This window comes from Stenotrophomonas sp. YAU14A_MKIMI4_1, assembly GCF_003086855.1.
Lineage (GTDB): Bacteria > Pseudomonadota > Gammaproteobacteria > Xanthomonadales > Xanthomonadaceae > Stenotrophomonas.
This window is the reverse complement of record NZ_CP025998.1, coordinates 2906489-2961915: the sequence shown is the minus strand read 5'-3', so window position 1 is coordinate 2961915 and position 55427 is coordinate 2906489. Positions and strand designations below refer to the sequence as shown.

General features: G+C 65.8%; 56 protein-coding genes and 3 tRNA genes (2 of these 59 running past the window's edge). 35 read left to right on the top strand and 24 right to left on the bottom strand.

Annotation, left to right across the window (positions count from 1 at the left end):
* The 17 genes from C1931_RS13610 to C1931_RS13530 all read left to right on the top strand — a co-directional run.
* On the top strand, positions 1 to 627 hold the 3' end of the coding sequence (locus tag C1931_RS13610; RefSeq protein ID WP_159095503.1) for a phage portal protein. The gene continues 900 nt to the left of window position 1, outside the view; only the last 627 of its 1527 coding nucleotides appear in the window; the start codon falls outside the window, past its left edge; the stop codon is at positions 625 to 627.
* The gene (locus C1931_RS13605; protein ID WP_234412821.1) at positions 624 to 2936 is read left to right on the top strand and encodes a ClpP-like prohead protease/major capsid protein fusion protein; all 2313 of its coding nucleotides are present in this window, start codon (positions 624 to 626) and stop codon (positions 2934 to 2936) included. The genes C1931_RS13610 and C1931_RS13605 overlap by 4 nt, the downstream gene beginning before the upstream one ends.
* An 82-nt stretch (positions 2937 to 3018) precedes the next feature.
* Complete coding sequence (locus C1931_RS13600; RefSeq protein WP_159095502.1) at positions 3019 to 3378, top strand: capsid cement protein; 360 nt, start codon at positions 3019 to 3021, stop codon at positions 3376 to 3378.
* Positions 3379 to 3456: 78 nt separating this feature from the next.
* The gene (locus C1931_RS13595; RefSeq protein ID WP_108756742.1) at positions 3457 to 3888 is read left to right on the top strand and encodes a structural protein P5; all 432 of its coding nucleotides are present in this window, start codon (positions 3457 to 3459) and stop codon (positions 3886 to 3888) included.
* Complete coding sequence (locus C1931_RS13590; RefSeq protein WP_108756741.1) at positions 3888 to 4229, top strand: hypothetical protein; 342 nt, start codon at positions 3888 to 3890, stop codon at positions 4227 to 4229. Before C1931_RS13595 ends, C1931_RS13590 begins: the two co-directional genes overlap by 1 nt.
* Entirely contained in the window at positions 4226 to 4717 is a 492-nt protein-coding gene (locus tag C1931_RS13585) for an endopeptidase (protein ID WP_108756740.1), read from the top strand. The genes C1931_RS13590 and C1931_RS13585 overlap by 4 nt, the downstream gene beginning before the upstream one ends.
* Positions 4714 to 5058, top strand: a complete 345-nt coding sequence (locus C1931_RS13580; protein ID WP_108756739.1) for a hypothetical protein — start codon at positions 4714 to 4716, stop codon at positions 5056 to 5058. The genes C1931_RS13585 and C1931_RS13580 overlap by 4 nt, the downstream gene beginning before the upstream one ends.
* Complete coding sequence (locus tag C1931_RS13575; RefSeq protein ID WP_108756738.1) at positions 5051 to 5533, top strand: hypothetical protein; 483 nt, start codon at positions 5051 to 5053, stop codon at positions 5531 to 5533. The genes C1931_RS13580 and C1931_RS13575 overlap by 8 nt, the downstream gene beginning before the upstream one ends.
* 13 nt (positions 5534 to 5546) lie before the next feature.
* On the top strand, positions 5547 to 6347 hold the full coding sequence (locus tag C1931_RS13570) for a hypothetical protein (RefSeq protein WP_108756737.1): 801 nt from the start codon (positions 5547 to 5549) through the stop codon (positions 6345 to 6347).
* Between the two features lie 71 nt (positions 6348 to 6418).
* Positions 6419 to 7069, top strand: coding sequence for a hypothetical protein (locus tag C1931_RS13565; RefSeq protein WP_108756736.1), 651 nt, complete (start codon positions 6419 to 6421; stop codon positions 7067 to 7069).
* Positions 7062 to 10814, top strand: a complete 3753-nt coding sequence (locus C1931_RS13560) for a Laminin subunit alpha-2 (protein ID WP_108756735.1) — start codon at positions 7062 to 7064, stop codon at positions 10812 to 10814. Before C1931_RS13565 ends, C1931_RS13560 begins: the two co-directional genes overlap by 8 nt.
* Positions 10811 to 11227, top strand: coding sequence for a hypothetical protein (locus C1931_RS13555; RefSeq protein ID WP_108756734.1), 417 nt, complete (start codon positions 10811 to 10813; stop codon positions 11225 to 11227). The genes C1931_RS13560 and C1931_RS13555 overlap by 4 nt, the downstream gene beginning before the upstream one ends.
* Before the next feature lie 3 nt (positions 11228 to 11230).
* Complete coding sequence (locus tag C1931_RS13550) at positions 11231 to 14833, top strand: hypothetical protein (protein WP_108756733.1); 3603 nt, start codon at positions 11231 to 11233, stop codon at positions 14831 to 14833.
* Complete coding sequence (locus C1931_RS20325; protein WP_159095501.1) at positions 14833 to 15834, top strand: hypothetical protein; 1002 nt, start codon at positions 14833 to 14835, stop codon at positions 15832 to 15834. Before C1931_RS13550 ends, C1931_RS20325 begins: the two co-directional genes overlap by 1 nt.
* A gap of 1115 nt (positions 15835 to 16949) precedes the next feature.
* Positions 16950 to 17975, top strand: coding sequence for a hypothetical protein (locus C1931_RS20550; protein WP_234412820.1), 1026 nt, complete (start codon positions 16950 to 16952; stop codon positions 17973 to 17975).
* Complete coding sequence (locus tag C1931_RS13535; RefSeq protein WP_108756731.1) at positions 17965 to 18198, top strand: hypothetical protein; 234 nt, start codon at positions 17965 to 17967, stop codon at positions 18196 to 18198. The genes C1931_RS20550 and C1931_RS13535 overlap by 11 nt, the downstream gene beginning before the upstream one ends.
* 146 nt (positions 18199 to 18344) lie before the next feature.
* Positions 18345 to 19136, top strand: coding sequence for a DNA adenine methylase (locus C1931_RS13530; protein ID WP_108756730.1), 792 nt, complete (start codon positions 18345 to 18347; stop codon positions 19134 to 19136).
* A 3-nt stretch (positions 19137 to 19139) separates the two neighbouring features.
* On the opposite strand, the gene C1931_RS13525 is transcribed toward C1931_RS13530, so the two are convergent.
* On the bottom strand, positions 19140 to 19805 hold the full coding sequence (locus tag C1931_RS13525) for an SOS response-associated peptidase (protein WP_108756729.1): 666 nt from the start codon (positions 19803 to 19805) through the stop codon (positions 19140 to 19142).
* 335 nt (positions 19806 to 20140) lie between these two features.
* On the opposite strand from C1931_RS13525, the gene C1931_RS13520 reads away from it, so the two are divergent.
* Both C1931_RS13520 and C1931_RS13515 read left to right on the top strand, forming a co-directional pair.
* On the top strand, positions 20141 to 20758 hold the full coding sequence (locus C1931_RS13520; RefSeq protein ID WP_108756728.1) for a DUF4433 domain-containing protein: 618 nt from the start codon (positions 20141 to 20143) through the stop codon (positions 20756 to 20758).
* Positions 20758 to 21831 carry a macro domain-containing protein gene (locus tag C1931_RS13515; RefSeq protein WP_108756727.1) on the top strand — a complete coding sequence of 358 codons (1074 nt, stop codon included), beginning with the start codon at positions 20758 to 20760 and terminating at the stop codon, positions 21829 to 21831. Before C1931_RS13520 ends, C1931_RS13515 begins: the two co-directional genes overlap by 1 nt.
* 90 nt (positions 21832 to 21921) lie before the next feature.
* Here the strand turns inward: C1931_RS13515 and C1931_RS13510 are convergent, their stop codons facing one another.
* Together C1931_RS13510 and umuD are read right to left on the bottom strand one after the other, a co-directional pair.
* Entirely contained in the window at positions 21922 to 23172 is a 1251-nt protein-coding gene (locus tag C1931_RS13510; protein ID WP_108756726.1) for a Y-family DNA polymerase, read from the bottom strand.
* Complete coding sequence (gene umuD / locus C1931_RS13505) at positions 23156 to 23638, bottom strand: translesion error-prone DNA polymerase V autoproteolytic subunit (protein WP_108756725.1); 483 nt, start codon at positions 23636 to 23638, stop codon at positions 23156 to 23158. The genes C1931_RS13510 and umuD overlap by 17 nt, the downstream gene beginning before the upstream one ends.
* A gap of 632 nt (positions 23639 to 24270) precedes the next feature.
* Between umuD and C1931_RS13495 the strand changes: the two genes are divergently transcribed.
* The 3 genes from C1931_RS13495 (at position 24271) to C1931_RS13485 (ending at position 25357) form a co-directional block, all read left to right on the top strand.
* Positions 24271 to 24471, top strand: a complete 201-nt coding sequence (locus C1931_RS13495) for a hypothetical protein (RefSeq protein ID WP_108756724.1) — start codon at positions 24271 to 24273, stop codon at positions 24469 to 24471.
* Positions 24468 to 24812 (top strand): phosphotyrosine protein phosphatase, encoded by a 345-nt coding sequence (locus C1931_RS13490; RefSeq protein ID WP_108756723.1) that lies wholly within the window; start codon positions 24468 to 24470, stop codon positions 24810 to 24812. Before C1931_RS13495 ends, C1931_RS13490 begins: the two co-directional genes overlap by 4 nt.
* Positions 24813 to 24997: 185 nt before the next feature.
* The gene (locus tag C1931_RS13485; RefSeq protein WP_199913884.1) at positions 24998 to 25357 is read left to right on the top strand and encodes a hypothetical protein; all 360 of its coding nucleotides are present in this window, start codon (positions 24998 to 25000) and stop codon (positions 25355 to 25357) included.
* A gap of 18 nt (positions 25358 to 25375) precedes the next feature.
* Here the strand turns inward: C1931_RS13485 and C1931_RS13480 are convergent, their stop codons facing one another.
* Positions 25376 to 26077, bottom strand: a complete 702-nt coding sequence (locus C1931_RS13480) for an aspartate/glutamate racemase family protein (protein ID WP_108756722.1) — start codon at positions 26075 to 26077, stop codon at positions 25376 to 25378.
* Positions 26078 to 26227: 150 nt separating this feature from the next.
* Here C1931_RS13480 and C1931_RS13475 point away from each other — a divergent pair, with 150 nt between their 5' ends.
* A complete protein-coding gene (locus tag C1931_RS13475) occupies positions 26228 to 26866 on the top strand; it encodes a LysE family translocator (RefSeq protein WP_108756721.1) in 639 nt (212 codons plus the stop codon).
* Between the two features lie 105 nt (positions 26867 to 26971).
* Complete coding sequence (locus C1931_RS13470; protein ID WP_108750190.1) at positions 26972 to 27145, top strand: DUF1328 domain-containing protein; 174 nt, start codon at positions 26972 to 26974, stop codon at positions 27143 to 27145.
* On the opposite strand, the gene C1931_RS13465 is transcribed toward C1931_RS13470, so the two are convergent.
* The 4 genes from C1931_RS13465 to C1931_RS13450 form a co-directional block, all read right to left on the bottom strand.
* Positions 27142 to 27738, bottom strand: a complete 597-nt coding sequence (locus C1931_RS13465; RefSeq protein WP_108756720.1) for a TetR/AcrR family transcriptional regulator — start codon at positions 27736 to 27738, stop codon at positions 27142 to 27144. The two genes, C1931_RS13470 and C1931_RS13465, sit on opposite strands and share 4 nt — an antisense overlap.
* A gap of 63 nt (positions 27739 to 27801) precedes the next feature.
* The gene (locus tag C1931_RS13460) at positions 27802 to 28557 is read right to left on the bottom strand and encodes a transporter (RefSeq protein ID WP_108756719.1); all 756 of its coding nucleotides are present in this window, start codon (positions 28555 to 28557) and stop codon (positions 27802 to 27804) included.
* 75 nt (positions 28558 to 28632) lie between these two features.
* The gene (locus C1931_RS13455; RefSeq protein WP_108756718.1) at positions 28633 to 28866 is read right to left on the bottom strand and encodes a DUF1653 domain-containing protein; all 234 of its coding nucleotides are present in this window, start codon (positions 28864 to 28866) and stop codon (positions 28633 to 28635) included.
* Positions 28867 to 28889: 23 nt separating this feature from the next.
* Complete coding sequence (locus C1931_RS13450) at positions 28890 to 29171, bottom strand: hypothetical protein (protein WP_108756717.1); 282 nt, start codon at positions 29169 to 29171, stop codon at positions 28890 to 28892.
* A 401-nt stretch (positions 29172 to 29572) separates the two neighbouring features.
* On the opposite strand from C1931_RS13450, the gene C1931_RS13445 reads away from it, so the two are divergent.
* The 3 genes from C1931_RS13445 (at position 29573) to C1931_RS13435 (ending at position 30817) form a co-directional block, all read left to right on the top strand.
* Complete coding sequence (locus tag C1931_RS13445) at positions 29573 to 29779, top strand: hypothetical protein (protein WP_108756716.1); 207 nt, start codon at positions 29573 to 29575, stop codon at positions 29777 to 29779.
* 131 nt (positions 29780 to 29910) lie between these two features.
* The gene (locus C1931_RS13440; protein ID WP_108756715.1) at positions 29911 to 30441 is read left to right on the top strand and encodes a DUF3011 domain-containing protein; all 531 of its coding nucleotides are present in this window, start codon (positions 29911 to 29913) and stop codon (positions 30439 to 30441) included.
* Between the two features lie 172 nt (positions 30442 to 30613).
* Complete coding sequence (locus tag C1931_RS13435) at positions 30614 to 30817, top strand: hypothetical protein (RefSeq protein ID WP_108750183.1); 204 nt, start codon at positions 30614 to 30616, stop codon at positions 30815 to 30817.
* Positions 30818 to 30927: 110 nt separating this feature from the next.
* Here C1931_RS13435 and dxs read toward each other — a convergent pair whose 3' ends face one another.
* The 9 genes from dxs to C1931_RS13390 form a co-directional block, all read right to left on the bottom strand.
* Positions 30928 to 32835, bottom strand: a complete 1908-nt coding sequence (gene dxs, locus C1931_RS13430) for a 1-deoxy-D-xylulose-5-phosphate synthase (protein ID WP_108756714.1) — start codon at positions 32833 to 32835, stop codon at positions 30928 to 30930.
* A 105-nt stretch (positions 32836 to 32940) separates the two neighbouring features.
* Positions 32941 to 33606, bottom strand: a complete 666-nt coding sequence (locus C1931_RS13425; RefSeq protein ID WP_108756713.1) for an HNH endonuclease — start codon at positions 33604 to 33606, stop codon at positions 32941 to 32943.
* Positions 33607 to 33894: 288 nt separating this feature from the next.
* Positions 33895 to 35685, bottom strand: coding sequence for an acyl-CoA dehydrogenase C-terminal domain-containing protein (locus tag C1931_RS13420; protein WP_108756712.1), 1791 nt, complete (start codon positions 35683 to 35685; stop codon positions 33895 to 33897).
* Between the two features lie 58 nt (positions 35686 to 35743).
* Complete coding sequence (locus C1931_RS13415; RefSeq protein WP_108756711.1) at positions 35744 to 36220, bottom strand: LEA type 2 family protein; 477 nt, start codon at positions 36218 to 36220, stop codon at positions 35744 to 35746.
* A 125-nt stretch (positions 36221 to 36345) separates the two neighbouring features.
* On the bottom strand, positions 36346 to 36900 hold the full coding sequence (locus tag C1931_RS13410) for a lipocalin family protein (protein ID WP_108756710.1): 555 nt from the start codon (positions 36898 to 36900) through the stop codon (positions 36346 to 36348).
* A 117-nt stretch (positions 36901 to 37017) separates the two neighbouring features.
* Positions 37018 to 37093: transfer RNA gene (locus C1931_RS13405), tRNA-Phe, on the bottom strand.
* Between the two features lie 46 nt (positions 37094 to 37139).
* A tRNA-Phe gene (locus C1931_RS13400) sits at positions 37140 to 37215 on the bottom strand.
* 261 nt (positions 37216 to 37476) lie between these two features.
* Positions 37477 to 37944, bottom strand: a complete 468-nt coding sequence (locus C1931_RS13395) for a hypothetical protein (RefSeq protein WP_108756709.1) — start codon at positions 37942 to 37944, stop codon at positions 37477 to 37479.
* Positions 37941 to 38405: a hypothetical protein gene (locus C1931_RS13390; RefSeq protein ID WP_108756708.1), complete on the bottom strand. Its 465-nt coding sequence runs from the start codon at positions 38403 to 38405 to the stop codon at positions 37941 to 37943. The genes C1931_RS13395 and C1931_RS13390 overlap by 4 nt, the downstream gene beginning before the upstream one ends.
* Before the next feature lie 128 nt (positions 38406 to 38533).
* Here C1931_RS13390 and C1931_RS13385 point away from each other — a divergent pair, with 128 nt between their 5' ends.
* Positions 38534 to 39295, top strand: coding sequence for a hypothetical protein (locus C1931_RS13385; RefSeq protein WP_108756707.1), 762 nt, complete (start codon positions 38534 to 38536; stop codon positions 39293 to 39295).
* Between the two features lie 43 nt (positions 39296 to 39338).
* Here the strand turns inward: C1931_RS13385 and C1931_RS13380 are convergent, their stop codons facing one another.
* Positions 39339 to 39857: a thioredoxin domain-containing protein gene (locus C1931_RS13380; protein ID WP_108756706.1), complete on the bottom strand. Its 519-nt coding sequence runs from the start codon at positions 39855 to 39857 to the stop codon at positions 39339 to 39341.
* Entirely contained in the window at positions 39854 to 40372 is a 519-nt protein-coding gene (locus C1931_RS13375) for a redoxin domain-containing protein (protein WP_108757765.1), read from the bottom strand. The genes C1931_RS13380 and C1931_RS13375 overlap by 4 nt, the downstream gene beginning before the upstream one ends.
* Positions 40373 to 40585: 213 nt before the next feature.
* On the opposite strand from C1931_RS13375, the gene C1931_RS20430 reads away from it, so the two are divergent.
* Positions 40586 to 40762 carry a hypothetical protein gene (locus C1931_RS20430; RefSeq protein WP_199913883.1) on the top strand — a complete coding sequence of 59 codons (177 nt, stop codon included), beginning with the start codon at positions 40586 to 40588 and terminating at the stop codon, positions 40760 to 40762.
* 37 nt (positions 40763 to 40799) lie between these two features.
* Here C1931_RS20430 and C1931_RS13370 read toward each other — a convergent pair whose 3' ends face one another.
* Positions 40800 to 41360 (bottom strand): hypothetical protein, encoded by a 561-nt coding sequence (locus C1931_RS13370; protein ID WP_108756705.1) that lies wholly within the window; start codon positions 41358 to 41360, stop codon positions 40800 to 40802.
* Positions 41361 to 41479: 119 nt separating this feature from the next.
* Positions 41480 to 41555, bottom strand: a tRNA-Ala gene (locus C1931_RS13365).
* Positions 41556 to 41652: 97 nt separating this feature from the next.
* On the opposite strand from C1931_RS13365, the gene C1931_RS13360 reads away from it, so the two are divergent.
* The 4 genes from C1931_RS13360 to C1931_RS13345 all read left to right on the top strand — a co-directional run bounded on the left by C1931_RS13360 (position 41653) and on the right by C1931_RS13345 (position 48412).
* Complete coding sequence (locus tag C1931_RS13360) at positions 41653 to 41949, top strand: Rho-binding antiterminator (protein ID WP_108756704.1); 297 nt, start codon at positions 41653 to 41655, stop codon at positions 41947 to 41949.
* Positions 41950 to 42069: 120 nt separating this feature from the next.
* On the top strand, positions 42070 to 44628 hold the full coding sequence (locus C1931_RS13355; protein WP_108756703.1) for a Cache 3/Cache 2 fusion domain-containing protein: 2559 nt from the start codon (positions 42070 to 42072) through the stop codon (positions 44626 to 44628).
* Between the two features lie 234 nt (positions 44629 to 44862).
* Positions 44863 to 47157 (top strand): TonB-dependent receptor, encoded by a 2295-nt coding sequence (locus tag C1931_RS13350; RefSeq protein ID WP_325051586.1) that lies wholly within the window; start codon positions 44863 to 44865, stop codon positions 47155 to 47157.
* 118 nt (positions 47158 to 47275) lie between these two features.
* Positions 47276 to 48412 (top strand): hypothetical protein, encoded by a 1137-nt coding sequence (locus C1931_RS13345; protein ID WP_108756701.1) that lies wholly within the window; start codon positions 47276 to 47278, stop codon positions 48410 to 48412.
* 35 nt (positions 48413 to 48447) lie between these two features.
* Here C1931_RS13345 and rnd read toward each other — a convergent pair whose 3' ends face one another.
* Positions 48448 to 49524, bottom strand: coding sequence for a ribonuclease D (rnd, locus tag C1931_RS13340; protein ID WP_108756700.1), 1077 nt, complete (start codon positions 49522 to 49524; stop codon positions 48448 to 48450).
* 84 nt (positions 49525 to 49608) lie between these two features.
* Between rnd and C1931_RS13335 the strand changes: the two genes are divergently transcribed.
* Both C1931_RS13335 and C1931_RS13330 read left to right on the top strand, forming a co-directional pair.
* The gene (locus C1931_RS13335) at positions 49609 to 51486 is read left to right on the top strand and encodes a formylglycine-generating enzyme family protein (RefSeq protein ID WP_108756699.1); all 1878 of its coding nucleotides are present in this window, start codon (positions 49609 to 49611) and stop codon (positions 51484 to 51486) included.
* Between the two features lie 86 nt (positions 51487 to 51572).
* Entirely contained in the window at positions 51573 to 52472 is a 900-nt protein-coding gene (locus C1931_RS13330; RefSeq protein WP_108757764.1) for a M48 family metallopeptidase, read from the top strand.
* Between the two features lie 711 nt (positions 52473 to 53183).
* Here the strand turns inward: C1931_RS13330 and xseA are convergent.
* Positions 53184 to 54515: an exodeoxyribonuclease VII large subunit gene (gene xseA / locus C1931_RS13325; protein WP_108756698.1), complete on the bottom strand. Its 1332-nt coding sequence runs from the start codon at positions 54513 to 54515 to the stop codon at positions 53184 to 53186.
* A 44-nt stretch (positions 54516 to 54559) separates the two neighbouring features.
* Positions 54560 to 55427: the 3' portion of a tRNA epoxyqueuosine(34) reductase QueG gene (gene queG, locus C1931_RS13320; protein WP_108756697.1), read on the bottom strand. It continues 203 nt past the right edge of the window; only the last 868 of its 1071 coding nucleotides appear in the window; the start codon falls outside the window, past its right edge; it ends in the stop codon at positions 54560 to 54562.

Here is a 55427-nt window from a genome sequence, read left to right as displayed (position 1 = left end):
CGGTTCCAACCGGGCATGGTGTTCGACGACCTGGTGAAAGGTGAGAGCGTCGGCACAGTCGACACCAATCGCCCCAACCCAAATCTGGAGACCTACCGCAACGGGCAGCTGCGTGCTGTGGCCGGCGGCATGCGGGTGTCGTTCTCGTCGCTGTCGAAGAACTACAACGGCACCTATTCCGCGCAGCGGCAGGAGCTGGTTGAGCAGTACGGCGCATACGGTGTTCTGGCCTATGAGGTGATCTCGCAGATCGTTCGGCCGATCTACGAGCGCCTCATCCGGGCTGCAATTGCTTCTGGCGATCTGGTTGTTCCGAGTGGCGTCTCGCTGACCACGATTACCGATGCGATGTACATGCCGCCGGTGATGCCGTGGATCAACCCGGTCCATGAAGCGACCGGCCTTCGCATGATGATCCGCGCCGGAATTCGCTCGCTCACGTCGGTCATCAGCGAGCGCGGTGGGCGCATGTACGACACGCTGGAAGAGATCCGCAACGAACGCAAATGGGCCAGAGACCTGGGAATCATTCTGGACAGTGATCCGGGCCAGGTAAGCGATGCGGGCGTTACGCAAGCCCGGCCGGACGGCACCACTCTGCCGAACACTTTCGAGGATACGCAATGAACCATCTGATCATAGGCAAGAATTCACTGCTGGCCAGCGCCGTACTTGCCGCAACCTTCGCCTTTGACTCCGCTGACATCGAGGCGATGCAGCCAGAGGCGAAGGGCAAATCGGTCCTCGCGCTGAACACCACCAGTGGCGGTGAGGCTGATCTGCTGATCTACGGCCCAATCGGCGACTACTTCTGGGGCGAAGGTGTCACTGCTGCCAGCGTGGTGGAACAGCTGGCCGGCACCACTGTGAGCGTGATCAACGTTCGCATCAACTCGGATGGCGGCGTGGTCACCGACGGACTTGCCATCTACAACGCGCTGAAACAGCACCCGGCGACGATCAACGTGACCGTGGACGGTGTTGCCGCCAGCATCGCCAGCCTGATCGCCATGGCTGGCAGCTCCCGTCGTATGCACGAGAACACGATGCTGATGCTGCACGGTCCGCAGGGCGGTGGCTGGGGCTTCGCTGGCGACCTGCGTGAGCGGGCCGATCAGATCGACGTGTATGGGCGCCAGATGCTGGTGACGTACTCGAGGCGCGCCAAGAACCCGGCTGACATCGAGACGATGCTGACCGATCGCAAGGACCACTGGCTTACCGCAGCCGAGGCGCTGGCGCTGGGCCTGATCAGCGAAGTCATTCCCGACGCGCAGCCCGAGCCTGAGGACTCCGTCGCGGCAGCAGCTCTGCTGTCCTATGTGAGTGCGATCTCCGGGACCGAGGGCGCCGTGCATGCCCAGCTGCGCAAGCACATCCAGGCAACCACCACCGCTTCAGCCTTTGCCTCGCTCCGCGAGGTTCACCAGCGGGCCGTTGTGGCCCACCTTGAGGAAACCAGCATGAAACAGCAGTGCCAACTGATCATGGCGCAGGCGGGCACCGCTCCGGCTGCACCGGCCCCCGCCGCCCCGGCGCCGGCCGCACCCGCCAGTCCGGTTCCGCCGGTCGCAGCAGCTCCTGTTGCTGCTGCCCCGCTGGCCGCGGGCGCGACGGTCGAGCAGGTGATGGCGGCCATCTCGGCTCGCAACACCGCCATCCGTACCGTCTTCGCAGGGTTCCGTGAGGTCAGCGGCGTCCAGGCGCTGGAGGCCGAGTGCCTGGCCGATGCAGCGATCACCGAGGACGTCGCTCGCGGCAAGCTGCTGGCGCGGCTGGCGGCCGGCGGGCAGCCGCTGGCTGGCAACTTCAGCTCCACCATCACTGACGTGGTGCCGGAGGAAGACAACCAGCGCCGCGCCCAAGTCAATGCGCTGCTCGCCCGTGCCGGCGTGCTGACTGGTGCTGAGGCTGAGACTGCCCGCAACGGGAACCCTTACACGCACACCACGCTGATGGCGCTGGCCGAGCGCTCCCTGATCCAGGCCGGCGTGAACACCCGTGGCATGGACCGTGAACAGATGGCTCGCCGCGTTCTGGCGGTGCAGACCACCAGCGACTTCCCGGTGTTGCTGGAGAACGTGCTGCACCGCGTGCTGGTTGGCGCCTACAACCTGCAGCAGTTCACCTGGACCCGCTTCTGCGCGACCGGCACGCTGTCCGACTACCGTCCGCACAGCCGCTACCACCTGTCCTCGTTCTCCGACCTGAAGCCCGTCAATGAAGCCGGCGAGTATGAGAACGGCGTGCTGGGGGATGGCGAGGCCGAGACCATCAAGGGCGCCCGCAAGGGCCGCATCCTGCAGATCACCCCGGAAGTGCTGGTGAACGATGACCTCGGCGCTTTCGTGCGCATCACCACGGCGTTGGGCCAGGCCGCAGGCCGCACGATTGAAAAGGATGTCTACGACGTTCTGAAGCAGAACGGCGGTCTGGGCCCGGTCATGAAGGACGGCAACACTCTGTTCCACGCCGAGCACGGCAACATCACCGCTGGCGCTCCGGTCTCGGTCGATTCCTTCGACGCCATGCGCCAGCTGATGGCGCTGCAGATGGACCCGGGTGGCAACGACTACCTGGACATCTCGCTGTCGCGCTTCCTGGGCACGGTGGCCATGCATGGCCGCGCGACCCTGGTGAACAACAGCGAATACGACCCGGACGTGACCGGCAAGTTCCAGGTCAACAACACGTCGCGCGCAACTTTCAGCGACATCATCACCTCTCCGCGACTTGGCACCGGCAAGGGCTGGTACGGCTTCGCCGATCCGAACGTGGAGCCGGTGATCGAAGTCGCGTTCCTCAACGGCGTGCAGACGCCGGTGCTGGAGCAGGAGACCAACTTCCGCACTGATGGCCTCAGCTGGAAGGTCGTCCACAAGTACGGCGTGGGTGCGGTGGGCTGGCGCGGCGCAGCCTACAACCCGGGCGAGTAACCGCCTACCTGGCTGCGGCATTTGTGCCGCAGCCCCGGGCTCCTACTTCATTCATGCAAGACGCCAACTGAGGACCATCGTCATGGCGAAGAACTACAAGTTTCCGGGTGCGGTGATCGATATCGTCGCGGCCTCCGCTCTGGTCAGCGGCCAGGCATCCATCGTCGGCCAGCTGTTGGCCGTCGCGCTGGTGGATATCCCCGCCGGCAGCAAGGGGAGCGCCCAGATCGAAGGTGTGTTCGAACTGCCGAAGCTCGCCAGCGCCAACATTGCTGCAGGCGCGGGCCTGACCTGGGATGCCCAGGGCGGGCAGCTGATCGTGGCCGGCGCCGATGCTGGCGACCTGGAGAACTGCGCGGTGGCTATCGCTGTCGCTGGCAGCGGCACTGCAACCGTGCTCGCCAAGCTGACCCCGGGCTCCGGTTCGGTGAAGTCGGCGTAAGTCACGGCCGGCACCGCTCACAGACGCCCGGGTGGCGTGAGCGGTGCCGGTTCTTCTTCAGCGACAACGGGGGATCGCATGGGCACCACCAGCACGCCGCGCGGCGTACGCAACAACAATCCTGGCAACATCGACCGCACCGGCACGCCGTGGCAGGGGGAGGATCGGTCTGCCGCGGCCATCGCCCGCGAACAGCGCTTCTGCGTGTTCCTGACCCCGCAGGCCGGGTTCCGCGCACTGGCGAAGACCCTGCTCACCTATCAGCGCAAGCACGGCCTGCGCACGGTGAAGGAAATCATCGGCCGCTGGGCGCCGCCGGTTGAGAACAACACCGGTGCGTATGTCCAGCAGGTCGCCGCGGCGGTTGGCGTTGCGCCTTCAGAAGTCATTCGACTGGACAATGTGGTCACCCTCACCCGTCTGGCGACTGCCATCGCCAAGCACGAGAACGGCGGCTTGTACTGGCGCGCGGATGTGATCGCCGCCGGCGTTGCAGAGGCTCTGACCTGATGGTCGGCGGCGGCGTCACCGCCACGGCACCCTGGTGGGCTGCGGGCAGCGTGGTTGCGCTGTGGCTGTTTCGCGAGACGTGGACGGCGTTCCTATCGCGCAGGAAGGACCGCACTGAGACCGACGCGAATGTCGAGCTCATCAAGGGCCTCTCCGAACGCATCGGAACGTTGGAGCAGAGGGTTTCGCTTCAGGACGAACGGCTGCAGGCAGAGATGCAGATGCGCCTCAGGGCACAGGAAGAGGCCAGCGCGCTGCGTATGCGCGTCCGCCAGCTTGAATCCACGCTACGTGGGCTTGGTGCTGTCATCCCGCCCGAAGATCCGGCGGTGTCCGCATGATCCGCGCCCTGACCGTCGCCATCCTGCTGCTTCTGGGCGTCATCGTCTGGCAGCGTGGATCGGTCTCTATCGCTCACCGCGATGCCGATCAGGCTGCGTCCAGCCGTGACGCCATGCAGGGTGAGCGTGATGCCGCTCTGGCTAAGGCGGACGCCGCCGCCCTGACCCTGAAGGAAGAGCGCAAGAGCGCCGCGGCTGCGAACAACCTGGCTGCCAAGTTCGAAAAGGAAAAAAACGATGCACAGAAATCGACTGATCGTCTGGTCGCTGATCTTCGCGCTGGCAACCAGCGCCTGCACCAGCGTTGGCAAGCGTCCCTCGCCACCGCAGAGCTGTCCGCGGCCGCCGCTGCCGCCAGCCAGCCTGATGGTGGAGCCGACGACCGAATCGAAAGTGCGGGCCGAGCTGTTGGCGCCGCCGCCCAGTGTGACGCCCAGGTGAGAGGGTTGCAGGCATACGCGCTGCTCTGTTCGGGAGGTGCGAAGTGATCGAAGTCGAGTTCCTGCGCGAGCTGGACGCATCGCTTCATGCGGCCTTCGCCTTAGCAGGGATGGCGTCCACTGGTACGCACACGGCGAAGAAGGATGACGTGGTGACCGCTGGCGTCCGGATCTACATCGACCGTGACGTGGAGACCATCGGCGAGCTCCGTCAGTTTGTTGCCGGGCGTGTCGAGATTTCCTACCTGCGCGCGGATGTTGAGCCGGAGCAGGGAGATCGGTTGGAGGTAGGCGTTGCCGGGCGTGGTGCTGGCGTTGAGGTGTTCATCAATGCCAAGAAGCTTAGTGACGACGGCTCGCGTAGCCGGTGGCTGGTGAGCCGTGGCTGATGTGAAGGAGCCTCTGTCCTGGCAACTGGTGGAGTTCCTGCGTGATCGTGTGCGGAAGATTCGCACCGCAGCTGACTTCCTGACCGATATCGGCGCTGGCTTGATCATCATTGACGATGACGAAGTGAGCGAAGACCAGTCGCAACCCGCCACCGTTATCTCGGTTCAGCAGCTCTCTCGTAGCGGCGGTGGCAATGCCCAAGCGAGCTCCGATGCGGCGATCACCATCGAATTCGAGGTGCCGCGGGGAGGTGGCCAGGTGAACCCGCGGCTGCTGGTGCATCGTGCCCGCCACGATCTGATCCGCGCACTGACCTTCAACCAGAAGCTGCTGCCGAAGGGCGTCACCGCGTTTGAAGTGCTGACAACCCAGATGGCAACCCTGGAAGACGACGCAGGGCATTCCGCCGTCGTCGCTCAGATCACCGCGCGGGCTGGTCTGACCGAGACCTTCGAGCCCGTCCCCAACCCGTAGGAGCAACACCACCATGCCACAGCCCAAAGTCCGCAAGTTCGCAGGCGATCTGCGTTTCTGGGAGCACGGCGCCAACGGCGCTCGCATTCCCGTCATCCCCGAGCCGGCCGACAAGTTCGGCAACCAACCGCTGGAACAATCGTCGCTGACGTTCAGCTATGAAGCCGGCGACTCGGTGGAGATCAAGAGCAAGCGGCGTGATGCGCGCTACCAGCAGATCATCCACAAAGATTCCAATCCCGGCGTTACCAGCGTGTCCATCACCGCACTGGAAGTGCCGCCCGCGATCCTGGCCCGCATGCTGTACGGCACCCTGGTGGCCACCCAGGTCGCCGCCGGTACCGCCACCGACGTGTCTGTGACCGTGGATAGCGTGGACACCCCGGTCAAGCTGCCGCACAACTTCCTGCTGGCCGACACCGCGCCGGTCTTCAAGAAGGGTGCCGTCGACCTGGTGGAAGGCACCGACTACACCCTCGATCCGGTGCACGGACTTCTGATTCCGAAAGCCGGCGGCGCTCTGCAGGCCGGCAACACCGTGGTGGCCACCTACACCTACGACGCCTACCTCGAAACCGCCATCAGCGGCGGCACCACGCCCAGCAAGTCCTTCCAGATCCTGGGCGACATGCAGGACCGCATCAGTGGTGACGAAGGCTTGCTGACGATCCCGAACGTCGACCTGACCGTGGATGGCGACGTGGACTGGTTCAGCGATGAGCCCATCCAGGTGACCCTGACCGGGCCGGTGATCTTCCAGTCCGGCGAGACCGATCTCTACACCTTCAAGATCGCGGCGCAGTCGGCGGGCTGAGCGGGCTAGTGACCTCGGCAAGGGGAGGGCGCCTGTGCGGCGCCCTCCCGGCATGAATCAGGAAGGGCTAAGTGGCATCCAATCGCGCCAACAACCTGCTCAAGTACTACGTCAGTGGCCGGCGGGCGAAGGGTTTCCACGGCCTGACTGATCTGGCTGGCGAGGTCCTGAACCGCTACGACCTGTCTGTGCAGCGGGCATTCGTCGGGCTGCAGCGCCGTGCCGGGCCGGCCACCACGCAGGAGGTCCGCGCCTCCTACAACATCCGTGCATCGGCCCTTCGTGGCAAATACCGGGTTGAGACGGGAACGCGCGGTTACAGCACGGGGAAGCGGGGCAAGGATGACTTCCTGGCGATCTGGGCCAGCACCCGGCAGATCTCGCTAATCGAGTTCGGCGGTCGTTGGGCAGGGCGTAGATCGAAAGGGGCCACCGCAAGTATTGGCCTGGGCGAGGCAAAGACATACGACGGCGCCTTCATCGCGACGATCAAGGGCCGCAGGGCAATTCGCGTACGTAGCTGGGATCGGGCGCAGCAGATGCGATATGGCCGCGGCCCGGTTCGCATCCTTCGCGGGCCCAGCCCCTTCGAAATGCTGTCCGGCGCTGACGGCAACAGCCGTGCGCTTGCCGCGCGGCGCCGGCTGATGGACCGATTGCACACCACCTATGTGACTGAACTGCGCCGCCAGTGGCGCATCAATGGAAGCTCCAATGGCTGATCGGCTGGAAGAAGCAATTCGGGTGGTCATTGAAACCCAAGGCCGTGAGGGCGTGGACGAACTGCGCGCTGCGTTCGGCGACCTGGGCGATGTATCGGTCGAGACGGCCGGCAAGGCATCCAAGCTTCTGGACTCGCTTACCGGGTTGAACGCCGCCGCTTCGAAGGCTGACGCGTTCGAAAGCATGATGGCTGACCTGGCCGAGCTGGAGCAGCAGTTCGGCGCCAACCAGCAGGCCGCGCTGTCCCTCAGCCTCAGCATCGGCGAGATGGAGAAGCCCTCGCGCGAGGTGTTGGCTGCCCAGCGCGAGCTGCGCAAAGAAGGGGAGCGCCTGCAGAAGGCGCTTACCGAGCAGTGGGATGCCGTTGCCAAGGCGGATGACGAACTGTCATCCTTGGGCGTCAACACCGCCAATCTGGCCGACCACCAGCAGCGCCTCCGTGTCGAAGCCACACGCAGTGCGGCAGCGCTGACCGAGCAGGCTCGAGCCGCTGCGGCCGAGGCTGAAGCTGGTGCCCGCCGCAAGCAGCAGATCGCTGAAGGCGAGGCCGCCTTCCGTAAGCAGGCAAACACCAGCAAGGCCGCCGCGAAGTCGCTGGCCGATTACCGTGAGCGTGCCGCTGAAGCGGCCGCCGGCAGTGGCGATCTGGCCACGGCTACAGAGAGCACGGTCAGTTGGTTCGGCAGGCTCAGGGCGGTGGCCGCTGGCGCGATCGCGTTTGTCGGCCTGAATCGGGTAGTGGATGGCATCAAGGCCATCGTGAAGGAGGGCAGCGACGCGGAGCAGGAGCTCGCGCAGTTGGAGGCAGCCCTGCACGCCACTGGCCGCACCAGCGAATTCACGGCGCAGAGCCTTGCGACCATGCGTCAGCAGCTGCAGAGCGGGCTGTTCGATGATGGCCAGATCAGCGCGGCGCAGGTGCGCCTTCTGTCCTACACGAACATCGTAGGCGAGCAGTTCCCGGCAGCGATGCAGATCACCATCGACCAGGCCCAACGGCTGGGCATGTCGCTGGAACAGTCGGCCGAGACCGTGGGCAAGGCTCTGCAGACGCCGTCCAAGGCGATGGAAAGCCTGAGCAAGCAAGGTTTTACGCTGGATGACAGCCAAAAGGCGCTGATCAAGAGCCTGGAAGCCACCGGTCAAGTTGCCCAGGCCCAGTCCATCATTCTGGATCTGCTGGCAGAGTCATACGGCGGCGCGGCAGCTGCGGCCAAGGTTGGCACAATCGCCGGCCTGTGGAAGACCGCAACCGACCGGTTCAAGGACTGGAAGCAGGAAGTCGCCGACCAGGGCGTGCTGACCTACTTCAAGGAACAGCTCACGACCCTGCTGACCACGCTTGATCGACTGGCCGCCGACGGCAGTCTGTCGCGCTGGGCCAAACAGACCGCCCAGGCCATCGTCACCATGGCCGAGGCGGTGAAGGGCTCGACGCAGTGGGTTGTTGACCACGCCAGGGTCATCGGGCTGATGGCAGCAGCGTATGCCCAGTTCAAGATCGTCGGTGCGCTGATGCAGCTGAACGCTTGGCGTGCTTCGCTGATTGCTACGACCAACGCGCAACTCGCAAACAATGCGGCCGTTGCCAGTGGCAGCCGAGGCCTGGGTAGGTTTGGGGCGCTGTTGCGCGGCTTGCCTAGGGTGGTCCCCATCACGGTGGCGGTGCTGGGCTTGGAAGCTGCAGTGGGTGGGCTCGATGCGCTCAAGACCGTCGCGCAGGACATCTGGAAGCAGCATGACCCTGCATTGAAGCGGGCGGGCGAGGCGCAGCGCGCCTACATCAACCAGGTGCGTGACTCTGCGCTGCAGCTCCGGCAGCAGGCTGTTTCCTTCATTGCCTACCGTGACGTGGTCATCAAGACCTCGGATGAGGTCGCGCGAATGGGAGAGGCAGAGCGCCAGGCCTATGAGAAGCGTCTCTCCGGTCTCGAGCAGTACCTGACTGCGCAGGAGGGCTTCCTGCTGATGCAGCAGAAGGCCGGTACGGCGACGGCAGAGCAGCTGCAGCAGTTGGGCCAGGTGACCCAGCGCCTACTGGACGTATCCACTGGCTTCGCTGCGCTCAGCAGCGGCGCCCGTACCGCTGCAGACTCGCTGAAGACCGGGATCAGTGGGGCGGCGCAGCTGGTGGTCGGCCAGCTGGAAGGTATCGAAGGCAATGCCAAGCTGGCCACCGAGTCCATCGGCAAGCTGTTCGCTGGGCTGAACTTCGCCGATGCAGCGAGCTTGGAGGCTGTTGGCGCGGCGCTGGGGTATGTCGCCACGCAAGGCGGTGCGGCAGAAAAGAACGTGCGCGAAGGGCTGCTGGAGGCGCTGCGGAAGCTGTCCGGTGAAGAACTGGCAAGGTTCCAGGCCTCAGCCCAATCGGCATTCGAGGCCCTCCCGAACGCAGCGGTAGATGCTGCAGCGGTTCTGGATACCACCCTGCTGGCCGCCCTGGAGAAGCTGGGCGTCTCTGCTGACCGGATGGGGTTCCGCTTTACGGAGTCCGGTAGCGATGCAATCGCCGCGTTTGGCGCCGTTGCTGAAAGTGCGGTGGCCACGGGCACGCAGATCGAGACCGCATTCAAGGCGGCGCTGGGCAAGGTGGCGACGCTGGATGAAGCCCGCACACTGGGCTCGCTGCTGGAGGCGGCGGGCAAGCAGGGCAAGATCGGGTTTGATGCGGCGGAGCGTGCTGCCGCTGCGCTGAACATGCGCCTGCGCGATATCCAGACGGCCTTGAACCCTCTGGCGGACGACTTCGCCAAGCTCGGTATCCAGTCGCAGGAATCGCTGAACGCGGCCCGGGATTCGGCCAAGGCGGCGTTTGAGTCCATCCAGCGTGGCGCCTCCCAGGGCAAGGCCAGCATTGAAGATGTGCGGCGGGCCTTCCGCGCCTATTCGGATGCTGCGCAGGCGGCGGTGGCCGATAGCGACCAGTGGCGCCAGGCCCAGGTCCAGTCCCAGCTTCAGGTGCAAGGCCAGATCCTGCAGACCGGGCAGAACTTCAAGGGCATGGGTAACGCCGGCCAGGTAGCCATGGGGCAGGTTGAGGGCGGCGCGATGGCCGGACGCGCCGCCATCATCCAGATGACCCAGGGCGTGTCGGAAGCCACCGGTGAAGTGGCCAACCTCGGGGACCGGGCCGAGCAGACCGGTGGGCAGTTCGAAAAGGCTGGAAAGGCAGCCCAGTCCATGGCCTTCAGCATCGGCGAGATCTCCGAGGCCGCCAAGCACGCGATGACCAACCTGGGGAACACCAACCCGTTGCAGAATTTTGCCAATGCGCTGAACAAGTTGACCGCCCAACGAAAGCAGCTGGCGGGCCTGAAGAAAGAACTGGAAGAGGCTGGCAGTGCTCAGGACAAGTTCCTGGAGTCTGCGAAGGCCGGCCTACAGCGCCAGTTCGATTTCGTGGGCGAGTCGGAACTGAACGAGGTTGCGCAGCTGCAGGCAGGTATCGCCCGGCAGCGCGCCGAGGCTGACGCGGCCGCGCTGAAGGCTGCTCAGGACCGCCTCAAGGCCGTCCAAGCCGAAGCCGAAGCACAGGCCCAAGCCGATCGGGCGCGCATAGGCGGGGGATCGAGCAAAGAGGAAGTGCTGGTGATCGACTGGCGGACCCCGAGCAAGGAAGTCATGGCTGCGGCCACTGCTGAAGAAAGGCAGTTCGCTGAGCGCATCGTCGGGTTGGTCGCGCCAGCGGTGCTGCGCAAGGTTCAGCAAAGCCGCGCGGTGTCCGTACGCGGGAGGCAGGGATGACGCGCATCACGCTCGCCGGCATCGACCTTCCCGCCGATCTGCAGTGGACCGACGAATTCACCGGCTGGCAGATCGGTCAGCAGGTACGAAACAGCCTCACCGGTGCGCTGATCGTGCAGGAGTCCAAGCGCCAGGCCGGGCGGCCGATCACGCTGCAGAGTACGCGCGACGGTGCTGCCTATGTTGGTGTGGTCTCACTGCCAATTCTGCGCGCCCTGCAGGACAGCGAATCCACCTTGCAGATTGCCCCTTTGGAGCTGGTCCTTCCTGCCCACAACGGCGGCGAGCGAACGTTCCAGGTGCGCTGGCGTCGCAGCGAGGGCGCGGCCATTGAGGCTGACCCGCTGCGGTTCGCGGCGCCTGCCATCGACCAGGACCACTTCTCTGTCACCCTTCGCCTTATGACGGTTTAAACAATGACGATCCTCGCAACTGACATCAAAATGCGGCAGTCGCAGCGCCTCACCGACAACCCCGATGGCGGCGGCCGTATGGTCCAAGCCGAGATTGTCGACGGCGCGATGAACAACCTGTTCCCGGACATCGGCGATGAAGAGCGGACCACGGGCCGCTCCACGCTGCGCAAGATGTTCGTGCATGTGGATACGCCGGGCCCGGACGTGCTGAAGGATGCGATCGCCGTGCTGATCGATCCGCCTGCAGACCCGCGCGTGACGGTGACCATGTTCGCCACCGGTTCGTACAGTGACGTGCGCCTGGACGCGAAGAACCGCGTCGAGAGCTACATCACCCGCGGCACCGAGTCGCGCTTCATCCTGCTGGGCGATCAGTTCATCGGCCAGATGACCATTCAGGTCTACACGACCAAAGATGCCCCCAGTCCGGACATCAACGACAACCTGAGTCTGCTCACCCTGGCATCGTCGGGCAAAGATCCGGGCGAGCAGTACGTGCGGGTGAAGAGCGTGCTGTCGAGGACCACACGCACCTTCACCGATGACCAGGGCGCCTTCGAGCGCGACGTACTGGTGGTGGAGCTGGTCAACGCCTTGCTGCTGAACTTCTACGGTCAAGAGGTGATCCGATACTCGGCCACCAAGCCTGCTACCCGCGTGTACGAAACCAACGTGGTCGATGCCACCAGCTACCACAGTGTGAAGCGGCTCACAGCGGCCGGAAAGCCGGGTGACCTGTCCGTGCAGATCGACTCTCCCTACGTGCCCATCGTTCCTACCTCTACGGCTGAGACCCCGGTGAGCGACGTGCTGGCCGGCATGGGCACGCTGAGCCATATCCCCTCGGGGCCCGCTAATAGCCTGGGCCTGAGCTTCAACAGCTCGTTCACCGCCGGCGTTCCCGTCACACGGTTCTTCGGCACGGGTATGGCCGTGGGCAGTGTGAAGGTGCTGGTTGGCAGCGTGGAGCTGAGCGACGACGGTTCCGGTGGCCTGGCTTCGGTTGCCGTTACCCCGTGGAGCGGCACCGTTGACTACCAGGCAGGCGTGGTGTCGATCTCGCACGCGACCGGCGTGGGCGGCACCAGCGTGAGCATTACCGCCACCCCAGCCGGAACCATTCCGATGCAGGGTTTCACCGACGAAACCACGGTGACCCAGAACAACCAGGGCATGGTCTGGCTGTCCCAGCTTGAGCCGCTGCCGGCTCCTGGCACCGTGGTGGTGGATTACCGCGCGCTCGGGCGCTGGTATCGACTCACCGACAACGGCCGTGGTCAGCTGGTGGGCAAGCCGGGGCAGGGCAGCGGAACCATCAATTACGCGTCAGGTGCGCTGGTGCTGACCACCGGCGCGCTGCCGGATCTGGGCAGCAGCGTGATCAAGGCCTGGGGTACGTCCATCATCGCCGAGGCGCGCACGGGCGATGCCAGCATTCAGGCGCCTGCGCTGCACTTCTTGCTGGGGCAGGGCGCGGCGGTGCCTGGCAGCGTTCGCATAACCTTGCGCATCGCAGGTAGCGACGTGGTGGTGGTCGACAACGGTGTGGGCGGTCTGCTTGTTGCCGGACAGGTGCGCGGCACGATCTCCTACGCTACCGGCGAATGCACGCTGCGGCTGCAGACGCTGCCGGATGCAGATAGCCAAGGTGCAGTGATCTACGATTGGGGCCAGCCACTGAACGCAGCGCCGCAGCCGGTACCGGATGGCAATGGCGTGGTCTCGTTTGTTCTGCCGGAAGGCCCTGTGCGGCCCGGCTCGCTGGTGCTGGACTGGGTCATCAGCGTGATGCGTGACGCGTACGATCTGACGTCTGCCCCCCAGCCCATGCGCGTGCTTGCCAAGGATGACGGTAACGGCAACATCGTGGCGGTGTCGGTAGGTGACGCGGCGTCGACTGCGGTTCTGGGTTCCATCAACTACAACACTGCAGCCGTCACGCTGCAGGCTGGCAAGTTCATGGTCCACCAGGTGTCCTACCCGAAGTACGAGATCCGGTCGGGCAGGCTGAAAGTGGTGGGATATGACCGGTTCGATGTCCTGGCCCAGTTCTCCGCCGGGACCATCGTCTCGGTGGGCTGGATGCTTGCAGGGGCGACCTCGCAGCCGGCCGAGGAAACCTTCCCGCTGCCGCCCGTTCTACTCCAGTTGACCCCCACGATCAGCGACAGCATCGTGCCGGGGAGTGTCCGCTTCACATTCCGGGGGCGGACGTACGTGGACCGCAGTGGCGGTATCTACCATTCGGTGGACCCGCTGACCGGTGCAGGCATCTACGCCGGCACCATCGACTACACCTCCGGGGTGGTCAACCTGGTTCAGTGGCTGGCCGGCGGAGCCAGCAGTGTGCAGGTTCAGTCGCTGCTGACGCGCATTGCGGACCCGGGTGTGGCCAATGCGTTCTTCCGCGCCCCCGGCTCGCCGCTGCGGCCCGGGATGTTCACCCTGCGTGCCAATCGACTGGATGGGGAGCTGATCACCGCCACGGCTGACATCAACGGGGTGATCTCGGGCGCGCAGATGCGCGGGACCGTGGACTGGGAGAGCGGTGTCGCCAAGGTCCAGTTCGGCCAGTTGGTGCCGGTGGCCGGCAACGAGGGGCAGCCTTGGTTTGACCCCGACCTGGTGGAGGGCGACCGCGTCTGGCGCCCGACGCTGGTGCTGGCGGGTTCCATCTACATGGGCGCGGTTGTCTACCGCTCCATTCCTCTTTCAGAGGTAGTGATCGGCCTGTCGTCCGTTCGATTGCCCAGCGATGGCCGTGCCCCAGCCTTCAAGCCCGGGCAGACAGTTCTGATTCACCACACCGCAAAGCACGTGGTGGCTTCACCGCAGGCCAATCAGGCGGTCTCGTTTGGACGGGGGCGGGTGGCTGCTATCGAGGTTCGTGACGCAGTGGGCGCGCCGGTGGATGCCGCATGGTTCGTGGCTGACCTGGACGTTGGAACGCTCAGGTTCAGCGATCCGCTGAACCTGGCTGCCTACACGCTGCCCATCACGATCAGCGAGCGTGTCGAGGACCGCCGTCTGGTGGTGCAGCCGCAGATCACCGGCGAGATCGAGATCAACACCGGCTTGACCCACGACTACCCGGCAGGCGAGGCGATGATCAGCACCGGGCTGCGTCTGGGTGAGGCGAATGGATCGCTGGATCTGCAGGCGCGGGTGGTGAGCCTGTTCGATCAGGCGGCCTGGACAAACGTGTGGGCGGACGTGCCGTCTGGAAGCGTGGCGCCAGGCACCTACAACGACACCGACTATCCATTGGTGGTGACCAATGCGGATGCGATTACGGAGCGCTGGGCTGTGCGATTTACGTCCGCGACGCAGTTCGAGTTGATTGGTGAGACGGTCGGTGTAATCGCCTCAGGGAACACGACATCTGATCTGGTTCCAGTGAATCCGCGCACTGGGCAGCCCTATTTCCGGATGCGGAAGGAGGGATGGGGTGGTGGTTGGTCCACCAACAATGTTGTTCGCTTCAACACCGTGGGGGGATTGGCCCCGGTTTGGATGATCCGCACGACGCTGCCTGGCACGCCTGAACTGGCTAAAGATTCAACTCGTATCCAGGTTATCGGAAATATCGAAGGAGCTGCATAATGGCGTCGCTGCCTCGCATTTATCGTTCCACTGATCCGGGGGCACCGCAGTTGAGCGGTGTGGCTGGAAGCCTCGTGGCGCTGTTGGATGCTGTCCTCGTTAACGGATATGGCCAAGGCTCTGATCTCAAGCGTGGCGCAGGCTGGGTTCGTTCCTTTAGCGGCACCAATAAGCGTGTCTACCGGAACAATCACGTGGATGGCTCGGGCGGCTACCTCCGCGTCGAAGAGCCTGCCGCGACGCCTGGGTACGCGTACGCGCGCGCATATGAAACGATGAGCGACATCGATGCTGGGACCGGTGCTGCTCCGACCACTGCGCAGAGTAGCAACGGAATTCTCATGCTGAAATCCAGCGAGAACAACGGTAACTCGCGACCGTGGGAGATCATCGCCACAGATCAGTCGATGTACCTGTTCGTGAACTACTACAACATCCCCGCTTCCAATCCTTACTCTGCGATTCCGGCGCTCCCGTTCTTTGCTGGCGACATTGAATCATTTGTTCCAGGGGATAAGTCCAATTTCATGGTGGGGGGGAACTCGATGGCCACCCCTTCTCAGTCCGTGGTCGATGGATTGTTGTACACATCGAGCATTCTTGGCGCAGCAATGCCTGCAACCACCAGTTGCTACGTGCTACGTCCGTATACCAATCTTCCGGGATCGGTTCCGCTGCATTTGGCGACACCGAGTCATGGAACCGGTGGTGTAGCAATTGGGTCAATTGGTGCGCCTTTCCCGGACCCAATATCTGGTGGGGCACTGTTCGAGCGACCATTGATGAAGGAGTTGGCTTACTTGGCGCGCGGATACCTGCCTGGTGCCTATTCGCCGCTCCACGCCCGGCCCTTTGTAAGTGGCGAGATGATTGGTGACCTAGATGCGTTTCCCGGTAAGGTCTTCTACGTCAAATCGTTCAACGTCTTGAACTCTGCCGCGCCGTTGTCGACGAACACGACTGCTGGTCAGTTGCTGATAGATATGACTGGGGAGTGGTGACCGATGCGGGCCCAAGATCGAACCATGAAGATTTCCAGGGCGGTCATATTCAGGGGGGCTTACTTCCTGGGGGGAGAAATGCCTGCTGACCCTAATGATCCGAGCAGTCCGGACGGTCGAGCCCGGGTACTCAACCAGCCATCAGTGGTTAGAGTGCGCGTGTTGGAGCGGCGGACGATGGCACTTGTCGCCGACGTGCGTAGTAAGCCTGATGGCACGTGGCGAGTTGAGCGAATTGCCGATGTTGAGTACGTCGTTCTTGGCTTGGATGAGGCGGGTCGGGTCAATGCTGCAATCCAAGACTGGGTGCGTCCTGCTCCCATGGTGCCTTGATGGCTGTGCCGGGTGATTTTGCTTCACTGAACCTGGGGCCTCTTCACGCTGGGTCTGGCGCATATCTGCCATTGAATCTTGGCGTCGAGTGGGACGACCAGCCAGTTGAGCCGGTGATCCGGGGCATTCGTCAACAAGCTCAGCTGGCATGGAGGCAATCGGACTGCCGCAGGTTGGTTAGCCAGTTGGCGTGGGGAAGTAGCGAGACGCTGGCGGTCGAGGCCTATTCCGGTTGGGGGGTGGGGAAGCGCCAGGCATACACAGCGCCGATCTCTTGGGGTGCTGCCGGCATTGCCAGGAGGGAGATCTCGAGCGGATGGAGGGCCGCAATTTGCGCTGTGGAGTATTCGTCCGAGTTGCGGTGGGGGCAGCAGGGACTGCTGGCGCCCACTTACGTGGCCATTTGGAACGGGCTTCTGCAGTCAGCCAGATGTGTTACGTCACTTCAGTGGAGGGCGCTCGGTACGACTCGATCTTCACGACTGCTTTCTTGGCTCGGGTGGAAGGGGAGGGAGGGCGCAATGATCGGGCTTGCGTGGCGCAGCCCTTCGGCGACCAGGGGTCATGCAAGGTTGCCTTGGGGATCCGCGGGCAGGCCGGCGTGGGGCACACGCCCGGCTCCCGGTCCCGGGCCTGATCCCGACCCGGAGAATCCTTTCCCTTCGGGCGGCCAGGTTGGTCTGAATCTTGGCTGCCCGGTTACAGGTGCTTCTGGGCTCGCGCCCCTGAATCTTGGCGTGTCCGCGTGCTACGTGGTGCGCCCCCAACGCAGGACCTATGTCGTGATCAACGCCGTTTCCTTCGTCCGGCTGCCGGACCGAACCCCTATTGAAGTGGCCAGGCTATCGCTCAGTTCCAGCCGCAGCGCGTGGGGTTGGACCTTCGATATCGAGCTGGCCGACCCGAGGCAGTTGGAACTCCTTAAGCCAACCGCAGCAGGGCCTCGGCAGTTCGAAATCAACCTCAATGGCTACCTGTGGACGGGCATCATCGAGAGCTTTCAGAAGCAGAGGGAGTTCAACGGAGGTGGGGTGCGCCTGAGTGGCCGCTCCCGCACCGCGCTGCTCGCCGCGCCGTATGCGCCGGCCAGAGTCAAGGCCACTACACAAGAGCGCAGCATGGCGCAATTGGTGGCTGAGGAGCTGGCCGACACGGGATTTGTCAGCCAGTACGACACCGTCGACTGGCTGGTGCCGGGCGGAGCGTGGTTCTACGACGCCAACACGCCGCTGGACGCGATCAGCGCCTTGGCCGAAGCCAGCGGCGGCGTGGTGCAATCCGACCCTGCCACCTTGGCGCTGAGCGTGCGCGCGGCGTACCCGATCAGTCCGTGGGACTGGCGCACCTCCCAGCCGGACCACGTGCTGCAGGAGGATATCGTGCTTACGGAAAGCCTGCAGATGCGCAGCGCGCCGCTGTACGACGCCGTCGTGGTGACGGGCGAGCTGGCCGGCAAGGGCGCCACCTGCAGGGTCCGCAAGGCCGGTGAGGAAGGGCGGCTCTACGCCCAGCAGGTAAGCAACCCACTGATCACTGTGCCGGCTGCCGGCGCGGAGCGGGGCCGGAACATTCTGTGCGATCGCGGCGAGCAGGCTGCCGTCGACCTGACGGTGCCGCTGTTCGCGCAGCCGCTCAAGGCCGGTGAAGTCGGGCTACTGCTCCCGCTGGATCTGGTCGAGGTGGTGAGCGAGGACGGCACCTGGCACGCACAGTGCGAATCCCTGCGAATCGAGGTCGCGGTCGAAGCGCAGGCCGTTGTGATCGAACAAACCGCCACCCTGGAGAGGCACTACACCGATGCGGACTGACCTGTGGGACCAATTCGGGGACCTGGTCGGCGGGAGCCCGCGGCTGCTGGCTACTGTCACCGCGCACAACAGTGATGGCACCTGCACCCTTACCACCTATGACGGCGTGCAGATGCGGGCTTTCGGTCAGCTGTCGCAGGCGATTCCCTACAACGCATGGGTTCGCGGCGGTCGGCTGGTCGAGGCCGCGCCCAACCTCCCGTTGTACGAACTGACTGTCTAACGAAACAGGGCACTGCCCGGGCGCCGGCAAGCACCCGGGCAGTGCCGCAACACAGGTGATCTCAGCACCTGGCATTGGCCGCGTCCCTGTCGCCCTCGAGAGCGACAGGGATTGTCGACCCCACCCATCGCAAAACCTGAGATCTCATGACCAAACCTATCATTTCCTGGCCGGGCGGCAAGCGCCGGCTCCTGAAGCACCTCTATCCCCACTTCCCAGAGCACGATTGCTATGTGGAGGCATTCGCCGGCGGCGCCGCCTCCCTGCTCATGCGCCCATACCCGGCGTCGACAGAAGTACTCAACGACATCAATGGCGAGCTGGTCGGGCTGTATCGCTGCGTCAGGCACCATCTGGACGAATTCGTGCGCATGTTCCGCTGGTCGCTGGTGTCGCGGCAGATGTTCGAGTGGGCGCAGATGGAGCGTCCTGAGACCCTGACCGATATCCAGCGGGCTGCCCGTTTCTACTACCTGCAGAAGCTGGCCTTCGGTGGGAAGGTGCAGGGGCAGACGTTCGGCGTGGTGACCACGGGAGGTCCGCGGCTCAACCTGCTGCGGATCGAGGAAGAGCTCAGCGCGGTGCATCTGCGCCTGGCCAACACCATCATCGAGTGCCTGCCGTGGCAGGACTGCGTGCGGCGCTATGACCGGCCCGGCACGCTGTTCTATCTGGACCCGCCCTATTGGGAAACTGAGGGCTACGGGGTGGACTTCCCATTCAGCGAGTACGAGACGATGGCAGAGCTGATGCGCAGTGCTGCTGGCCGGATCGTCGTGTCGATCAACGACCACCCGCAGATCCGGGAGGTGTTCGGCGGCTTCGATCTGGTGCCGCTGCAGCTCGACTACACCATTGGTGGCGGGCAGGGCCGGGGGCGTAAGTTCGGTGAGCTGATCATCAAGAGCTGGGACGATAGGCAGGCGGCCCTGCTTTAAGGCTTAGGCGACAGGTTCCAGCAGCCCCTCGGTGTTGTTGCGAGGGGTGTTGACCGCACGGCTGACGCGGTACGCCTCCATGGCGGGCGTCTCGCTCGCAAGCAGCATCGCCATGGCGTCGTCTGCGCTGGCTGCGATCCAGTCATCGATCTGGCCGACCTGAAGCCATACCGGCATGCGGTCGTGGATGTCGGCCGACACGCCGCTGCTGTCGCCAGTGATGATCGTGAAGGTTCCCAGGTTTCCCTCCGGCAGTAGCGGGCTGGTGTCCTCCCATAGGCCGGCCGCCAGCAGTGTCCCGGATGCGTGGATGAACCAAGGATCCTTCTTCCCGTCCTCCGGGCTCTCCGACCACTCGTAGTACCCGGCCATGGGGATCAAACACCGGCGCTTCTTAAACGCAGTGCGGAAGGCCGGTTTGGTGGCCACTGTCTCGATTCGGGCGTTGATGGTCTTACCCTGAAGGCCCTTGGCCTTGGCCCAGAATGGCAGCAGGCCCCAGGCCAGCCGGGTGACCTGCCGGCCTTCGCCGCGGTCGAGGATGATCGAGGCCCGCTGGGTCGGGGCCAGGTTGTAGCTCGGTTCGATGCTGGCCAAGCCGGGGGCGAGGTCAGCCATGCCGGGCTGGCCATAGTCGACGACGGGGAGCTGGACGAATCTTCCGCACATGGCCGGAGGGTAGCCCTGCCGACCGTGCCCGGCGCGTGTAGGGGCATGCCGACCCGGTGTCGCGCGGTTGCCCGATGGCGGCCGGCGGCAGGCCGGCGCACTCTGGCCCTGCCGGACCCGGGGCCTACGGCAGCTCAACCTGGGGGCGTATGAGCCGCGCCGCGTCGGCACCAGCTGGGAACTGTCGCCGTCGAGGCCGGTTGATCACGGCGTCTGAGCGCGGGACGGGCAGGGAATCGGGTCCCAGAGACTGAACAGGTGTACCCCTCGCATCGAAATCCACCACTGATGGCTTTTGTTAAGATATGACTCTTAAGAGAGCATGGAGCTAGGAGATGGCAGCTAGGCCGGCGTACCACATCACGGACGTAAGCAACCTACCGTCCATCTTGAGCACTGGCGGTCTGCTATCCGACGCCCGGATGCAGGGCGCATCAGTCACCGTTATCGGCTATTCTCACATCAAGGAACGCCGGTTGACGGTCGCGCAAGTTGATTGTTTCGCTGATCGACCCTTCGTTGGCGAGTTCGTTCCCTTCTACTACTGTTACCGATCCGTCATGCTGTACACGGTCAACAATGGTAACGTGGGCAGGCCTGCCGGGTGCCAGAACACGATTGTGCACCTCGTTACAAACACAGATGCGCTGATCGCGATTGGCAGGCAATGGGCGATTAGCGATGGCAACGCCAGTGCTTCGCACACTTCCTTCTTCAGCGATGTGGCAGCATTGGATCAGCTGAACTGGAATGCGATCAATGCCACATATTGGTCAGGCCAGCAACACCAGAAATGTGCGGAATTTTTGGTAAAGGACTTCGTACCATGGTCGGCGATCAGTCACATCGGTTGTTACGACGCCAATGTGGCTGCGCAGGTGGAGGCGACACTTGACAGTGTCTCAGCTTCTCACCGTCCCCAAGTCATTGTAAAACGCGAGTGGTACTACTGATGATCAATATAGCGCACGGTAATCTGTTAAAGGCAGATGTTGATGCATTAGTTAATACCGTTAACACCGAAGGTGTTATGGGTAAAGGTATTGCGCTGCAATTTAAGCGCGCCTATCCGCGTGTGTACGAGGACTATCGAGTTGACTGCAAAGCAGGTCTTGTAGAGATCGGCAAGATGCATGTTGTCGAATTGGGCTCCTTGGGAGGCGGTCCGAAGTGGGTAATCAACTTCCCAACGAAGGGCCATTGGAAGTCCAAGAGTAAGTTGAAGGACATTCGATCCGGGCTGGTAGCCCTTGCCGAGATCGTGCAAAAGCTGGGAATCCAGTCTATTGCAATCCCGCCTCTTGGTTGCGGGCACGGTGGCTTGCTTTGGTCCGATGTCGAACCAATGATTCGTGAGGTTCTAAGTCCGCTCGAATCGCTGCGTGTTGAGCTGTATGCCCCTACAGGGGCACCGGACGCGGCTGAAATGCCGAATCGGACTGCAAAGCCGAAGCTGACACCCGGGGCTGCTGCAGTTGTTGCGCTTATGTCTAAGTACAAAAGCGCGATGCTTGACCCGATCATCAGCCTGCTAGAAGTTCATAAGTTGATGTACTTCTTGCAGGAAGCTGGAGAGCCCTTGAAACTTCGGTACGATCAAGGGAAATTCGGTCCCTATTCGCCGAATCTCCGGCATGTCCTAAATCGAATCGAAGGCCACTATCTCAGTGGTTATGGCGACGGCCAGGACAACCCGACTAAGCCGATTGCTTTTTTGGGTGACGCAGAAGATCAAGCATTGGAGTACCTTGCGGATCACTTCGCTACTCAGGCAAATATGGAGCGCGTGGCCGTATTGATAGATGGTTATGAAGATCCGTACGGGCTCGAGCTTTTAGGCTCTGTCCATTGGGTTATGATGCACGATGCGACGGCAATTGATTCCGCCGATGCGGCTGTTCGTTTGGTCCATGGCTGGAATGCACGTAAGGCAGAGCTGATGAAGCCTGAGCATATAAAGAAGGCATGGGTACGTTTAAAGCAGTACGATTGGGACAAAATATCCCGCAGTGCCGTTCATCACTAAATGGTGTCCAGCTTCACCGGCTGACGACCACGCCTCTGGGTGCATGCCCGGGGGCGGGTCAAATGCGTCTCGGAGCATGGCTGCCTCAAATCAACAGCGGGCCGGTGGGATTGCACTAATCGACGTCGTGTAGTTGGGCGAGAGCATGTGCTGCCGCATGCCCCAGGCAGGCCGAGCCTGCCAGCCTGACGCACCTAGTCCCGCAGTGCCCCGCCCAAACTTCTGGTTGATCCGGTCCATGGTGCCCATCAACCGTTCGTTGCCGACCACCGCAGGTCCGAACAGATCCGCCTGCAGCTCTTCCGGCCGGGCTAGGTCGAGCAGCGCCACACCCGCCTTCTTGTACCCGATGCCCTCCCGCAGCAGGCCGCGCAGCAGCCGGCGGACGACACCCAGCACCACCATCGTGTCAGCGGTCGAGGCCGGTAGGCTTACAGACCGGGTGGCGTTGTGCTGCCGCAGCTCCGGACGGAACGTGTCGGAATGCGCGAACACCCATACCCCCGCGGTGACAAGGCCGCGGGCGCGTAGCTTCTCGCAGGCCATGACGGCGAAAGTAGCGATTGCTTGAGCAACCGCGTCATGGTCTTCCACCCGATCCGCAAAGGACCGGCTCACCATGATCTGCTGCCGGTCGGGCTCCACCTCTTCCAGCTCCATGCAGGGGTGCCCCTGCAGCTCGCGCTGGGTGCGCGCGAGCGTCACCCCGAAGGTGGCCAAGATGTCGTCCGCCGGCGAGTCACGCAGAGCGGCCGCGGTGCTGATGCCCATGGCTTCCAGTCGTGGTGCCAATCGGCGGCCAACGCCCCACAGATCACCAATGGGGAAGGTCCGCAGCACCGAGGCCCTGTAGGCCGCATCCCCGAGGTCGATCACGCCGTTGGCGCTCTTGGCCACCTTGTTGGCCAGCTTAGCCAGCGTCTTCGTCGGCCCGATGCCGATGCAATTGGGTATGCCGGTCCATCTGTGCACGCGCTGCCGCAGATCCCGGGCGAACCGCTCGCGGTCTCGCACGCCCTCTAGATCGATGAAGCTTTCATCGATGCTGTAGACCTCCACCCGGGGCGCGGCTTCTCGCAGGATGGTCACTACGCGGGCGCTCATGTCGCCGTAAAGGCCGAAGTTGGCCGAACGCATCTGCAGGCCATGGCGACGCACCAGGTGCTTTAGCTCATGGGCCGGCTGGCCCATCTTGATGCCCAGGGCCTTGGCTTCGGCCGAGCGCGCGATTGCGCAGCCATCGTTGTTGCTCAGCACTACGAGCGGCACGCCGCGCAGCGTCGGCTGAAACACGCGCTCGCAACTGGCGTAGAAGTTGTTCCCGTCAACGAGCCCGAACATAGGGGCCTCGGCGCTTCATCTGGCGGACCACGCCCACAACGGCGAATACCTCGACCTCGGTGGGCTGTTCCAGGACGATGGGCGGGAAGTCTGGGTTGGCCGAATGCAGCTCCATGTGACTCTCGAACAGCTGCAGCACCTTGCAGGTGGGCTGGTTGCCATCCCAGATGGCAATAACCAGATCACCGGCCAGCGGCGTGACTGAACGGTCCACCACCAGGATGTCCCCATCACTGATGCCGACGCCGCTCATGGACCAGCCATCGGCCCGGTACAAGAACGTGGCGGCCGGGTTGCGCACCAGCAGGCGGTGCAGATCGATCGCTTCATCCATGAAGTCGTCGGCCGGCGACGGGAAGCCCAGCCGCGCGCGTACTGCGGCCATTGGCACGAACTGCACGGGGCCGTCGATCATCGCCGGACCGAGAGCCAGGGCAAGGGTGTTGGGGTAGGGAAGGGACTGCATGGCGCGTACTCTGAGATTGGCGGGTCTCACCCGCCGCGACGCCGCGGATGTTAGTACAAATACTAACTAGCGGACAGGCTAGGAACCTTCGCGAAGGTGAACTGCTTTCCCATCGGGTGGCTGATCGGGTGCCAATGCAATCTAAGTCACTGAAAAGCAAGGATATGCGTAGGATTGCAAATCCGTTTCCACCCGGTGAGTAAGGGTCGGGGAGGTCAAGTGAACGGCACCGTCCGCAGTCAGCGCTGGGTGCTCACGCTACTGCAGATGGAGGGGGCGCTGCATGCCACCTTGCATCGGCAATAGAGTAGAAGCAGGGGCTTGCGTGATTTTTTTGGTCAGGCTGGCTACACCCTATCCGAGCGTAAGTGATTGATTCCGTTCAACCCAAATCGTCAGTTTTGGGTAGTGGCTGCCAGGCCGAAAGTCCTTACGGATCAGCGGGATGCGCTGGTCAGTAACGATGCCTGGGGGGCAGAGGGTCGTCGGTTCGAATCCGGCCGTCCCGACCATTACTGCAATGAACCGAAAAGCCCGCGCATCACAGCGTGGGCTTTTTTGTTGCGCCGGTGTATGCTGCGCGCCACTCGTATCACCGCGGCTGCTGACCCCGGTCCTTACGAGAACACTGCATGTACCACCCCCGAAACCGCGCCTGGCGTCGTGCCACGGCGCGCCTGCATGGCGGCGATCGCGCAACGCGCGTGGCGCTGATCAAGCCCGAAAAGAACTGGAAGCTGATGTACCTGCGCAGCGCAAAGCTTGCGCGTGCACGGCAACTGGGCTTCGTCTATCCCATCCAGAGCGTGCGCCAGCAGCTGGAGCAGCCATGATCAACCTGCTCTTCGTCTGCAGCCGCAACCAGTTGCGCAGCCCCACCGCCGAAGCCATCTGGCGACGGCGGCCGGGCTTCAACGCGCGCTCGGCCGGCACCAGCCCGCATGCACGGCGGCCCATCAGCGTGCAGGATCTGCGCTGGGCCGATGTGATCTTCGTGATGGAAGCCAAGCACCAGCATCGCCTGCACGCGCAGTTCGCGCGTCTGCTGCTGCACACGCCGCTGCACTGCCTGGACATTCCTGACGATTACGCCTGCATGGAGCCGGCATTGATGGCGCTGCTGGAAACGCGCGTGGGCGCGTGCCTGGCCGAGCGGACAGGCCAACGCGCGTAACCGCCTGCCGTTCAGCGTGCAGACCCATACGCTCGGGTACTTCCCGTATCATCATCCGCACATCCGATCGCATCGGTATTCCTTCGCGTTCTTCGCCGCGCCAGCGGGCTGGAGCTTCCAGCCCCGGGTTGCGGCGTAGTGGCGTGCAGGCGGTGTGCGGACCACGACGACCACAGGGGGTTGCGTTGATCAGCAGTATCGTCATTCATCGCTCGGCCGGCGAAGGCACGGCCGGCGTGCAGGTCCTGGACACCACGTTCAAGGGCAAACGCGTGTTCGTGTCCTGGGGCCTGCGCGGCGTCGAGCTGAGCCGCGAGGCAGAGCCAGCCGACACCGTGGCCGCGCGCCGGGCCCTGCAGCACCTGTCACGGCAGGTGGAGGGCCCGCGCAGTGGCGAAGTGTTCATTGCCAGCCAGTCCGGCGTGGCCATCAGCGTGTACCGGTTGTTGACCGAAGCGCGCAGCGGCGATGCGCTGTTCTTCCTGTGCGATTCGCCCGCCGTGATGGACTGGCTGGAAACGGCGCTGGAAATCCAGGCGCCGTAGCGTCGAGCTCGCTCGACGCTACAAAGCGTCGGCCAGCGCGGCGTCCACCGCGGCACGGGCGTGCAGGGTGGTGGTATCGAACAGCGGTACCGGGCTGTCCTGTTCCCGTACCAGCAGCATGATCTCGGTGCATCCCAGGATGATGGCTTCTGCGCCGCGCGCCACCAGGCGTGCGATCACGTCCACATAGCGCTGCCGCGAGGCTTCACTCACCACGCCGGCAATCAGCTCGCGGTAGATGATGTCGTGCACGTCGCGGCGGTCGTCGGCGTCCGGCACCAGCACCTGCAACCCGAAGCGCTCGCTCAGCCGCTTGCGGTAGAAGTCTTCTTCCATGGTGAAGGCGGTGCCGAGCAGGCCGACCGTGCGCAGGTCGGCGCGTAGGATGGCGTTGGCGGTCGGATCGGCGATATGCAGCAGCGGCAGCGGGCAGGCCGCTTCCAGTTGTGGGGCCAGCTTGTGCATGGTGTTGGTGCAGACCACCAGCAGGTCGGCCCCACCTGCCTGCAGCCGGCGGGCGGCGTCGATCATCTCCGCGCCCAGCGCGTCCCAGTCGCCGTCGTGCTGCAGCTGTTTGATGTGGGCAAAATCCACCGACCACAGCAGCAGCTGCGCCGAGTGCGCGCCGCCCAGCCGCTGGCGGACATCCTCGTTGATGAGGCGGTAGTACTGCGCCGAGCTTTCCCAGCTCATGCCGCCAATCAGGCCCAAGGTCTTCATGCGTGTCTCCGTGCTGGAAGCCGCATTGCAGCACAGACCGGCCCTCGCCTGCCGGCTGCCTTCTGTAACCGTCGATCACGCCCCGGGCTGTACGTACTGCCGCGCGGCGCCAACCCTTAAGCTGGTGGGCTTCCCGCGTCGAGAACAGCAATGGCACTGCAAACCTGGTGGTGGTTCCTGGCCACCGTATTCGTGCTGTGTGGCACACCCGGTCCGAACATGCTGCACATCCTCGGCCGCAGTGTCGGGCTGGGCTTCCGCCGCAGCGTGCCGGCCATGGCCGGTTGCCTGTTGGCCATGCTGCTGGTGCTGGCCGCGTCGGCAGCAGGCCTGAGTGCGGTACTGCGCTCATCGCCGCTGGTGTTCGACGTACTGCGTTACCTGGGCGTGGCCTACCTGGCCTGGCTGGGCATCAAGGCCTGGCGTGACAGCCTGCAGGTGAGTGCCGAAAGCACTGGCGACGCGCCGCTGCCGGCGCTGGTGCACGGCCACGCGGCGGTGTTCCGCGGCGGCCTGCTGGTGGGCCTGAGCAATCCCAAGCTGCTGCTGTTCGCCGCAGCATTCCTGCCGCAGTTCATCGATCCGGCACGTGCGCAGGGCATGCAGTACGCGGTGCTGGTGGCCACCTTCGCTGGCTGCGAACTGTTTTGGTATGTGATGTACGCCGCCGGTGGCCATGGCCTGCGCCGCTGGCTGGCCAGGCCGTTCGCGCAGCGCTGGTTCGAACGCCTGGTGGGCACCGTGTTCCTGGCGTTCGCCGTGGCCCTGCTGCGCTTCCGGCCGCGCTGAGCCGCGGCGATTTCACGCTGCAGGTGCGGCCTGTTCACGTACCTGGCATCGGCGTTTGCCTAGCCTGATCACACCAATGAACGCCCCGCAGGGGAAAGGTTTGACATGATCAAGTGGGCCATCATTTTCGCCATCATCGGCCTGATTGCCGGCGTGCTGGGCTTCGGCGGCATCGCCGGTGCGGCCGTGGGGATCGCCAAGTTCCTGTTCTGGGCCGGCATCATCATCGCCGTGATCCTGTTCGTGCTGGGCATGAAGGTGGCCAAGAAGGTCGCCTAGGCTGCCGCCGGCAGGGTGTCCGACGGCGAGCGGCACAGCTTCAGTGCTTCCTGCGCCATGGCCAGGGCACTGCGGCGCTCTTCCTCGCCGAGCGGTTGCCCGTAAGCCGTGGCCCAGTAGCCATCGGCCACGCAGCGTGCGGCGTACAGACGTGCGTCGCACGCCTCGGCGGGGAATTCGGCCAACAGGCGCCGCATCCATCCACGCCAGTGCGCCAACAGGGCCGGTTCAAGCAGATGGGCCAGGCTCAGGCCGATATCGTTGGCCTGTTCCTGCTGCAGCAGGTGGTCGAAGCAGGCGCGCACATAGGCGCGGCTGAAGCGGCCATAGGCGATGTCATCCTGCTCGAGCAGGAAACGTACGTGCACTTCGAAGTCGTCGGTGAGTGCGGCCAGGGCAGCGTCGATCAAGGCCTGCTTGTTGGCGAAGTGGTGGAACAGCGCGCCCTTGCTGACACCGGCGGCATCGGCCACGTCCTGCACGGTCAGCGCAGCCAAGCCGTGCTGGGCGATCAGGCGGGCGGTGCACAGCAGCAGCGCCTGGCGCACGCTGTCCGGCGCGTTGCGGCGGATACGGGGAGAAGGGGCGGACATACGGAAGAAACCGACTGGACGGTATGCATGATACCGCGCGGCATCGCCGCACCGCCGTGCGGGTCAGTCGAAGTAGACCGCCAGACCGGTGCCCACCTGCAGATCCGGGCTGTCGGCATCCAGGCCGGCGTCGAAGGAGGCGTCCAGCTGCACGCGCGGGCGCAGCATCCAGGTGATCCCCGCACCGGCCACGCGCTGGTCCGGTGCGCCCGGGCTGTGGGTCAGGCCGGCTTCGACAAACAGACTCAGGCGGTCAGTGGCCGCCAGCGACAGGCTGGGCGACCAGGTGGTGCTGCGCTCGCCGTCGCCGCGCTGGTGGCTGGCATACAGCGCGGCGGTCCAGCGTTCGCCCAGCGCCTGTTCCACGCTGAGCGCGAGCGCGTACTGGCGCCCTTCGCTGAAATCGGCATCGCCACGTGCCACCACGGCACTGGCCAGCAGCGCCCACGCGGTGCGCTCGGTGCTGCCTGGGCCGGCCCACTTCAGCGCAAGCTGGGTATCGCCGCTGCCGTGCTGGCGCTGCGCCGGCAGGTCTGCGCTGCGTACGCTCTGGTGCTGCCATGGGGTGGTCGACACCTGCAGTTCCAGGTGCTCTGAAAGCCCGGTGCGCAACAGTACGTCGCCCGCCAGCGAGCGGGTGCGCACGCCGTCGCGGTCGCGGTCGCGTTGCCAGGTGGGCAGGCCGACTTCCAGTGCCAGCGCGCCGCGCGGCACCGTATCGGTGCCGAAGCCCAGGCCGGGACGATCAAAGGCCGGCAGTTCGTCGGCCAGTGCCGGCGTGGCCAGCAGCCACAGGCACGGAATCAGCAGGCGGCGCATGGGCAGGGCGATCCGGCAGGAAGTCGCCTGCAGCATGCGCGGCGCGCCCGTGCGCAGCGCGTGAGGTCGCGGCGATCAGTCGCCGATGCGGGCGAAGCGCGGCTGCGGGCCGTCGGCGCCGGGCACCTGCTCGACGAACATCGGGTAGGGCCGCACCCACAGTCCGCCTTCGCCGTACAGCGCGCGGTACAGCACCATCGGTTCCAGGGTTTCGCTGCTGCGCACGATATCCACGACCTGGTACAGGCCGCCCTTGAAGTGGCGGTAGCGGCCCGGGGCCAAGGCGGGCAGGGGGGACAATTCGGTCATCGGGAATCTCGTGGGGGCTGCTGTCAGGGGCGGGCCGGGCGCGGCGGCGCGGCACACCAGGCATCGATGGCCTCGGCCGTGTTGGCCAGACCCTGTGCCTGGGCCAGTTCCCACGGGCGTTCGCAGCGCTGGCTGCGCGCGCACCACTGGTAGCCGGCCGAGCCGATGCAGCCGTGCTCGTCGCGATCGCCACCTACCCGCGCGGGTGCCGGCGGCGCGGCGGTGTTTTCGGCCGGGGTGGTCGATGGCGGCGCACAGGCCACCAGCAGCGCGCACAGCGCTGGGATCAGCAAGGCGAGACGCATGGTGATGGCCCTAGGCTTGAAAGCGTCATTTTCAGGCGCTTTCAAGCCAATCGGCAAGCGCTTATGTCAACGAAGCGCGCAGCAGTTCTTCAATCAGCACGACGTAGCAGGCAACGAAATAGAACTTCAGCAGCGTGGAACGCTGGGTGGAAAGCAAGGTGCGCATGTGGAAGGGGCCCCCGTTGGTGAGGATAGTGTGAAACGACTGCGACTTCGTGACAAGGGTCACGAATTTTCTTCACTAAACGTCCTCAGGGATGTGACGGGGCCGCCATCCCGCGCTTTGCGTACGGATTTTTCGGACAAATCTGATAGGCGTCCCCGGAACCGCTGGCTACCGTATCCCCCATAGCACCGGTCGGGGTTCCCCGACCTGGATTTTCCAACTGCAGGAGCTCGAGATGGTCATCACCGTCCAATGCCACGCCCAGCGCTGGTCGTTCATCGATCCCCGCTCGCAGGAAGTGCAGGCCTTCGACAGCGGCGCAGTCGCCTTCGACACGGCCGCCGCCCACGCCAGCGAGCACCACCACCGGACCGGCCAGAGCAGCACGGTGCGGGTGGCCGCGCTGGGCAGCGCGGTCGACGCCCTGCGCTTCGGGCACTGAGCGGGCCAGCGGGCGGTCAGGTCGCGTTCGGTTGTTTGAACGCATCAAGAACCGCTGCCGTTTCCCCCTCTGTGCGCGCCGGGCCGAATCCCCGATGCTTGGCTCCATCGTATTCAGGTGGAGAAAGGTGGATGGGCAAGGAACTGCGTGGTTGGACGCTGGGCGCTCTGCTGCCCCTGCTGGCGCTGGCCGGCACGGCGCAGGCCCAGCGCTATGGCTACGACGAGCGTTACGACGATCGCGGCAGCAGTGGCATCGTGCGCTGCGAGTCGGTGAAGGGCCGCAGCAACGAATGCCGTCTGGACGGGCGGGCGCGCTTGATCCGCCAGCTGTCCGGCTCGCCCTGCGTGGAAGGTGATACCTGGGGCCAGTCGCGGTCGGGCGTGTGGGTGACCCGCGGCTGCCGTGCCGAGTTCGTCGGTGAATCCCGCGGTGGATGGGGCGGCGGCCATGGCTGGGGCGGTGGTAACGGCGGCGGCCAGGTGATTGCCTGCCATTCCAACGATCATCGCCAGCAGTACTGCGATGCGCGGGTGCGCCGCGGCGTGCGCCTGGTGCGGCAGGAATCGCGCAGCGCCTGCATTGAAGGCCGCAGCTGGGGCTGGGACCGTCGCGGGGTCTGGGTGAGCGATGGCTGCCGGGCGCAGTTCCAGGTGAACTGACGCGCGTGCCGGATCGCGAGCGAATCAGAAAAATCTGATAGCGATCACAGTTTTTTCATCGTATTGTCGGCAACCGGGGCGTCATGGACGCCCCGGTCCGCGTCGCTGCCCGGCCCAGGAAGGGCCCGCCTCCGTCGCGGTTTCATACGCTGTTCCAAGGAGTGAGCAACGCATGTTGATCCGACTGCAATGCGAGCAGCGCCAGTGGCGCGTGCTGCACCCGGACAGGCCCGAACCGATCGGGTTCCGTGATGGCGTACGCGCCTTTGATTTCGCCGAAACCCTGGCCCGCCTGCATTTCACCGACACCGGCCAGCGCGCCGCCGTGCGCGTGGAAGCCAGCGGCGCATTTGTCGAGGCGATCAGCTACGGCTGAGGGCGGCCATCCACGCATGGCGTGGGTCTACCGGGGCGTCGAGGTTGGGGTCAGAGCCCTTTCCTGCGGAAAGGAATCCTACCCCTTATCCACGCATGGCGTGGATCTACTCAGCTGGCCGCGCTCAACGGCGCCGCGCCATTGGCCAACTGCGGCCAGCGCTTGAGCACCGCCGCGCGAATGCCGGCCGCGTCGATCCCGGCCTCGGCCAGCAGGTCTTCGCGGCTGGCATGGTGCTGGAAGGCATCGGGCAGGCCCAGGTGCAGGATCGGGCGCAGCACGTCTTCTGCATTCAGCAGCTCGCCCACGGCCGAGCCGGCGCCGCCGGCCACCACGTTGTCCTCAATCGTCACCAGGCCGTCGTGCTGGGCGGCCATGGCCAGCACCAGCTCGCGGTCCAGCGGCTTGATGAAGCGCATGTTGACCACGCTCAGGCCCAGTTCGCGGCCCACCTGCTCGGCGGCCGGAACCGTGCTGCCGAAGGCGAGCAGCGCGATGCGGCTGCCCTGCACGCGCAGCTCGCCCTTGCCGATCGGCAAGGTGGACAGATCGGTGCCGGCGGCAACGCCGGTGCCGCTGCCACGCGGGTAGCGCACCGCGGCCGGGCCCGGGTGCTGCAGGCCGGTGCTGAGCATCTGCCGGCATTCGGCCTCGTCAGACGGTGCCATCACCACCATGTTCGGCACGCAGCGCAGGAAGCTCAGGTCCAGGTTGCCGGCATGGGTGGCACCGTCCGGGCCGACCACGCCGGCGCGGTCGATGGCGAACAGCACGTCCAGGTCCTGGATGGCCACGTCGTGCACCAGCTGGTCGTAGGCGCGCTGCAGGAACGTGGAATAGATCGCCACGACCGGCTTGCCGCCCTGGGTGGCCATGCCGGCGGCCAGGGTGACCGCGTGCTGCTCGGCGATGGCCACGTCGAAGTAGCGCTGCGGGTATTCCTTGCTGAAGCGCACCAGGCCCGAGCCCTCGCGCATGGCCGGGGTGATGCCGTACAGGCGCGGTTCGGCGGCGGCGGCATCGCACAGCCAGTCGCTGAACACATCGGTGTAGGTCGGCTTCTTGGCGCCGGCCTTGGCCACCAGGCCCTTGTCCGGATCGAACGGCCCCACGGCGTGATAGCCGATCTGGTCGCCTTCGGCGGGCTCGTAGCCCTTGCCCTTGGTGGTCATCACGTGCAGCAGCTTCGGCCCCTTGGAGGCGCGCAGCGTCTTCAGCGTGGACAGCAGGGCCGGCATGTCGTGGCCGTCGATCGGGCCGGTGTAGTGGAAGCCCATTTCCTCGAACATCGTGGAGGGCACGAACATGCCCTTCCAGTGTTCTTCCCAGCGCTTGACGAAGCGCGCGGGATTGTTCTTCTTGTCGCCCAGGATCTTCTTGCCGCCTTCGCGCAGTGCGTTCAGCGTGCGGCTGCCGGTGGCGCGGCCGAGCATCTTGGTCAGCCCGCCGACAGCCTCGGAAATCGACATGTTGTTGTCGTTGAGGATCACCAGCAGGTTCGGTTCGGGGTCCATGCCACCGGCGTGCATCAGCGCTTCGAAGGCCATGCCGGCGGTCATGGCGCCATCGCCGATCACCGCCACCACCTGGCGTTCATCGCCGGCGGCCTGGCGCGCGATGGCCATGCCCAGCGCCGCAGAAATGGAGGTGGACGAATGGCCGACCCCGAAGGTGTCGTACTCGCTTTCCTCGCGCTTGGGGAACGGCGCGACGCCGTCCTTCTGCTTGACGGTGTGGATCTCGTCGCGGCGGCCGGTGAGGATCTTGTGCGGGTAGGTCTGGTGGCCCACGTCCCAGACCAGCTGGTCGTGCGGGGTCTTGTACAAGTAATGCAGCGCCACGGTGAGTTCGATCACGCCCAGGCCGGCGGCGAAGTGGCCACCGCTCTTGCCCACCGATTCGATCAGGTAGGCGCGCAGTTCATCGGCGACCGCGCGCATCTCGGATTCGTCGAACGTGCGCAGGTCATCCGGGGTGCGGATGCGCGCGAGGCGGGGATAGCGGGCAGAGTCGATCATCGTGTTCGCACTTGTTCTGAACGGCCATTTTCGCCCTCAATCGGGGGTGGGGCAAGCAAACGCCGCTATCCGTGACAGGACAGTGACGGCTGCCGGTGGCGGTGTTCAGGTGCTGAGCTTGGAACGCTTGGGCAACTGTGCCTTCAGGAAGGCCATCTGGTCGGCCAGGATGTTGCGGTTGGACAGGATCAGGTGCTCGATCCAGCTGGGCCGGTACGGTACTGCCAGCAAGGGCATGCCGGCCTGCTGCGGGGTGCGGTCGCTCTTGCGCGAATTGCAGTGGAAGCAGGCGGTGACTACGTTTTCCCAGCAGTCCAGACCGCCCTTGGACAGCGGAATGACGTGGTCGCGGGTAAGCGTGGGACGGTTGAACTGCTGGCCGCAGTACAGGCACAGGTGTGCATCGCGGGCGAACAGGGCCGGGTTGGTCAGGTTCGGCGTGGGGTCGATGGCGCGCGAACGGGCGTGGCCACGTGCGGCGATGATCGGGTGCAGGTCCATGCCGCTCTGCGTGCCGCTGAGCCGGTTGGTGCCACCGTGGATATGCAGGCAGGGATCGCCCAGGGTCCAGGCCACGGCGTCGCGGGCGTAGAGACAGGCTGCGTCCTGCCAGGTGATCCAGTCCAGTACACGGCCGTGGGCGTCCAGGGACAGCAGCCGGACCGTTCCGGGGCGGTGCAGGGTAGCTGCGTTGGGCGATGCTTCGGCGCCCGGAGCAGAAAACGAGGCTCCGGTATCGATCAGACCCAAGCGTGTAGTGTCTGTCTCCATCGGGAAAACAGCTTATACCTGAATCATTGCAATTTGGGTATCGCCCGTTGGGCGTTACACAAATTGTCAACATCCAGGTCCGCGCATTCCTCCTATCCCCCGCGCCGTTGGCGCGCCCCCCTTAACAAAGGGGGGCTTTCCTCCAGACAGAGGGTCGGGGGCTGCCGGGTGGGGGTCGGATCCTTTTCCGCAGGAAAAGGCTCTGACCCCCGTTCCAATCGCCGCGGGGCGCGGTCGGGGTCAGAGCCCATTCCCGTAGGGAATGGGATCCGACCCCGGGGCTCCGGCTCAGGCGCCGAAGCGTTCGTCGTCCATGGCCATCAGCGGGGCGGCGCCGGCCTGGATGGCGGCGGCGTGGCTGAGGGTGCGCGGCAGCACGCGGGCGAAGTAGAAGCGCGCGGTTTCGCGCTTGCCCTGGGCGAAGGCGGCGCCCTGTGCGCTGGCATCGGCGGCGGCCACGCTGCGTGCCCACCAGTAGGCCAGCACCACGTAGCCGGAATAGAACAGGTAGTCGTAGCTGGCCGCGCCCAGTTCGTCCGGGTTGCCGGCCGCGCGCTGCAGTACGTCCATCGTCAGCTTGCCCCATTCGGCGGCCTTGGCGCGCAGCGGGCCGATGAACTCGGCCAGGGCCTCGTTGCCTTCGTATTCCTTGGCGAAGGCTTCGATCTCGGCCAGCATCAGCTTCAGGCCGGCGCCCTGGCTGGAGGCGGTCTTGCGGCCGATCAGGTCCAGCGCCTGGATGCCGGTGGTGCCCTCATACAGCGTGGTGATGCGGGCGTCGCGCGCCAGCTGCTCCATGCCGTGTTCGCGGATGTAGCCGTGGCCACCGAAGCACTGCAGCGCGTTGTAGGTGTTCTCGATGCCCCATTCGGTCTGGCAGGCCTTCGAGATGGGGGTGAGGAAGCTGACCAGGGTGTCAGCGCGCTCGCGCTCGGCGGCATCGTCGGCGCTGTGTGCCACGTCGATCAGGGTGGCGGCATGCAGGGCCAGCAGGCGGCTGCCTTCCACCAGCGACTTGATGGTCAGCAGCATGCGCCGCACGTCCGGGTGCACCAGGATCGGATCGGCGGCCTTTTCCGGGAACTTCGCCCCGCTCAGGGCGCGCGACTGCAGGCGCTCGCGGCTGTACTTCAGCGCGTTCTGGTAGGCGCGCTCGGACAGGCCGATGCCCTGCAGGCCAACGCCCAGGCGCGCAGTGTTCATCATGGTGAACATGGCCTGCAGGCCCTTGTGCGGCTGGCCCACCAGATAGCCCTGTGCACCATCGAAGTTCATCACGCAGGTGACCGAACCCTTGATGCCCATCTTGTGCTCGATCGAGCCGCAGCGCAGTGCGTTGCGCTCGCCGACATTGCCGTCGCGGTCGACCTTGAACTTGGGGGTGACGAACAGCGAGATGCCCTTGGCGCCGGCCGGTGCGTCGGGCAGCTTGGCCAGCACCAGATGCACGATATTTTCGGTCAAGTCATGTTCGCCGGCGGTGATGAAGATCTTGGTGCCGGTGATCGCGTAGCTGCCGTCGTCGTTCGGCTCGGCCTTGGTCTTCAGCAGGCCCAGGTCGGTGCCGCAGTGCGGTTCGGTCAGGCACATGGTGCCGGTCCAGCGGCCTTCGATCAGCGGCTTCAGGAAGGCGTCGTGCTGCCACGCTTCGCCGTGCTGCTTCAGCGCTTCGATGGCGCCGTGGGAGAGCAGCGGGAAGTTGCCCCAGGCCAGGTTGGCGGCGTTGATCATTTCATTCAGCGGCACGCCCAGGGTGTGCGGCAGGCCCTGGCCGCCCAGTTCCGGCGAAGCGGTCAGGCCGGTCCAGCCGCCGTCCACGAACTGGTCATAAGCCTGCTTGAAGCCGGGCGGGGTGGTCACTTCGCCGCTGGCCTGGTCGAGCACGCAGCCGATCTCATCGCCCACGCTGTTCAGCGGCGCCAGCACGCTGGCACTGAAACGGCCGGCTTCTTCCAGCACCGCATCGACCACGTCGGCGGTGGCGTCGGTGAAGCCCAGGCGGGCGAACAGCGGTTCCACCTTGAGCACGTCGTGCAGGGCGAAACGGAGGTCGGAAAGCGGTGCGGTATAGCTGCTCATCGGGTACGTCTCGATCAGGGAACGGGGAGCGGCGACGGGCGCCGCGGCAGGAAAGGATTCAGCGCAGCACGCCGGGCAGGCCGGGCGCCTGGTTCAGGGTGCTGCGGCCGGAAATATCGAAACTGCGCTGCTTCTTGTCTTCGGGCGTGGCCGCGACCGTGCCCTTCAGGCCATAGGCCAGGGTGCGGTTGCCGGCCAGCGCGTCGGCCACCACCAGGCGCGCGGCCGCGCTGGGGGTGAATTCAAGGGTGACCACATCGGCCGACACCCCGCCGATGGAAATGGCCGGGCGGGCCTGCAGGGTGCCCGCCTCGGTGTCGCCGACGGTCAGTGCCAGGGCCACGTCATCGAAGGTCATGGGCATGGAGCTGAAGTTCTGCAGGCGCAGGGCCACGGTCCAGCCGCCGTCGGCGCGCACGGTCAACTGCTGCAGGCTGGCCGCCGGTTCCGAAACACGCTTGACGATGCCATCGCTGCAAGCAGCCAGGGCCAGGGTGCACAGGATGATCAAGGCGATACGGAAGCGGTGGAGCATGGGCGCAGGTCCTCTGGGAGCAGTGCGTGGAGTAAGCATACTACGGCGTATGGTTGAATGGATCGCCGCTGGCGACCTTCACAAGGGTAGCGCGTGAAGATGGCGCGCTGCGGTCACCGCCACGCTCAGGGCGATGCGGTCTCAACCAGGGGCGCCATCATCCGCAGCGGCGCCAGGTCGTAGCCCATCTGCTCGGCCCGCGCCTTCAACTGCTCGAACAGGGCGCGGTCCATGCGCGGTTCGCGCGACAGGATCCACAGGTACTTGCGGTCCGGTTCACCGACCACGGCCCACTGGTAGTCCGGGTCCAGGGCGATCACCCAGTAATCGGCCCAGACCAGCGGCACCCAGCTCAACCAGTCCGGAGCGAAACGCACTTCCAGCTGCCCGGGCTGGCCGGCCACCGGGCGTGCAACGCCATCGGCCTGCAGGTAGTCGCCTTCGCCGGTGCGGCAGCGGTTGCGCACGCTGATGCGGCCATCCTGGCGCAGGCCGTAGGTGGCGGTGATGTCGGCCACGCACTTCTTCTGGAACGACACCGGCAGGTGGGCGATTTCGTGCCACTGGCCGGCATAGCGATCGATATCCAGCGCATCGACCGCGCGCACCGGTTCGGCCGCAAGGGCAGCGGGCGTAGTAATAAGCAACAGGCAGGCAAGCAGGGCAGGGCGCAGGTGCATCGGCGGGCTCCGGCAGGGAACCCCGAGCGTAGGCGGCGCGATGCACGGCGGTGTAAATGTTTCGTCAACCGCGCGCGGGCAAAAAAAAAGACCTGCATTTCTGCAGGTCTTCATACATGGTGGCCGAGGACGGAATCGAACCGCCGACACGGGGATTTTCAATCCCCTGCTCTACCAACTGAGCTACTCGGCCCTGTATCTGGAAAAAAAAGACCTGCATTTCTGCAGGCCTTCGAAAGTGGTGGCCGAGGACGGAATCGAACCGCCGACACGGGGATTTTCAATCCCCTGCTCTACCAACTGAGCTACTCGGCCACTTGTTTCGTTGCAGCGAGGTCGCTGCCGAGGACGCGCATGTTACGGAGGTAGACCGCATTCGGCAAGCGTTTTGGCAAAAAACCTTCACATTGCCGTCTGCGCGCGCGCAAGTGCTTGATCCTGCGTGCGCGGCGGAATGCAGGCCGCCGGTGGGCGGGGGATGCGGGCTTCCGCCCGCTGCAGGGGCGCAGCTTCGGCAAGCGGGTGGTGAAGCTTGATTGAGCCTGCCAAGGCGATTCGGCCGGGCAGGGCGGTGCACTAGCGGTAGGACAACCCACTGCTGGCCATGAAGCCCTTCGGGTCGAACACCGCCCAGGCCTCGCCCCAGTCGAAACGGGCGCGACCGGCGTTGAGCGGGCGTCCCAGTGCTTTGGCCAAGGCGCGGCGCATGAACGCGACTTCGGCATCGATGGCGGCCTGGGTGGGCCAGCCGTCTTCCATCGGCGCGCCGGGCAGCTGCACGCCGATGGACAGCATCGACAGCGCCTGCCCGTGGAAGCACAGGGCGACTGCCGCCGGCACGCCCTGCAGCTGAAGGGCGTGCAGGTGCAGCCACTGGTAGCCGTTGCCGAGGTCGCGGCTGTGCTGCAGCAGCGCGGCAAAACCCGCGCATGCCTGTGCCAGCGTGAGCGTCGGCCCGATCCTCAGCGGCAGCTCACCCAGGCCGATGCTGCCGTCGGCGGCGTCGAAATCAAGCGCCCGCGGTGCGCTGCCAGGCGTACTCACGGTGAGAAACGCACCTGTCGTGGATCGCTGACGCTGATCTGCGTCTGGTAGTAGTACTTGCCGCTGGGCTGGCCGCTGGCATTGATGAAGTCGATGCGGACCCGGCGCGCGGTGCCGCCCACCAGCAGGCGGCGGTTCTGCAGGTAGTCCAGCTTCAGGCCCAGCGCTTCTTCCAGTGCGGGGCGCAGCGCGGCATCCATGCTGAGAGTGATGTTCAGCGGGTGCCGGTAGTCGCGTTCGCTGTTGAGGTAGATGCGGCCATCGTCGCTGCCGACGGCCTGCACGCTCATGGCGAAGGTGCCGGAAATGCCGCGCGCTGGATCGTCCTGCGCGGCACGCACGGCTTCGTAGTTGCCGATGTAGCCGGGCACCGGCGGTGGCGCGGCAGCCAGGCGATGGGCGCAGCCGGTCGCCAGCACCAGTGGGACCAGCAGTGAGGCCAACAGGGCGGGGCGATTCATGGCGCTTCCTTGTGCGTCGGTGGATGTGCCGATTGTGGCCGCGCGTAGGTTGCAGCTACAAGCGCGCTGTCCAATCGGCCCGATGATCGGGCATGCTGGGCCGCGTACCACATCGACCAGCGAAGGACATGCCGAGGACCGCCGACGTTCATGCCATCGATTGGGGCGCGCTGCAGTGTGCCTATGGCGACGCCTCTGAAGCGGGTGCACTGCTGGCCGCACTGATGGACCCGCAGCACCAGCAGGACTGGAACGACATCTGGTCGCATCTATGCCACCAGGGCACGGTCTACCCTGCCAGCCACGCCGCGCTGCCGGTGCTGCTGTCAATCGCGCGGCAGACCGGGCGCAGCGACGGTGATGACGCGCTGCTGCTGGCCGGTGCGATCGTTGCCGGCTCGGACGTGGGCGACCCGGGCCTGGCGCCGCACGGCGATGTCATCCAGGCGCTGCGCAGCAAGGTGCTCAAGCGCCTGCAGGGCAGTGGCAGGGAGGCGGTGCCGCTGTCCGGGGATGGGCATGGCCAGCGTGGCTGGCTGCGCCAGGCGTGGCTGGGGCTGAGTGGTGAAAAAGCCTGGTCGCAGCACCTGGACCGGCTTGCCGAGGGCGAGCTCGTGGGTGAGTGCGTGGCCTGTTCGGCCGACCTGTACTGCACGCTGGATGTTGAAAGCCCGTATGTCTGCCATGAGGATCCGGTATTCGGTGCCCCGTCGGCGACGTCTGCGCTGCTGCCCGGTGAACCGGTGGGCGTGGCCGAGGAGTGGCTGCTGCAGCAGGTGCGCGGCGATGGCGATATCCGCGCCGAACAGCTGCTGGAACTGGCCTTCGGTCATTCCGAATGCAGTGCCTGCGGACACCCGTTCGCGGTACGCGAGTGCGTGCAGGCCTGAGCCGTAGGCGCCTGCACGCGGCGGTTGGGCAGTTGTTGCAGAATCACATCGCGCGCTGCAGCGCCAGCAGCAGGGTGTCGTAGTCCCAGCTGTCATCGTGGCGCACGCCGTTGATGAAGAAACAGGGCGTGCCATTCACGCCGCTGCGCACGCCGCCCATGAAGTCGGCCTCGATGCGTGCATCGTCGGCGCCGGCCAATGCGGCGCGCACGCGTTCCGGCGGCAACTGCAGCAGTTCGCCATAGCGCTGCAGGTCGTGCGGCGCCAGCGCACCCTGGCGTTCGTACAGCAGGTCATGGGCGCTCCAGAAGTGTCCGGCGTCGGCCGCGGCTTCGGCCAGGCGCGCGGCATTCAAGGCATCCGGGTGCATTTCGCTGAGCGGGAAGTTGCGGAACACCAGCCGCAACGAATCGCCCAATGCCTGCTGCAGGGCCTTCACGATGGGGTAGGCCTGGCCGCAGTACGGGCACTGGTAGTCGCCATATTCGACCAGGGTGACCGCCGCATCGGCCGGGCCACTGGCATGGTCGCTGGCACTGACGGGAACGTGCAGGCGGCTCATGGGGTCACCTCCGCTGCCGCCGTGCGCGGCAGGCGTGACAAGGCATCCAGAATGCCATCGGCACCGGGATTGATGCCCAGTGGCGACAGGTAGCTCCAGCGCACGATGCCCTGCGCATCGATCACGAACAGCGCGCGTTCGCAGACCCCATCGTGCTCGCGATAGGCACCAAACTGCCGGGCGACGGCGCCCTTGGGTTCGAAATCAGCCAGCAGCGGAAAATGCAGGTGGCGCTGTTCGGCGAACGCGGCGTGGCACCAGACGCCATCGACGGAGATACCGATCAACTGCGCGCCCTGTCGCTGGAACTCGGGCAGCAACTGGTTGTACAGGGCCATCTGGTCGCCGCAGACCGGGCTCCAGTCGGCGGGGTAGAAGGCAAGGATGACCGGGCGGCCACGCAGCTCTGCCAGGGTGACGGTCTGGTCGGGCGTGGCGGGCAGGCGGAAGTCGGGGGCGGACGTTCCCGGCGGCAGCGGGGCGTGCGCAGGTTCGGGGCGGGGCAGGGAGGACATGGCGGGCTCCTGGCGGGATGGGATGGCGCGCGGTGGGGTCTGCATCGGCAGCGCCATCGTCGGCCGGTAGCGCCGGGCTGCCCATTGCGCCTTGGTTTCCGCCGCTCATACCAGGGTATGCACGCGCCGCTCGCGGCAGCGCGACCACGGACTCACGGCCGCGCCGCTAGGGTGGTCGTGCAAGCCCGGCACGGTGCCGGTGCGGAGCCCGCCATGACTACTCCCCGCACGCCTTCGCCCGCCGAAAAGGATGCCGGTGCCCAGGAAAGCCGCCAGGACCAGCACCAGGACGACGTAGCCAAGCGCCGCCCTGGCCAGCAGGACCAGAAGGTGCATGACGAGAACACGCGGCGACCACAACGCAAGGATGGGGGCCAGGAGCCGGGTTGAGCCGGAAATCGGCAGGTCGAGGCTCAGTCAGCCAGGGTCACGCGGACGGCGTCGTCTGCGCGGCGCGGCCCACGTCTGCGAACCAGTCCGCGAGTTCGTGCATGTCGATCTGTTGGATCAGCGCAGGATTGATGGGATCGGCGGGTGCGGTCGGCAGGATGGCGGCCGCGACCTCGATCGCGCAGTACCCCGTACCGTCCCAGGGGCCTGCCAGATAGGAGGAGAGAGGGACGCTCTCCCACAGCGTAGCTGCTGATGGCCATGATTGCTGATCTTGCATCGGGCGCCAGCAACCGTAGGGGCGCACCTCGCTGCTGCGCTGTGCAAGCCAGCGGAGTGCCGCGTCCTTGGCCACGCGCGCGGCGTCTTTCAGTTCCCGGTGCCCGGACACGATCCTGATCTTCTCCCGGATGCCGTCGTAAGACAGTTCGCGAAGGCGCAGAACGACGAGCAACTGACTTCCCTGCAGCCGCACCTGTTCAAGACCCAGCCCATGAGTGACGTCAGCGACGTAGCTGGGAATGTATTGACCCTTCCAGCCGGGAATGAGGGTTGAAAGCGGGATCAGATGTGGATCGGATAGCGAGGCATGGTCCATGGGACCCCTTCCTGCATGTGGCGCTCCGCGCCGCGGGTACCCTCATCCTATCGGTCCCGGCAGTCCGTGCCCAAAGAAAAAGCCCGCAGATCACTGGGATCTGCGGGCTTCTCTGAAAATGGTGGAGCCAAGGAGGATCGAACTCCTGACCTCGTCATTGCGAACGACGCGCTCTCCCAGCTGAGCTATGGCCCCACGGCGAAGCCAGTGTAGCGCCGCCGCCGGGGGCTTGCCAAGCCGCGTGGGCGGCAGTCGTGGCAGGCTGGGCGCCTTGACTGCCGGAAGACGCCCCATGACCGACTACCGTCCCATCGCGTGCGACCTGCACGACGTACTGGAAATCGCCTGCCTGCACCGCGCCCTGCTGCAGGTGGAACTGACCGATGGCCGCACCTTCGTGGCCCGCGCGCGGACCACACTGAGCACGCCTGGCAAAGAGGAATTCCTGCTGCTGGACGCCGATGACGGCGAGCAGCGCATCCGCCTGGACCATCTGCTGGCGGTGACCATGCTGGGCGCAGACGGCCTGCGCGGACCGCGTACCGTGCTGGCCGTGTCGGGCCCCAATGAAGCTGAACGGGGTTTGTGAATCAAGGGCTTGGCGCTGTCAATAACCTGAAGCGGCTAAGCCGGGTGGCGTAAAGAGGACCAGAACGGTGCCGTTAAGAGGGTGCGCCTCGCGCGCTCCCTTCCACGGATATTCCCCCTGATGATGACCCCGGCTGCATCCCGATTCTCCGCCTCGCCGCCGAAGCGGACCCTGACCATCGCAACCCGCCTGGCGCTGCTGATGGTGGCGATCACCACCGTGGCCTTCGCCGCGCTGGCGATCCTGATCTACCGCGATACCGCGGACAGCTACCAGCAGCGCGTGGTTGCAGGCCTGGATACCAGCACGGTGCTGATGCGCGATTCGGTGCAGCTGTATGACCGCAGCCTGGGCGAAAGCACCCAGCGCATCGCCGGTACCTTCCGCGCGATGCTGCCGCAGGGCGAGGCGCTGGCCGATGCCACCGCGCCCATCGACGTGGCCGGCCGCAGTGCGCCGTCCCTGCGCCTGGGCACGCAGGTGATCGGCCCGGCATCGACCGAGGTTGATCGCTTCGCCGAGGCGACCGGCGGTGTTGCCACCGTGTTCGTGCGTGACGGCGAAGACTTCGTCCGCGTGGCGACTTCGTTGCGCAACGCGCAGGGCGAACGCGCGCTGGGCACCGTGCTGGACCACGCCAACCCGGCCTATGCGCGGGTGCGCGCGGGGCAGGGCTACACGGGGCCGGCACACCTGTTCGGCACCGATTACATGACCCACTACATGCCGATCCCGGCGGCCGATGGCAGCGTGGCTGGCATCGCGTTCGTCGGGCAGGACTACTCGCAGGGCCTGGCCGCGCTGAAGACGCGCCTGCGCGAGGCGACGCTGGGCCGCGAGGGCCGCTTCATCGTGGTCGACACGCGCCAGGGCAAGGACCATGGCCGCGTGCTGGCCGCCGCCGATGGCGAAGGTGGCCTGCTGCAGGAACGCGTTGCCGCGGCGGATCTGCCGGCTTTGCGGGCGCTGCTGGATGGCCGCAGCACGCAGGCGCGTCTGCATCTGCGCCCGGCCGATGGTGGCGCCGAGCAGGCCTGGTTCGCGGCGGCGCAGCGCTACGGCGCCTGGCAATGGCTGGTGATCGGCCTGGAGCCGGAATCGGTGCTGGCACAGGTGCTGAATGGCCTGATGCTGCGCATCGCGCTGATTTCCGTGCTGGCGCTGACCACCGTGGTCGTGCTGATCGTGCTGGTGGTGCGGCGCCTGCTGGGTCGTCCGCTGGCCGCAGCGGCGCAGGTCGCCCGCGATGTGGCCAGCGGGCGCCTGGACCGCGAAATCGACAGCGGCCGCGATGACGAGGTCGGTCGTCTGCTGGGGTCGTTGCAGCAGATGCGCGCCAAGCTGCGCGAGATCCTGCAGGCGCAGGCCACCATGAGCGAACGCCATGCGGCGGGCGCGGTCAGCCACCGGATCGACGAGCAGGCCTTCGAGGGTGAGTTCCGCGCCATGGTGGCCGGCACCAACGCGCTGGTGGCGGCGCACCTGCAGACCCAGCAGCGCATGGTGGCCCTGGTCCAGCGCTACGCCGAAGGCGATCTGCAGCAGACCATGGACGTACTGCCCGGCGAACAGGCGGCGATCACGCAGGCGCTGAACGGCGTGCGCGGCAAGCTGCAGGGCATCAACGGCGAGATCAAGCGCCTGGTTGCGGCGGCGGCGAGCGGTGATTTCACCGTGCGCGGCGATGCGCAGGCCTTCGCCAATGACTTCCAGCAGATGGTGCAGGGCCTGAACAGCGTGATGGCTACTGCCGATGACAACCTGCTGGCGCTGTCGGGCCTGCTGCGCAACCTGGCCGAAGGTGACCTGCGGCACCGCATCGACGGGCAGTCGCAGGGGGTGTTCGCGCGCATGCGCGAGGATGCCAATGCAACGGTGGGCGCCCTGGCCGGCATCGTCGGCCGCATCCAGCAGGCCGCCGCTGCGGTCAGCACGGCCGCTGCGGAAATCGCTGCCGGCAACGATGATCTGTCCCGCCGTACCGAACAGCAGGCTGCCAACCTGGAAGAGTCTGCCGCCTCGATCGAGGAAATGACCTCGGCCGTGCGGCAGAACGCCGACCACGCACGCCGCGCGGACCGCCTGGCGACCGAGGCGGCGCAGGTGGCCGGGCGCGGGGGCGCGGCCATGGCCGCGATGGAAGCGACGATGGGCCAGATCGATGCGGCCTCGCGGCGCATCGCCGAGATCATCACGGTGATCGATGGCATCGCCTTCCAGACCAACATCCTGGCCCTGAATGCCGCCGTCGAAGCGGCACGCGCCGGTGAGGACGGCCGCGGCTTCGCGGTGGTCGCCAGCGAGGTGCGCGCACTGGCACAGCGCTCGACGCTGGCGGCGGCGGAGATCAAGGGGCTGATCGAAGAATCGGTGGCCCGCGTGGCCGAAGGCAACGTACTGGCCGGCGATGCCGGGCGCACCATCCAGAACGTGGTTGCCTCGGTGACCGAACTGGGCGGGCTGGTGGGCGAGATCGCCCATGCCTGCCAGGAACAGGCGGCGGGCATCGAACTGGTCAACCAGAGCATCGTGCAGATGGATGGCGTGACCCAGCAGAACGCCGCGCTGGTGGAAGAGGCGTCCGCTTCGGCCCGTTCCATGAGCGAACAGGCCCACGCGTTGCAGGACGCCGCCGGCCGTTTCGTGCTGCAGCGGCGCCCGACACTGGCCACGGCGTAAGGGAAGGTGGGGCCGGAAGGCGGTGGCGCAGGCTGCCGCCTTCCATCGGTGCACTTTGCCGCAGCGGGCGGGACGCGGACTGCGACGGGATGCGCAACGAAATCGTAACAATTCGGGCGATAATGGGCGCTTGCGCAGTGGTTCCCCCTCTACCGCCCGGCTTGCGCAGGCCGCCCGGACGTCTCCCAAGAGCTTTCGATGCCTTCCCATATCGCTTCCCGTCGTTCGACGGGCATGTCGTCTTCCTCGCTTTCCTTCCGCCGCCACCCGCTGGCCCTGGCCTGTGCCGGCCTGGCCCTGGCCGCCAGCTTCGGCGCCGCCGCGCAGGACAGCGCACCGACCCCGACCGGCCTGGACACGATCACCGTGACCGCCGAACACCGCGAGCAGAACCTGCAGGAAGTGCCGGTGTCGGTGGGCGTGGTGCAGGGCGAGCGCATGCGTGATTTCACCGCTGGCGGCGATGACACCCTGCTGGCGCTGTCCGGCCGCGTGCCCAGCCTGTATGCGGAAACCACCACTGGCCGCATCTTCCCGCGCTTCTATATCCGCGGCCTGGGCAACATCGATTTCTACCTGGGTGCCTCGCAGCCGGTGTCGATCATCCAGGACGACGTGGTGCTGGAACACGTGGTGCTGAAGTCCAACCCGGTCTACGACGTGGACCAGGTGGAAGTGCTGCGCGGCCCGCAGGGCTCGCTGTTCGGCCGCAACACCACCGCCGGCATCGTCAAGTTCGACACCCTTAAGCCGACCGATGAGTACACCGGCCGGGTCAGCGCCAGCTACGCCACCTACAACAGCGTGTCGGTCGATGGCGGCTTCGGTGGCCCGATCAATGACATCGCCTCGTTCCGCGTGTCGGCGCTGTACCAGCACCGCGATGATTACGTGGACAACACCTACCGTGGCCCCAGCGCCGACGGCACGGTCAGCCCGAAGAAGAACGCCATGGGCGGCTTCGATGACCGCAACGTGCGTGCGCAGCTGCTGCTCAAGCCCAGCGACCAGTTCTCGATCCTGGCTTCGGCCCACGCCCGCGATTACGACGGCACCTCGACCCTGTTCCTGCGCGGTGCGCTGACCAAGGGCTCGAACCAGACCGACGTGCCGCGCGACAAGGTGGCCTACGACGAAGCCGACAACAACCCGCAGGCCTACAAGACCTACGGCGGTTCGGTGAAGGCGATCTACGATTTCGGCGCGGTCGATTTCACCTCCATCACCGCCTACGAAACCACCTCCGGCTACAGCCGTGGCGATACCGACGGTGGCGCCGCGGCGGACTTCCCGTTCAATGGCGTGGCCAATGGCTACGGTCAGTCGATGGGGCAGATCCGTGACCTGGACCAGTGGACCCAGGAATTCCGCCTGGCCAGCCACGATGACAGCGCCCTGCAGTGGCAGGCCGGTGCGTTCTACTTCAACGGCAGCGATACCACCGATTTCTACCAGCGCGGCTGGTTCCTGCAGGGCGCGGCGCGCAACCCGAACAACTGGGTGCGCCTGCGCAACAAGAACACCTCGTGGGCCGGTTTCGGCCAGCTCAGCTACGCCTTCACCGACAAGTTCAGCGTGACCGCCGGCCTGCGCCAGACCCGCGACGAGAAGCACACGCGCCTGCTGAAGACCGCCGACACCGCCGCCGGCGTGGTGACCTACAAGGGCCGTACGGATGTGAAGATGTCCGACACCACCCCGAGCTGGGACGTCAGCGCGATGTACCAGTTCAACCCGAACGTGAGCGTCTACGCCAAGGTTGCACGTGGCTTCCGCGGCCCGACCATCCAGGGCCGTTCGGCCGTGTTCAACGCTGATTTCACCACCGCCGACTCGGAGACCATCCTGTCCTGGGAAGCCGGCGTGAAGAGCAGCCTGTGGGACAACCGCCTGCGCCTGAATGCCACCGCGTTCACCTACACGGTCAACGACATCCAGCTCAACGGCAACGATTCGGACGGCAACGGCCTGTTGTTCAACGCCGACAAGGCCAAGGCCTACGGCTTCGAAGCGGACATGGAACTGCGCCCGGTTCCGAACCTGACCCTGAGCGCCGGTGTCAGCCTGCTGCACAGCGAGATCCAGGACAAGCGCGTGTATGCGCAGGTCTGCGGCCTGAACGGCCAGGTGGTGTGCACGGTGAACGACCCGACCATCAAGGTCGGCGCCAACACCTTCGCCCAGATCGATGGCAACCCGCTGCCGAACGCGCCGAAGTACAACATCAACTTCGCCGCGCGTTACGACATGCCGGTCAGCGACGCGGGCACGATGTTCGTGTCCACCGACTGGAACAAGCAGGGCTACACCAGCTTCGTGCTGTATGACAGCCAGGAGTTCAACTCCAAGGGTGATTTCGAAGGTGGCCTGAAGCTGGGTTACTCCGGCAACTACGGTGCCTACGAAGTGGCGCTGTTCGCGCGCAACATCACCAACGAAAAGAACCTGAAGGGTGTGATCGAAAACTACATGGCCGCGGTCTACAACGAACCGCGCACCGTGGGTGTTTCGTTGAACATGAACTGGTAAGGCCTGCTTGATCGGTTAACGAGAACGGCGCTCTTCGGAGCGCCGTTTTTCGTTGGGAAGGCCTGGCAAGCCGCCGCTGCATGCTAGGCTGCCGCGCTGTGTTGAACGGACCTCGACCATGATCCAGACGCTGTACCAGCAGTACGCCGATGCTCGCGCCGCCGAGACCCTGATTGAACAATGCCGGGCCCAGGTAGTGCGCTGGCGTTGGGCCAGCGGTGACATGGCGCACGACGCGCCGTTCATGGCCGAAAAGTATGGCGTGCGCCGCAGTCGCTGGCTGGACGATGCCAAGGCGGACCCGGATGCGCACGTGCACCATGGGTTCGACGCGCAGGACCGCATCGTGATTGCTGTGGCCGACAACGGGGCGAGTACCACCGTGTGGCTGCATGGCAACGAGCAGCGGCACAGCCTGAGCTTCTACCGCGGTGGGCGCATTGCCTCGGCCCGCGCGTGGCATGAACCCCGCGGGCGCCTGCAGAACACTGAGCTGACCGTTGGCCATCGCGGCCATGACAGCGCCTACCACTGGGACGGCGAAGTGCTGCTGCGCGTGGTGGTGCGCAACTGGGAGGACGGGCGCCCGACCTGGTGGTGCCAGGATGTCTACAGCTACGATGAGGCCGGCGTCCTGGACCGCATCGAACTGCAGTATCTGCATGAGGACGGCACACCCACCGGCAGCCAGCGGCTGCAGTACCAGCGCCCGCGCCGCGGCGAAACCCTGGCCGCCGCCGCTGCCGATGTGGAGCCCCGGCTGATGCAGGCCATCGCCACGCAGTTGCCGCTGATTCCTCGCGACGAGCCGCTGTATTGCCTGCTGCTGTGCTTCACCGATGGCGATTTCAGTTCGGCCTGGCCACCGTTCATCACCTGGGGGCGCCAGTCCTACCGGCAGGCGGTGCTTGAACGCGGTGAGGACGTTGCCTACTACCTGTGGGCACCGGACGAGATGCGTGCCGGCCAGCGCGACGAGGATGAGTGCTGGTTCGACGATCCGGCCCTGCTGGACGCGTGCAAGCGCCATGGCCGGTTGATGGAGCTGCGTGGCAGTACCACCTCGGCAATGCGCTTGCTCACGCGGGTGGCGGCGTGGCTGGATGCGCCGGAACAGCGCGCCGTGCTGCACACCACCGACGACTTCGTGGTGGCGGTGGCCGACAACACCGGCGCGGTGGACCCGCTGCCGGCGATGCGCAAGGCGATTGGTGCGCAGCGCTGGGCGCGCCTGAAGGCGGCCGGCTACGTGTGATGCGGTGTGCCGCGCCGGTCAGGCGCGGCGGCGTGTCATGCAGGCAGCAGGGCCTGCAGGCGGGCTTCCAGTTCCTGCTGGCGCCAGCCGGCCAGCGCAGCCGGCCACTGGCGACGTTCCAGATAACTTTCCAGGTGCTTGCGCGAGGCCAGCACGCCATCGGCCAGACCCAGCTCGCGGCTGCGTTCGGCCACCGCATCCTGCAGCTTCTTGATGGTCTTCTTGTCCGCGTCGGTGGCCTGCACGGCCAGCGGTGCTTCGGCCTCATCGGGCAGCGGCGTTTCCAGCGCCTGCCAGACGGCGGCGGTGAGCTTGCGCGGCGCTTTCGGGAACTGCTCGAACAGCTTGCCCAGCGCGGCCAGGTCGGCAGGCGGCGTGCGTGCCAGGGTGGCGGCCAGTTCGTTGTCCAGGATCCAGCTGCGCGGGCGGTCGCTGCTGCGGGCCTGTACGTCGCGCCAGCGCAGCAGACGCAGCAGGCGGCGCTGCGCGGCCGCATCGAGGAACTGTGCCGCGCGCATGCCCAGGTGCGGCCAACGGTCTTCATCGTTGGCAACGTTGGCCAGCAGGCGTTCGGCATCGTCCTGCAGCCACTGGCGGCGGCCCAGCGCCTGCAGCTTGGCTTCGATCGCATCGTGCAGGGCAAACAGATGCTCGACATCGTCAGCGGCATACTGCAACTGCGATTCAGACAGAGGGCGGCGCATCCAGTCCGAGCGCGTTTCACCCTTGGCCAGGGTTACCCCGGTGATCTCCTGCACCAGCTTCTGGTAGCCCATGCCACCGCCGATACCGGCCAGCGCCGCGCCGATCTGGGTGTCGAACAAGGGGCGGGGCAGCACGCCGCAGGTCCACTTGAAGGCCACCAGGTCTTCGCTGGCGCTGTGCATGACCTTGATGATCGATTCATCGGTCAGCCACGGCGCCAGCGCTTCGGGCATGCCGGGAATCAGCGGATCGATCAACAGGATGTCGTTGCCCACGGCCATCTGCACCAGGGCCAGCTGCGGCCAGAAGGTGCGTTCGCGGATGAATTCGGTGTCCAGGCCGATACGGGCCGGGCGCTGCTGGCGGTAGGCGTCCAGCTCGGCGGGGGTGGTGATCCAGATTGCCACGGGTGGGGGCCTGCTACTCGGGTTTGCTCAGGCAGGGGAGAATAGCCTAACGTCGGTGCGCACCCGTACCGAAGGAGCCTCCGTTTGCGTTTTGCCCTGCCGATTGCGCTGTGTACCGCCCTGGGCGTGGCCCTGGCCGCGTGTACGCCGTCGCCACCTGCAAGCCCGTCGGCCGGCGAACCGGAACGGCCGCGGCCCAAGGTGGACGACACGGCTGCGGCGGCGGCGACGGGCACGGTGACCATTGCCGGCGAGGATGCCAGCGAGGACGTGCAGCGCTGGACCCCGGCACGGGTGGATCGGCAGGGGCGAACGCTGGCTCAGCTGCGCCGTGCCGCCGAGCAGGCGTTCAGCGACGGGCGGCTGTACGAGGACGGCGAGGCGGCCATTCCGCTGTGGCTGGCGGTGCAGGAAGAAGCCCCGGACGACCGCGCGGCCCGCGCCGGCCTGCAGCGTGCTCGGCAGCGCCTGCAGCAGCAGGCCGACGCCCTGCTGGCGCGGCCGCTGCAGCAGCGCGAGGCACTGGCCGAGGCAGGGCGGCAGGCGCTGGTGCTGCTGACCCTGGCACCCAACGACCCGAAGGTGCGCGCGCTGCAGAGCCGGGTGGAGACCGCCCAGCGCGTGGTGGCCTACAACCGCTCGGGCGAGGAGGATCTGCGCGCCGGTCGGGTGGGCGAGGACGGTGACGGGGCCATTCCGGCCTTCCGCGAGGCGCTGGCGCTGGATGCCAACAACCGCCGTGCCCGACAGGGCCTGGCCGCCGCCGAAAGCGCGCTGATCCGGCGTGCCGAAGACGCCGCGCGCAGCCGTGATTTTGCTTCCGCCGGGGCCTGGCTGGCCGAAGCCAGCAAGGTGCGGGATTCGTCGCCGACCATCGCCGATGCCTTCGAGCGCATCGAGCAGATCCGCGCCGCGACCCTGGTGCAGTTGCGTGACGGCGGGCTGCGCGACCTGGAAACGCCGCAGGGCCTGAAGCCGGCCCGCGAAAAGCTGGCCGAGGCCTTGCGCATCGCCTTGCCGGGCGATGCCGTGGTGGCGCAGTTGCGCGAACGCATCGACCTGGCCACCCACTACGGCAGTTTCCGCCCCGGACAGGTGTTCAGCGACCCCCTGCGGGATGGCGGGCGCGGGCCGCAGATGATCGTGGTGCCGCATGGCGGCTTCCAGATGGGCGCCGGTGACACCGAGCCGGGCGCCAGCGACGCCGAGCGGCCGTCACACTACGTGCGGTTTGAACGCGGCTTTGCCATGGCGATCACTGAAGTGACCGTCGCCGATTTCGAGCGTTTCGTGAAGGCCACCAACGCGCGCCCGCGTGCGACCCGTCGCGGCCACTCGGTGGTGTACGACGAGCGCAGCGGCAACTTCATCCGCCGCAGCGGCGTGGACTGGCGCTCGGACTACGATGGCAGTCGCGCGATGGGCAATTCGCCGGTGATGCACGTGAGCGTGCGCGATGCGGAAAACTACGCCACCTGGCTGTCCGAGCAGACCGGCCGCGCCTACCGCCTGCCCAGCGAAGCCGAGTTCGAGTACGCCCTGCGGGCCGGCGGCAGTGGCCGCTACCCTTGGGGGGATGCTGGGCTGCCGCCTGCCGGCAGTGGCAACTACACCGGCAGTCAGGATGTTTCCCCGTCGGGCCGGCACTGGCACAACGCCTTCGTGGGCTATGGCGATGGCTGGTGGGGGCCGGCGCTGGTGGGTAGCTTCCAGGCCAATGCCTTCGGCCTGCACGACATGGGCGGCAACCTGAGCGAATGGGTGGCCGATTGCTGGCATTCCAGCTATCGCCGCGCGCCGTCCGATGGCGTGGCTTGGTATAACCCGGGCTGCCGTGCGCGGGTGATCCGTGGCGGCAACTGGGCCAACGCGCCCGAGCAGACCCGTGCGGCGTGGCGGCAATCCCAGGATTCGGACACCACCAACGCCCGCATCGGCTTCCGCCTGGTGCGCGGCATCTGATGCGCCTGTTTCACCCCGCGCAGGCGGCGTGGCACTAAGATTGCAGCGTGCCCGCCGGCCGGCGGGGTCCGCCGGAAGACCTGCCGATGCGCAACGATCCCTTCTCCCGCTCGCCGCAACAGGGCTCGCCACGGCGCGGCCTGTTCGGCAACATCCGCTGGTGGGTACTGCTGCTGGCTGCCGGCTATGCAGCGTACTACTGGTTTTCCAACCGCACCGTGGACCCGTACACCGGCGAGAAGGTGCTGATCGACAGCAGCCTGGATGCCAGCGAAGAACGTGCGTTGGGCTTGCAGGCCTACCAGCAGATCCTGGCGCAGGAGCGTCCGCTGGACCCCAACGCGCAGATCTCGCGCGATATCCGCGCCATCGCCCAGCGCCTGATCGCCAAGGTGGACGTTGTGGAAACCGCGCTGGCGCAGGAACATGGGTTGCAGCCGGGGCACTTCTCCCGCGATTTCGAGTGGGAAGTGAACGTCATTCCCAGTGACCAGGCCAACGCCTTCTGTCTGCCCGGCGGCAAGATGGCCGTGTACACCGGGCTGGTACCGGTGGCGCGCACGACCGATGCCATGGCGGTGGTGATGGGGCACGAGATCGCCCATGCGCTGCTGCGCCATGGTGCACAGCGCATGGCCCAGCAGAAGCTGACCCAGATCGGGCAGATGGCCGGTGCGGCCAGCGGCATGGATGCGCAGCAGCAACAGATGATGATGTCGGCGATGGGCTATGGCTATCTCTTGCCGTACGCGCGCAGCCACGAAACGCAGGCCGATGAAGTGGGGCTGATGCTGGCGGCGGCGGCGTGCTTCGACCCGCGCGAGGCGATTCCGCTGTGGCAGCGCATGGGGCAGGCCAGTGGTGGCCAGTCGCCGCCGGAGTTCTCCTCGACCCATCCCAATCCCGGCACCCGCATCCAGAACCTGCAGGCGCTGATGCCGAAGGCCCTCGAGTATCGGCAGAAATTCTGCGAGCAGGCCCGGTAGGGGGGCGGCAGGGCTTGCAGCCCTGCACCTGCTGGAAGCCAGGGCAACGGCAACGTCAAAGGCGGGTTTCCTGGGGATGGCGGGGTGGTGTTCTGCTCTGGTAGGTGTCGACCAAGGTCGACACAGTAGATCCACGCCACGCGTGGATGATTCATTCGACATCTGACAGACGTGTCGACCAAGGTCGACACCTACACACAGCCGCCTTCGACACGGCGTTCTGCTCTGGTAGGTGTCGACCTTGGTCGACACAGTAGATCCACGCCATGCGTGGATGAATCATTCGACATCTGACAGACGTGTCGACCAAGGTCGACACCTACCCACAGCCGCCTTTGACACGGTGTTCTGCTCTGGTAGGTGTCGACCTTGGTCGACACAGTAGATCCACGCCATGCGTGGATGAATCTGTCAGATATCCAAAAGAATTCTGGGGTCAGAGCCCGTTGCTACGCAACGGGATCCGACCCCATGCCATTCCGACAGATCGCGGGAATCTGTCAGAGGTGGGGCGGTGTCGGATTGCGGGGTGTCAGCCGCATGGATGCGGCTGCCAAGCCTACACGGACGTACTTGCGGCGTCCCCGCAATCCGACACCGCCCCGCCATCCCGCGCAATGCACGCTGTTGCTGTTGCTGTTGCTGTTGCTGTTGCTTCGGCTGTTGCTCTTGCCTCGGCAGGTGCAGGGCGCAGCCCTGCCGGACAACCCCTCACTTGACCTGTACGTCGATCACGCCGTCGCCCACGCGGGCCTGCAGGGCATCGCCCGGCTGCACCTGGTCGATGTGCCGCACCAGTGCGCCATCGTCAGCACGGGTCAGGATGCTGTAGCCGCGCGCCACGGTGGCCAGCGGACTGACCGCCTCCAGTGATCGGGCCAGCCCGCGTAGGCGCAGGGCATCGCGTTCCAGCAGCCGCTGCAATGCGGCCTGCGGACGACCGCGCAATACGACCAGGCGCCGCTGCATCTCGTCCAGCTGGCGCTGCGGGTGGTGCGCGCGCAGCACGGCCGCGGCATGGCGCAGGCGCGCCGCACGACGCTCCTGCTGTTGGTTGAACGCGGCATGCAGGCGTCGGCCCAGGTCTACCTGGCGGCGACGCAGCAGGTTCAGTCGCGCCTGCGGGCTCTGCGCGTTCAGACGCAACAGCGCACGGTCGGCGCGCTGCATCGCCTGCTGCATCGTATGCCGTTGCAGCTGCACCATGCGCGCCGCGCTGCGGCGCAGGCGCAGGGCCAGTTCGCGCTGGTCCGGCACCAGCAGCTCGGCGGCCACCGACGGGGTGGGTGCGCGCAGATCGGCGGCGAAATCGCTGAGGCTGAAGTCGGTCTCGTGGCCGACGGCCGAGACCACCGGCGTGCCGCTGGCAGCGATCGCGCGGGCCAGCGCCTCGTCGTTGAAGGCCCACAGGTCTTCCAGTGAACCACCACCACGGGTCAGCAGGATCACATCGTAGCGGCCGCTGGCATCGGCGGCCTGCAGCAACCGGGTGATCTGCGCGGCAGCACTGCTGCCCTGTACCAGGGTCGGCAGCAGATCCACTTCCAGCAGCGGGAAGCGCCGCGCCAGCACACTCAGCACGTCGCGCACGGCGGCACCGGTGGGTGAGGTGATCACCGCCAGGCGTTGCACGTGCGCAGGCATGGGCCGCTTGCGCGCGGGGTCGAACAGCCCCTCGGCCTGCAGCCGTGCCTTCAGTTCCTCGAACGCGCGGCGCAGGGCGCCTTCGCCGGCCTCTTCCATATGGTCGAGCACCATCTGGTACTCACCGCGCGCGTCATACAGCGTCACCTTGCCGCGTACCAGCACGCGCATGCCCTCGCGTGGCACGAACTTCAGGTACTGCGCCTTCATCCGGAACATGGCAGCCCGCAGCTGCGCGCGTGCATCCTTCAGGGTGAAGTACAGGTGCCCGGAGGCGGGACGGGCCACGCTGCCCAGTTCTGCCTCCACCCAGATGGCCGGGAAGCTGCCTTCCAGCAGATCGCGGGCCAGCGTGTTGAGCTGGCTGGGGGTGAGGATGTCGTTGTTGCGAGATTGCATGGATGCGGCGCGTGGCGGGTGGAACGGGGGCTCAGGATCGCACGTCAGGCTGCGCCGTGCTGGGCCAGGGCCCACTGCACGTGCTCGCGCACCACGGGCGAGGGATCGTTGGCGCGGGTATGCAGTGCGGCCAGTGCCTCGGCCGATGCCGGCGCATTGCCCAGCGCCACGGCAATATTGCGCAGCCAGCGTTCATGGCCGCTGCGGCGGATCGGGCTGCCCTCGGTACGGCGCAGGAACTCCGCTTCGTCCCACGCGAACAGCTGGTCCAGGCGCGCGGTATCCAGGTTGTTGCGCGCGCGGAAATCGGCTTCGTCGGTGCGCTTGGCGAACTTGTTCCAGGGGCAGACCAGCTGGCAGTCATCGCAGCCATAGATGCGGTTGCCGATCAGCGGCCGCATGCCTTCGGGAATGGCGCCGTCGTGCTCGATGGTCAGGTAGGAAATGCAGCGACGTGCATCCAGTCGATGCGGCGCGGTGATGGCCTGGGTGGGGCACACGTCGATGCAGCGCGTGCAGGTACCGCAGTGCGCCGTGGCCGCTGCGTCGATCGGCAGCGGAATGTCGATGTAGATTTCGCCGATGAAGAACCACGAGCCGCCATGGCGATCGATCAGACAGGTGTGCTTGCCGATCCAGCCCAGCCCGGCGTTGCGCGCCAGCGCACGTTCCAGCACCGGTGCGGAATCGACGAAGACGCGGTAGCCCAGCGGCGCCACTTCATCGTTGATCTGGGTGGCCAGCTTCTGCAGCCGGTTGCGCATCAGCTTGTGGTAATCGCGGCCCAGCGCGTAGCGCGCCACGTAGGCGCGGCCGGGGTCGGCCAGGGTCGCCCAGGCTTCGGTGTCGTCCTTGTGGCTGTAATCCATGCCCACCGAAATCACCCGCACGGTGCCGGGCAGCAGTTCAGCG

Bases quoted from the DNA above. Each gene is read 5' to 3' on its own strand.
- C1931_RS13360 (WP_108756704.1), top strand. From the start codon at position 41,653: ATGACCGACTACCGTCCCATCGCGTGCGACCTGCACGACGTACTGGAA.
- C1931_RS13410 (WP_108756710.1), bottom strand. From the start codon at position 36,900: ATGCACCTGCGCCCTGCCCTGCTTGCCTGCCTGTTGCTTATTACTACG.
- C1931_RS13350 (WP_325051586.1), top strand. From the start codon at position 44,863: ATGTCGTCTTCCTCGCTTTCCTTCCGCCGCCACCCGCTGGCCCTGGCC.
- C1931_RS13525 (WP_108756729.1), bottom strand. From the start codon at position 19,805: ATGTGCGGAAGATTCGTCCAGCTCCCCGTCGTCGACTATGGCCAGCCC.
- C1931_RS13455 (WP_108756718.1), bottom strand. From the start codon at position 28,866: ATGACCGAATTGTCCCCCCTGCCCGCCTTGGCCCCGGGCCGCTACCGC.
- umuD (WP_108756725.1), bottom strand. From the start codon at position 23,638: ATGCAGTCCCTTCCCTACCCCAACACCCTTGCCCTGGCTCTCGGTCCG.
- C1931_RS13495 (WP_108756724.1), top strand. From the start codon at position 24,271: ATGTACCACCCCCGAAACCGCGCCTGGCGTCGTGCCACGGCGCGCCTG.
- C1931_RS13425 (WP_108756713.1), bottom strand. From the start codon at position 33,606: ATGGAGACAGACACTACACGCTTGGGTCTGATCGATACCGGAGCCTCG.
- C1931_RS13550 (WP_108756733.1), top strand. From the start codon at position 11,231: ATGACGATCCTCGCAACTGACATCAAAATGCGGCAGTCGCAGCGCCTC.
- C1931_RS13370 (WP_108756705.1), bottom strand. From the start codon at position 41,360: ATGGACCATGCCTCGCTATCCGATCCACATCTGATCCCGCTTTCAACC.
- C1931_RS13465 (WP_108756720.1), bottom strand. From the start codon at position 27,738: ATGTCCGCCCCTTCTCCCCGTATCCGCCGCAACGCGCCGGACAGCGTG.
- C1931_RS13530 (WP_108756730.1), top strand. From the start codon at position 18,345: ATGACCAAACCTATCATTTCCTGGCCGGGCGGCAAGCGCCGGCTCCTG.
- C1931_RS13440 (WP_108756715.1), top strand. From the start codon at position 29,911: ATGGGCAAGGAACTGCGTGGTTGGACGCTGGGCGCTCTGCTGCCCCTG.
- C1931_RS13570 (WP_108756737.1), top strand. From the start codon at position 5,547: ATGCCACAGCCCAAAGTCCGCAAGTTCGCAGGCGATCTGCGTTTCTGG.
- C1931_RS13330 (WP_108757764.1), top strand. From the start codon at position 51,573: ATGCGCAACGATCCCTTCTCCCGCTCGCCGCAACAGGGCTCGCCACGG.
- C1931_RS13475 (WP_108756721.1), top strand. From the start codon at position 26,228: ATGGCACTGCAAACCTGGTGGTGGTTCCTGGCCACCGTATTCGTGCTG.
- C1931_RS13605 (WP_234412821.1), top strand. From the start codon at position 624: ATGAACCATCTGATCATAGGCAAGAATTCACTGCTGGCCAGCGCCGTA.
- C1931_RS13445 (WP_108756716.1), top strand. From the start codon at position 29,573: ATGGTCATCACCGTCCAATGCCACGCCCAGCGCTGGTCGTTCATCGAT.
- C1931_RS13535 (WP_108756731.1), top strand. From the start codon at position 17,965: ATGCGGACTGACCTGTGGGACCAATTCGGGGACCTGGTCGGCGGGAGC.
- C1931_RS13585 (WP_108756740.1), top strand. From the start codon at position 4,226: ATGATCCGCGCCCTGACCGTCGCCATCCTGCTGCTTCTGGGCGTCATC.
- C1931_RS13510 (WP_108756726.1), bottom strand. From the start codon at position 23,172: ATGTTCGGGCTCGTTGACGGGAACAACTTCTACGCCAGTTGCGAGCGC.
- C1931_RS13470 (WP_108750190.1), top strand. From the start codon at position 26,972: ATGATCAAGTGGGCCATCATTTTCGCCATCATCGGCCTGATTGCCGGC.
- C1931_RS13420 (WP_108756712.1), bottom strand. From the start codon at position 35,685: ATGAGCAGCTATACCGCACCGCTTTCCGACCTCCGTTTCGCCCTGCAC.
- C1931_RS13520 (WP_108756728.1), top strand. From the start codon at position 20,141: ATGGCAGCTAGGCCGGCGTACCACATCACGGACGTAAGCAACCTACCG.
- C1931_RS13600 (WP_159095502.1), top strand. From the start codon at position 3,019: ATGGCGAAGAACTACAAGTTTCCGGGTGCGGTGATCGATATCGTCGCG.
- dxs (WP_108756714.1), bottom strand. From the start codon at position 32,835: ATGATCGACTCTGCCCGCTATCCCCGCCTCGCGCGCATCCGCACCCCG.
- C1931_RS13515 (WP_108756727.1), top strand. From the start codon at position 20,758: ATGATCAATATAGCGCACGGTAATCTGTTAAAGGCAGATGTTGATGCA.
- C1931_RS20325 (WP_159095501.1), top strand. From the start codon at position 14,833: ATGGCGTCGCTGCCTCGCATTTATCGTTCCACTGATCCGGGGGCACCG.
- C1931_RS13380 (WP_108756706.1), bottom strand. From the start codon at position 39,857: ATGAGCCGCCTGCACGTTCCCGTCAGTGCCAGCGACCATGCCAGTGGC.
- C1931_RS13460 (WP_108756719.1), bottom strand. From the start codon at position 28,557: ATGCGCCGCCTGCTGATTCCGTGCCTGTGGCTGCTGGCCACGCCGGCA.
- C1931_RS13490 (WP_108756723.1), top strand. From the start codon at position 24,468: ATGATCAACCTGCTCTTCGTCTGCAGCCGCAACCAGTTGCGCAGCCCC.
- C1931_RS13560 (WP_108756735.1), top strand. From the start codon at position 7,062: ATGGCTGATCGGCTGGAAGAAGCAATTCGGGTGGTCATTGAAACCCAA.
- C1931_RS20430 (WP_199913883.1), top strand. From the start codon at position 40,586: ATGACTACTCCCCGCACGCCTTCGCCCGCCGAAAAGGATGCCGGTGCC.
- C1931_RS13345 (WP_108756701.1), top strand. From the start codon at position 47,276: ATGATCCAGACGCTGTACCAGCAGTACGCCGATGCTCGCGCCGCCGAG.
- xseA (WP_108756698.1), bottom strand. From the start codon at position 54,515: ATGCAATCTCGCAACAACGACATCCTCACCCCCAGCCAGCTCAACACG.
- C1931_RS13355 (WP_108756703.1), top strand. From the start codon at position 42,070: ATGATGACCCCGGCTGCATCCCGATTCTCCGCCTCGCCGCCGAAGCGG.
- C1931_RS13595 (WP_108756742.1), top strand. From the start codon at position 3,457: ATGGGCACCACCAGCACGCCGCGCGGCGTACGCAACAACAATCCTGGC.
- C1931_RS13590 (WP_108756741.1), top strand. From the start codon at position 3,888: ATGGTCGGCGGCGGCGTCACCGCCACGGCACCCTGGTGGGCTGCGGGC.
- C1931_RS13385 (WP_108756707.1), top strand. From the start codon at position 38,534: ATGCCGAGGACCGCCGACGTTCATGCCATCGATTGGGGCGCGCTGCAG.
- C1931_RS13480 (WP_108756722.1), bottom strand. From the start codon at position 26,077: ATGAAGACCTTGGGCCTGATTGGCGGCATGAGCTGGGAAAGCTCGGCG.
- C1931_RS13390 (WP_108756708.1), bottom strand. From the start codon at position 38,405: ATGAATCGCCCCGCCCTGTTGGCCTCACTGCTGGTCCCACTGGTGCTG.
- C1931_RS13415 (WP_108756711.1), bottom strand. From the start codon at position 36,220: ATGCTCCACCGCTTCCGTATCGCCTTGATCATCCTGTGCACCCTGGCC.
- C1931_RS13555 (WP_108756734.1), top strand. From the start codon at position 10,811: ATGACGCGCATCACGCTCGCCGGCATCGACCTTCCCGCCGATCTGCAG.
- C1931_RS13375 (WP_108757765.1), bottom strand. From the start codon at position 40,372: ATGTCCTCCCTGCCCCGCCCCGAACCTGCGCACGCCCCGCTGCCGCCG.
- C1931_RS13435 (WP_108750183.1), top strand. From the start codon at position 30,614: ATGTTGATCCGACTGCAATGCGAGCAGCGCCAGTGGCGCGTGCTGCAC.
- C1931_RS13450 (WP_108756717.1), bottom strand. From the start codon at position 29,171: ATGCGTCTCGCCTTGCTGATCCCAGCGCTGTGCGCGCTGCTGGTGGCC.